At 62.3% G+C, this 55,648-nt stretch carries 56 protein-coding genes and 1 pseudogene (2 of these 57 cut by a window edge); 24 read left to right on the top strand and 33 right to left on the bottom strand.

The window, feature by feature from the left end; translation table 11 throughout:
• The 5 genes from NKI79_RS12035 to NKI79_RS12055 form a co-directional block, all read right to left on the bottom strand.
• Positions 1–45 carry the beginning of a proteasome-type protease gene (locus tag NKI79_RS12035; RefSeq protein ID WP_254817354.1) on the bottom strand. It extends 687 nt beyond the left edge of the window, so the window shows 45 of its 732 coding nt (coding positions 1–45); the start codon lies at positions 43–45; the stop codon falls past the left edge of the window.
• A 31-nt stretch (positions 46–76) separates the two neighbouring features.
• Positions 77–871 (bottom strand): transglutaminase family protein, encoded by a 795-nt coding sequence (locus tag NKI79_RS12040; protein ID WP_352801746.1) that lies wholly within the window; start codon positions 869–871, stop codon positions 77–79.
• Between the two features lie 61 nt (positions 872–932).
• A complete protein-coding gene (locus NKI79_RS12045; protein WP_352801747.1) occupies positions 933–1,874 on the bottom strand; it encodes an alpha-E domain-containing protein in 942 nt (313 codons plus the stop codon).
• 164 nt (positions 1,875–2,038) lie between these two features.
• A complete protein-coding gene (locus NKI79_RS12050; protein ID WP_352801749.1) occupies positions 2,039–3,451 on the bottom strand; it encodes a circularly permuted type 2 ATP-grasp protein in 1,413 nt (470 codons plus the stop codon).
• A gap of 172 nt (positions 3,452–3,623) precedes the next feature.
• Positions 3,624–3,860, bottom strand: coding sequence for an Lrp/AsnC ligand binding domain-containing protein (locus NKI79_RS12055; RefSeq protein WP_023674883.1), 237 nt, complete (start codon positions 3,858–3,860; stop codon positions 3,624–3,626).
• 236 nt (positions 3,861–4,096) lie between these two features.
• Here NKI79_RS12055 and NKI79_RS12060 point away from each other — a divergent pair, with 236 nt between their 5' ends.
• Entirely contained in the window at positions 4,097–4,516 is a 420-nt protein-coding gene (locus NKI79_RS12060; RefSeq protein ID WP_254817358.1) for a DUF4864 domain-containing protein, read from the top strand.
• An 8-nt stretch (positions 4,517–4,524) separates the two neighbouring features.
• Here the strand turns inward: NKI79_RS12060 and tgt are convergent, their stop codons facing one another.
• The 7 genes from tgt to coaD all read right to left on the bottom strand — a co-directional run bounded on the left by tgt (position 4,525) and on the right by coaD (position 9,123).
• The gene (tgt, locus tag NKI79_RS12065; RefSeq protein WP_352801751.1) at positions 4,525–5,655 is read right to left on the bottom strand and encodes a tRNA guanosine(34) transglycosylase Tgt; all 1,131 of its coding nucleotides are present in this window, start codon (positions 5,653–5,655) and stop codon (positions 4,525–4,527) included.
• 8 nt (positions 5,656–5,663) lie between these two features.
• Positions 5,664–5,933: a hypothetical protein gene (locus tag NKI79_RS12070; RefSeq protein ID WP_254817360.1), complete on the bottom strand. Its 270-nt coding sequence runs from the start codon at positions 5,931–5,933 to the stop codon at positions 5,664–5,666.
• Entirely contained in the window at positions 5,923–7,008 is a 1,086-nt protein-coding gene (gene queA / locus NKI79_RS12075) for a tRNA preQ1(34) S-adenosylmethionine ribosyltransferase-isomerase QueA (protein WP_352801752.1), read from the bottom strand. The genes NKI79_RS12070 and queA overlap by 11 nt, the downstream gene beginning before the upstream one ends.
• A 12-nt stretch (positions 7,009–7,020) precedes the next feature.
• Complete coding sequence (locus NKI79_RS12080; protein WP_352801753.1) at positions 7,021–7,419, bottom strand: hypothetical protein; 399 nt, start codon at positions 7,417–7,419, stop codon at positions 7,021–7,023.
• Positions 7,416–7,928: a peptidylprolyl isomerase gene (locus tag NKI79_RS12085; RefSeq protein WP_254817363.1), complete on the bottom strand. Its 513-nt coding sequence runs from the start codon at positions 7,926–7,928 to the stop codon at positions 7,416–7,418. Before NKI79_RS12085 ends, NKI79_RS12080 begins: the two co-directional genes overlap by 4 nt.
• A gap of 28 nt (positions 7,929–7,956) precedes the next feature.
• Positions 7,957–8,547, bottom strand: a complete 591-nt coding sequence (locus NKI79_RS12090) for a peptidylprolyl isomerase (RefSeq protein WP_254817364.1) — start codon at positions 8,545–8,547, stop codon at positions 7,957–7,959.
• A 75-nt stretch (positions 8,548–8,622) separates the two neighbouring features.
• The gene (coaD, locus tag NKI79_RS12095) at positions 8,623–9,123 is read right to left on the bottom strand and encodes a pantetheine-phosphate adenylyltransferase (RefSeq protein WP_352507881.1); all 501 of its coding nucleotides are present in this window, start codon (positions 9,121–9,123) and stop codon (positions 8,623–8,625) included.
• A gap of 196 nt (positions 9,124–9,319) precedes the next feature.
• Here coaD and NKI79_RS12100 point away from each other — a divergent pair, with 196 nt between their 5' ends.
• Complete coding sequence (locus NKI79_RS12100; protein ID WP_352478968.1) at positions 9,320–9,472, top strand: hypothetical protein; 153 nt, start codon at positions 9,320–9,322, stop codon at positions 9,470–9,472.
• 54 nt (positions 9,473–9,526) lie between these two features.
• Here NKI79_RS12100 and gyrA read toward each other — a convergent pair whose 3' ends face one another.
• Positions 9,527–12,334, bottom strand: coding sequence for a DNA gyrase subunit A (gene gyrA, locus NKI79_RS12105; RefSeq protein ID WP_352801754.1), 2,808 nt, complete (start codon positions 12,332–12,334; stop codon positions 9,527–9,529).
• Positions 12,335–12,482: 148 nt separating this feature from the next.
• Complete coding sequence (locus tag NKI79_RS12110) at positions 12,483–13,310, bottom strand: helix-turn-helix transcriptional regulator (protein ID WP_352801756.1); 828 nt, start codon at positions 13,308–13,310, stop codon at positions 12,483–12,485.
• 86 nt (positions 13,311–13,396) lie between these two features.
• Here NKI79_RS12110 and NKI79_RS12115 point away from each other — a divergent pair, with 86 nt between their 5' ends.
• Positions 13,397–13,927 carry a hypothetical protein gene (locus tag NKI79_RS12115; RefSeq protein ID WP_254817369.1) on the top strand — a complete coding sequence of 177 codons (531 nt, stop codon included), beginning with the start codon at positions 13,397–13,399 and terminating at the stop codon, positions 13,925–13,927.
• A 75-nt stretch (positions 13,928–14,002) separates the two neighbouring features.
• Positions 14,003–14,632 carry a MarC family protein gene (locus tag NKI79_RS12120; RefSeq protein ID WP_352801757.1) on the top strand — a complete coding sequence of 210 codons (630 nt, stop codon included), beginning with the start codon at positions 14,003–14,005 and terminating at the stop codon, positions 14,630–14,632.
• Positions 14,633–14,640: 8 nt separating this feature from the next.
• Here the strand turns inward: NKI79_RS12120 and NKI79_RS12125 are convergent, their stop codons facing one another.
• Positions 14,641–15,066, bottom strand: coding sequence for an OsmC family protein (locus NKI79_RS12125; protein ID WP_352801759.1), 426 nt, complete (start codon positions 15,064–15,066; stop codon positions 14,641–14,643).
• Positions 15,067–15,189: 123 nt separating this feature from the next.
• Positions 15,190–15,702 carry a single-stranded DNA-binding protein gene (locus NKI79_RS12130; protein WP_352448761.1) on the bottom strand — a complete coding sequence of 171 codons (513 nt, stop codon included), beginning with the start codon at positions 15,700–15,702 and terminating at the stop codon, positions 15,190–15,192.
• Positions 15,703–15,913: 211 nt separating this feature from the next.
• On the opposite strand from NKI79_RS12130, the gene NKI79_RS12135 reads away from it, so the two are divergent.
• The 9 genes from NKI79_RS12135 (at position 15,914) to NKI79_RS12175 (ending at position 23,585) form a co-directional block, all read left to right on the top strand.
• Entirely contained in the window at positions 15,914–16,303 is a 390-nt protein-coding gene (locus NKI79_RS12135; RefSeq protein ID WP_352801761.1) for a cupin domain-containing protein, read from the top strand.
• Between the two features lie 81 nt (positions 16,304–16,384).
• Entirely contained in the window at positions 16,385–16,699 is a 315-nt protein-coding gene (locus tag NKI79_RS12140) for an ArsR/SmtB family transcription factor (protein ID WP_352801763.1), read from the top strand.
• Positions 16,696–17,220 carry an SRPBCC family protein gene (locus tag NKI79_RS12145; RefSeq protein WP_352801764.1) on the top strand — a complete coding sequence of 175 codons (525 nt, stop codon included), beginning with the start codon at positions 16,696–16,698 and terminating at the stop codon, positions 17,218–17,220. Before NKI79_RS12140 ends, NKI79_RS12145 begins: the two co-directional genes overlap by 4 nt.
• A 25-nt stretch (positions 17,221–17,245) precedes the next feature.
• Positions 17,246–17,851, top strand: coding sequence for an ATP-dependent Clp protease proteolytic subunit (locus NKI79_RS12150; RefSeq protein ID WP_254817374.1), 606 nt, complete (start codon positions 17,246–17,248; stop codon positions 17,849–17,851).
• Between the two features lie 98 nt (positions 17,852–17,949).
• Positions 17,950–18,246 (top strand): hypothetical protein, encoded by a 297-nt coding sequence (locus tag NKI79_RS12155; RefSeq protein WP_502909811.1) that lies wholly within the window; start codon positions 17,950–17,952, stop codon positions 18,244–18,246.
• A 705-nt stretch (positions 18,247–18,951) separates the two neighbouring features.
• The gene (uvrA, locus tag NKI79_RS12160) at positions 18,952–21,873 is read left to right on the top strand and encodes an excinuclease ABC subunit UvrA (protein ID WP_352801766.1); all 2,922 of its coding nucleotides are present in this window, start codon (positions 18,952–18,954) and stop codon (positions 21,871–21,873) included.
• Positions 21,873–22,283, top strand: coding sequence for a DUF302 domain-containing protein (locus NKI79_RS12165; protein ID WP_352801768.1), 411 nt, complete (start codon positions 21,873–21,875; stop codon positions 22,281–22,283). Before uvrA ends, NKI79_RS12165 begins: the two co-directional genes overlap by 1 nt.
• On the top strand, positions 22,280–22,750 hold the full coding sequence (locus NKI79_RS12170; RefSeq protein WP_352801770.1) for a GNAT family N-acetyltransferase: 471 nt from the start codon (positions 22,280–22,282) through the stop codon (positions 22,748–22,750). The genes NKI79_RS12165 and NKI79_RS12170 overlap by 4 nt, the downstream gene beginning before the upstream one ends.
• Before the next feature lie 28 nt (positions 22,751–22,778).
• Positions 22,779–23,585 carry a DUF72 domain-containing protein gene (locus NKI79_RS12175; protein ID WP_352801772.1) on the top strand — a complete coding sequence of 269 codons (807 nt, stop codon included), beginning with the start codon at positions 22,779–22,781 and terminating at the stop codon, positions 23,583–23,585.
• Between the two features lie 45 nt (positions 23,586–23,630).
• Here NKI79_RS12175 and NKI79_RS12180 read toward each other — a convergent pair whose 3' ends face one another.
• The 6 genes and pseudogenes from NKI79_RS12180 to urtA form a co-directional block, all read right to left on the bottom strand.
• Positions 23,631–23,831 (bottom strand): hypothetical protein, encoded by a 201-nt coding sequence (locus NKI79_RS12180; RefSeq protein ID WP_023674857.1) that lies wholly within the window; start codon positions 23,829–23,831, stop codon positions 23,631–23,633.
• A gap of 216 nt (positions 23,832–24,047) precedes the next feature.
• On the bottom strand, positions 24,048–24,743 hold the full coding sequence (gene urtE / locus NKI79_RS12185; RefSeq protein ID WP_254817379.1) for an urea ABC transporter ATP-binding subunit UrtE: 696 nt from the start codon (positions 24,741–24,743) through the stop codon (positions 24,048–24,050).
• Between the two features lie 70 nt (positions 24,744–24,813).
• Positions 24,814–25,560 carry an urea ABC transporter ATP-binding protein UrtD gene (gene urtD / locus NKI79_RS12190; protein WP_352478979.1) on the bottom strand — a complete coding sequence of 249 codons (747 nt, stop codon included), beginning with the start codon at positions 25,558–25,560 and terminating at the stop codon, positions 24,814–24,816.
• A gap of 7 nt (positions 25,561–25,567) precedes the next feature.
• Positions 25,568–26,799: pseudogene (urtC, locus tag NKI79_RS12200) on the bottom strand (urea ABC transporter permease subunit UrtC).
• Entirely contained in the window at positions 26,796–28,412 is a 1,617-nt protein-coding gene (gene urtB, locus NKI79_RS12205) for an urea ABC transporter permease subunit UrtB (protein WP_352801774.1), read from the bottom strand. Before urtB ends, urtC begins: the two are co-directional and overlap by 4 nt.
• Positions 28,413–28,513: 101 nt before the next feature.
• A complete protein-coding gene (gene urtA, locus NKI79_RS12210) occupies positions 28,514–29,794 on the bottom strand; it encodes an urea ABC transporter substrate-binding protein (protein WP_502909812.1) in 1,281 nt (426 codons plus the stop codon).
• A 331-nt stretch (positions 29,795–30,125) separates the two neighbouring features.
• On the opposite strand from urtA, the gene NKI79_RS12215 reads away from it, so the two are divergent.
• The gene (locus tag NKI79_RS12215) at positions 30,126–30,521 is read left to right on the top strand and encodes a hypothetical protein (protein WP_023674851.1); all 396 of its coding nucleotides are present in this window, start codon (positions 30,126–30,128) and stop codon (positions 30,519–30,521) included.
• A 49-nt stretch (positions 30,522–30,570) separates the two neighbouring features.
• Here the strand turns inward: NKI79_RS12215 and NKI79_RS12220 are convergent, their stop codons facing one another.
• Positions 30,571–31,281, bottom strand: a complete 711-nt coding sequence (locus tag NKI79_RS12220; protein ID WP_352801778.1) for a purine-nucleoside phosphorylase — start codon at positions 31,279–31,281, stop codon at positions 30,571–30,573.
• A gap of 83 nt (positions 31,282–31,364) precedes the next feature.
• On the bottom strand, positions 31,365–33,938 hold the full coding sequence (gene cckA, locus NKI79_RS12225) for a cell cycle histidine kinase CckA (protein WP_352801780.1): 2,574 nt from the start codon (positions 33,936–33,938) through the stop codon (positions 31,365–31,367).
• A 201-nt stretch (positions 33,939–34,139) separates the two neighbouring features.
• On the opposite strand from cckA, the gene NKI79_RS12230 reads away from it, so the two are divergent.
• Entirely contained in the window at positions 34,140–34,898 is a 759-nt protein-coding gene (locus tag NKI79_RS12230; RefSeq protein ID WP_352478983.1) for a hypothetical protein, read from the top strand.
• Positions 34,899–34,980: 82 nt separating this feature from the next.
• Here NKI79_RS12230 and dksA read toward each other — a convergent pair whose 3' ends face one another.
• Entirely contained in the window at positions 34,981–35,397 is a 417-nt protein-coding gene (dksA, locus tag NKI79_RS12235) for an RNA polymerase-binding protein DksA (RefSeq protein WP_023674847.1), read from the bottom strand.
• Positions 35,398–35,660: 263 nt separating this feature from the next.
• Here dksA and NKI79_RS12240 point away from each other — a divergent pair, with 263 nt between their 5' ends.
• From NKI79_RS12240 to NKI79_RS12255, 4 genes are all read left to right on the top strand, one after another.
• Positions 35,661–36,164 carry a SixA phosphatase family protein gene (locus NKI79_RS12240; RefSeq protein WP_352478984.1) on the top strand — a complete coding sequence of 168 codons (504 nt, stop codon included), beginning with the start codon at positions 35,661–35,663 and terminating at the stop codon, positions 36,162–36,164.
• Between the two features lie 62 nt (positions 36,165–36,226).
• Positions 36,227–37,705, top strand: coding sequence for a YcjX family GTP-binding protein (locus NKI79_RS12245; protein WP_352801782.1), 1,479 nt, complete (start codon positions 36,227–36,229; stop codon positions 37,703–37,705).
• Complete coding sequence (locus tag NKI79_RS12250) at positions 37,702–38,796, top strand: YcjF family protein (RefSeq protein WP_352801784.1); 1,095 nt, start codon at positions 37,702–37,704, stop codon at positions 38,794–38,796. Before NKI79_RS12245 ends, NKI79_RS12250 begins: the two co-directional genes overlap by 4 nt.
• Positions 38,797–38,883: 87 nt before the next feature.
• Entirely contained in the window at positions 38,884–39,438 is a 555-nt protein-coding gene (locus NKI79_RS12255) for a hypothetical protein (protein WP_352478987.1), read from the top strand.
• A 62-nt stretch (positions 39,439–39,500) separates the two neighbouring features.
• On the opposite strand, the gene NKI79_RS12260 is transcribed toward NKI79_RS12255, so the two are convergent.
• On the bottom strand, positions 39,501–39,767 hold the full coding sequence (locus tag NKI79_RS12260) for a hypothetical protein (RefSeq protein ID WP_352478988.1): 267 nt from the start codon (positions 39,765–39,767) through the stop codon (positions 39,501–39,503).
• A gap of 228 nt (positions 39,768–39,995) precedes the next feature.
• Here NKI79_RS12260 and NKI79_RS12265 point away from each other — a divergent pair, with 228 nt between their 5' ends.
• Together NKI79_RS12265 and NKI79_RS12270 are read left to right on the top strand one after the other, a co-directional pair.
• Complete coding sequence (locus NKI79_RS12265) at positions 39,996–41,831, top strand: monovalent cation:proton antiporter-2 (CPA2) family protein (RefSeq protein ID WP_352801787.1); 1,836 nt, start codon at positions 39,996–39,998, stop codon at positions 41,829–41,831.
• Between the two features lie 17 nt (positions 41,832–41,848).
• Positions 41,849–42,400, top strand: coding sequence for a DUF924 family protein (locus tag NKI79_RS12270; protein WP_502909810.1), 552 nt, complete (start codon positions 41,849–41,851; stop codon positions 42,398–42,400).
• A 24-nt stretch (positions 42,401–42,424) separates the two neighbouring features.
• On the opposite strand, the gene folK is transcribed toward NKI79_RS12270, so the two are convergent.
• Genes folK through folP form a run of 3 tightly spaced genes read right to left on the bottom strand, consistent with a single transcriptional unit; the run spans position 42,425 to position 44,129 of the window.
• Positions 42,425–42,937, bottom strand: a complete 513-nt coding sequence (folK, locus tag NKI79_RS12275; RefSeq protein ID WP_352507859.1) for a 2-amino-4-hydroxy-6-hydroxymethyldihydropteridine diphosphokinase — start codon at positions 42,935–42,937, stop codon at positions 42,425–42,427.
• The gene (gene folB, locus NKI79_RS12280; RefSeq protein WP_023674838.1) at positions 42,921–43,280 is read right to left on the bottom strand and encodes a dihydroneopterin aldolase; all 360 of its coding nucleotides are present in this window, start codon (positions 43,278–43,280) and stop codon (positions 42,921–42,923) included. The genes folK and folB overlap by 17 nt, the downstream gene beginning before the upstream one ends.
• Positions 43,281–43,283: 3 nt before the next feature.
• Entirely contained in the window at positions 43,284–44,129 is an 846-nt protein-coding gene (folP, locus tag NKI79_RS12285) for a dihydropteroate synthase (protein ID WP_352801789.1), read from the bottom strand.
• Between the two features lie 96 nt (positions 44,130–44,225).
• On the opposite strand from folP, the gene NKI79_RS12290 reads away from it, so the two are divergent.
• Positions 44,226–44,843, top strand: coding sequence for a DUF922 domain-containing Zn-dependent protease (locus tag NKI79_RS12290; RefSeq protein WP_352801791.1), 618 nt, complete (start codon positions 44,226–44,228; stop codon positions 44,841–44,843).
• A 226-nt stretch (positions 44,844–45,069) separates the two neighbouring features.
• Entirely contained in the window at positions 45,070–46,551 is a 1,482-nt protein-coding gene (locus tag NKI79_RS12295) for an MDR family MFS transporter (RefSeq protein WP_352801793.1), read from the top strand.
• 27 nt (positions 46,552–46,578) lie between these two features.
• On the opposite strand, the gene NKI79_RS12300 is transcribed toward NKI79_RS12295, so the two are convergent.
• The 3 genes from NKI79_RS12300 to NKI79_RS12310 all read right to left on the bottom strand — a co-directional run bounded on the left by NKI79_RS12300 (position 46,579) and on the right by NKI79_RS12310 (position 48,476).
• Complete coding sequence (locus NKI79_RS12300) at positions 46,579–47,607, bottom strand: NAD(P)/FAD-dependent oxidoreductase (RefSeq protein ID WP_254817396.1); 1,029 nt, start codon at positions 47,605–47,607, stop codon at positions 46,579–46,581.
• Positions 47,608–47,689: 82 nt separating this feature from the next.
• On the bottom strand, positions 47,690–48,010 hold the full coding sequence (locus NKI79_RS12305; protein WP_254817397.1) for a 2Fe-2S iron-sulfur cluster-binding protein: 321 nt from the start codon (positions 48,008–48,010) through the stop codon (positions 47,690–47,692).
• 97 nt (positions 48,011–48,107) lie between these two features.
• Positions 48,108–48,476, bottom strand: coding sequence for an Hpt domain-containing protein (locus NKI79_RS12310; RefSeq protein WP_254817406.1), 369 nt, complete (start codon positions 48,474–48,476; stop codon positions 48,108–48,110).
• 286 nt (positions 48,477–48,762) lie between these two features.
• On the opposite strand from NKI79_RS12310, the gene NKI79_RS12315 reads away from it, so the two are divergent.
• The gene (locus NKI79_RS12315) at positions 48,763–55,149 is read left to right on the top strand and encodes an apolipoprotein A-IV repeat region-like domain-containing protein (RefSeq protein ID WP_352801796.1); all 6,387 of its coding nucleotides are present in this window, start codon (positions 48,763–48,765) and stop codon (positions 55,147–55,149) included.
• A gap of 105 nt (positions 55,150–55,254) precedes the next feature.
• Here NKI79_RS12315 and NKI79_RS12320 read toward each other — a convergent pair whose 3' ends face one another.
• Positions 55,255–55,648, bottom strand: partial view of an ABC-type transport auxiliary lipoprotein family protein gene (locus NKI79_RS12320; RefSeq protein WP_254820181.1) — the 3' portion only. Its footprint extends 173 nt past the window's final position; only the last 394 of its 567 coding nucleotides appear in the window; the start codon falls outside the window, past its right edge; the stop codon is at positions 55,255–55,257.

The following is a 55,648-nucleotide window of genomic DNA, read 5'->3' on the forward strand; positions in this document are numbered from 1 at the left end:
GAACACGAGCCCGCGATCGATCTTCAGGCCGACGCAATAGGTCATCGAATCTCTTTGGCAACAATCTTGGCGGAGATTACTGCTCCACGGTGACGGTGACGGCAAGCTGTTCTTCCGCCTGTCCCAGCCGAATTCCCGATACCGGTGTGGCGTCGCGATAATCGCGGCCGGTCGCCACCTTTACATAACGCTCGTCGGGAGAAATGCCGTTGGCGACGTCGAAGGCCACCCAGCCGAGGCCCGAGACATGCGCCTCGGCCCAGGCGTGGCTTGCCGCCTGCTCGATCGCTGCATCCATCATCAGGTAGCCGCTGATATAGCGCGCCGGAAAATCCATGGCGCGCGCCGCCGCAACGAAGATGTGGCTGTGGTCTTGGCAAACGCCGGTCTTGAGCGCCAGGGCCTCTTCGGCCGGCGTCGTCGCGTTGGTGGTGCCCGGCGTGTAAGCGACGCGCTCGCCGATCATCGCCATCAACCGGTGCAGCCTTTCGATGTCGGTGCCCTTGCCGACCGAGGCAGCAAGCTCGCGAATGCCGCTGCCGATCGTCGTCAGCGGCGTTTCGTGGCCGAACAGCCAGAGCGGCACGAAACCCTGGTGCGGCCCGCAGACGCCGGCGGTGTCGCGCGTCACCACTTCGCCGGCTGCTTCGACGGTGATGAAGTCGCGCTCACCCTCGACGCTCAACAGCCGGGTATCATTGCCGAAATGGTCGGTGAAGCGCACTTCCTCGCGTGCGCCTTCGATCTTCAGCGCCCAGGACAGTACCGTCTGGGTGCGCCCGTTCACCGGGAGCAGCCGCAAACGCTGCAACAAATAATGCACCGGCGCATCGTAGCGGTATTCGGTCCGGTGGGTGATCTTCAGCCGCATCGCACTCGTCCCTGGAGCATGAGCTTTTCTGAAAACCGGTCTCCGCTTTGTGGGGTCATGCTCAATAGAACCTGTAGTCCTGCGCGATCTCGTCGCCGAGTCTGGTGTTGTCGCGGATGAAATTGGCCAGGAATTCATGCAGGCCGGCGTCGAAAATATCCTTGATCGAGCCGGCCGTAAGCATGGCCTGGGTCTTGGCAGCCGTGGCATGGCAGGCGTGGCGCTCACCATAGTCGTCACCCAGGAATTTGAGGTGCTCCGTCAGGAAGCGGTAGCAAAAGGTCAGCGAGCGCGGCATGCGGATATTGAGGATCAGATAGTCCGCGATGTTGCTCGGCTTGTAGTCGGCGTCATAGACCCAGCGGTAGGAGCGGTGCGCCGATACCGAGCGCAGGATCGATTCCCACTGGTAGTTGTCGAGCGTCGAGCCGACCCAGGAAATCGACGGTAACAGCACGTAGTACTTCACGTCCAGGATGCGCGCAGTGTTGTCGGCGCGTTCGACATAAGTGCCGAGCTGCGAAAAATCGAAAATCTCATTGCGCAGCATCGTGCCGTAGAACGAGCCGCGGATCAGCGCCGTCTCGCGTTTGATTGCGTCGAGCGCGTTGGGCAGGTCGCGCTCGTCGATCGGCTTGGCCAGCATCCGCTTCAGCGACATCCAGGCTTCGTTGATGCTTTCCCAGGTTTCACGCGTCAACGCGGTACGCACCATGCGGGCATTGTTACGGGCCGTTTCGATAGACGACATCGTGCTCGACGGGTTCGATGTGTCGCGCAGCAGATAGTCGGCGACATTGGCGGCGGTGTAGTCGGAATATTTCTGCGTGAAGCTGGCGTCCGAACCGGCGCTGAGCAGCACCGAATTCCACTCCTCCGAAGCGTTCTGAGTACGAGTCAGCGCCATGCGCAAGCCGGCGTCCACCAGCCGCGCCATGTTTTCCGCCCGCTCGATATAGCGGTTCATCCAATAGAGCCCGTTGGCGGTGCGACCGAGAAGCATGTCAGGCGGTCCTGTGGCGAATGGTGGATGGTGGACGGTGAATGGTGACTATCCAGACTTTAGGCCACGATGCCGCGTGCTTCACTTCAGGGCATTTCACCAACATCAACAACATATATCCTTATCTATTCACTATTCACTATTCACTATTCACTACTTCCACTCTAATCATCCAACACCCACGTATCCTTTGTGCCCCCGCCTTGCGAGGAATTGACGACCAGCGAGCCTTCCTTGAGCGCTACTCGGGTCAGCCCGCCGGGCACGATCTGGATACGGTCGGAAACCAGCACATAGGGGCGCAGATCGACATGCCGCGGCGCCAGCCCCTTGTCCGTCAGGATCGGACAGGTCGACAGCGCCAGCGTCGGCTGAGCAATGTAGTTCGATGGTTTTGCCGCGAGCTTTTTCGAAAAATCCTCGCATTCCTTCTTGGTCGCCGCCGGACCGACCAGCATGCCGTAACCGCCGGACCCGTGGACCTCCTTGATGACCAGTTCGTCGATGTGCTCGAGCACGTATTTCAGGCTGTCCGGCTCCGAGCAGCGCCAGGTCGGGATGTTGCCGAGCATCGCCTTGCGGCCGGTGTAGAATTCGACGATTTCGGGCATGTACGAATAGATCGCCTTGTCGTCGGCGATGCCGGTTCCCGGCGCATTGGCGATCGTGATGTTGCCGGCGCGGTAGACGTCCATAATGCCCGGCACGCCAAGTGCCGAGTCGGGGCGGAAGGTCAGCGGATCGAGGAACGAGTCGTCGACACGCCGGTAAAGCACGTCGATCTGCTTGTAGCCCTCGGTCGTGCGCATCGCGACATGGCCATCGACGACGCGCAGATCCTGCCCTTCGACGAGCTGAACGCCCATCTGGTCGGCAAGGAAAGCATGTTCGAAATAAGCTGAGTTGAAGCTGCCCGGCGTCAGCACGGCAATCGTCGGCGTGCCCTTGGTGCTTTGCGGCCGTACCGCCGCCAGCGACTGGCGCAGGAGCTGCGGGTAATTCTCCACCGGCCGCACCTTGATCTGCTGGAACAACTCGGGAAACAGCTGCATCATCGTCTCGCGGTTCTCCAGCATGTAGGAGACGCCGGACGGCGTGCGCGCATTGTCCTCCAGTACGTAGAACTCGTTCTCGCTAATGCGTACGATGTCGACGCCGATGATGTGGGTATAGACGCCGGCCGGCGGCCGCACCCCGATCATCTCGGGCAGGAACGCCTCGTTCTTGGCGATCAACTCCTTCGGCACCCGGCCGGCGCGCAAGATCTCCTGGCGATGGTAGATGTCGTCGAGAAAGGCGTTCAGCGCCTGGACGCGCTGCTCGATGCCTTGCGTCAGCCGTCGCCATTCATTGCCCGAAATGATGCGCGGAACGATATCGAAGGGTATCAGGCGCTCCGATGCTTCCTGCTCGCCGTAGACGGCGAAAGTGATGCCTGTCTTGCGAAAGACGCGTTCGGCGTCCTGCATCTTCTCGGTAAGTCTGGCCGGGTCCTGTTCCTTCAGCCAGCGATCGTAAGCCGAATACGGTTTTCTCAGCCCGGAAACTTCCGGAAGCATTTCGTCGAACGCTGCCAATCGCATACTCCCCTGTGACGCCATTTCACTGGCCTCGCTGGAGAAAATCAAGCGCAATCGGCGATTTGGCGGGCGCCGGCGATCAGTATATCGCGGTTGCCTAAAATTAAGGCAGCACCAATAGGGCCTTGATCAGGCTTTGCCTGGTGTCCGGGCAAATGTCGGATGGAGATCAAAACGCGCGAAAGGTGACGACCGTAAACGTATCCTTGATGCCCGGGAGAATCTGCACTTTCTCGTTGACGAAGTGGCCGATGTCTTCCTCGTCGTCGACATAGAATTTGGCGAGCAGGTCGTAGTTGCCGGCTGTCGAGTAGATTTCCGAAGCAATCTCGGCATCGGCCAGGGCGCTGGCAACGTCGTAGGCTTTGCCCAGATCGCACTTTATCTGCACGAAAAATGCCTTCATTGCCTGGTCCTGTCCAACATCGCACGCTCTAATCGAGCGGCCCTTGTGGCAGACTGGCGCCCGGCTTTCAAGCATCGGCAATCGCTCAGGCTGTCTCGCCTCGACAATGCGTTTTCGGCTCGGACACGGACCGCCACGCCGAATGTTTACGCTCGGCTGAAACCCTGAAGCACGGCAAAGCGTATGATATCATGTACCTTCAGGCAGCGATTTCTCGGGGACAACGGAGACAGGCCATGCGCCGCGCGTTTTTCGCATTCGCAGTCGTTCCATTCATTTTCGCATCCCAGGCCTTTGCTGGCGACGCCGAAGTCAAAGCGGCGCAGACGGTCATCGATGCTCAGTTGAGGGCCTTCATCGCCAATGACGGAATGACGGCCTACAGCTTTGCCGCACCGAATGTGAAGCGCATGTTTCCGACCGTCGATACCTTCATGAACATGGTGACCAACGGCTATCCGCCGGTGCGCCAGCCGCAGACCTACTCCTTCGGCAAGGTTCGCGAGACGAGCCCGACCTCGATCATCCAGCAAGTGCTGATCGTCGGCCCGGATGGCAAGGACTACGAGGCGGTCTACACGCTCGAACTACAGCCTGACGGCAGCTTTCGGATCACCGGCTGCAGCCTGCGCGCGTCCACGTCGCTCAGCACTTGAGCCTTCGATCACCTCACTGGGAGATCGCCCCGCCTCCAGCTTTCGGAAATCTCAGCTGAGCGTGCTTCCAACCTGCCAGCCTCGATCACTTCACGAATGTCGCGCATCAGCTGCTGGTAATAGGACAGATTGTTCCAGGTCAGGAGCATCGCCCCAAGTGCCTCTTGCGAGCGCACCAGATGGTGCAGATAGGCGCGCGAATAGTCGCGTGCGGCCGGGCAGTCGCTTTCCTCATCGAGCGGACGCGGATCGTCGGCATGGCGGGCGTTGCGAAGATTGACCTTGCCGCGCCGCGTGTAGGCAAGACCGTGGCGCCCTGCCCGCGTCGGCATCACGCAATCGAACATGTCGATGCCGCGCGCTACCGACTTCAAGATGTCGTCCGGGGTGCCGACGCCCATCAGGTAGCGCGGCCGCTCAGCCGGCAGCTCCGGGCAAGTGATGTCGAGCATCTCCAGCATCACCGCTTGCGGCTCGCCGACAGCCAGCCCGCCGATCGCGTAGCCCTTCAGCTGCATTGCCTTCAGCGCCTGCGCCGAGCGCAGCCGCAGATCCGGCACGTCGCCGCCTTGCACAATGCCGAACATCGCCTTGCCGGGCTGCTCGCCGAATGCCGTCTTGCAGCGCTCGGCCCAGCGCAACGACAACTCCATGGCACGCTCGATCTCGTTCTGCTTGGCCGGCAGAGCCGTGCATTCGTCGAGCTGCATCTGGATGTCGGAATCGAGCAGCCCCTGGATCTCAATCGAACGCTCCGGCGACATCTCGAAGGCGCCGCCGTCGATATGCGAACGGAAGGTCACGCCGTTCTCGGTCAGTTTCCGCAGCTTCGACAGCGACATCACCTGGAAGCCGCCGCTGTCGGTCAGGATCGGATGCGGCCAGCGGGCGAACTCATGCAGGCCGCCGAGCCGCGCCACGCGCTCGGCGCCGGGTCTCAGCATCAGGTGGTAGGTATTACCAAGGATGATGTCCGAGCCGACGCCGCGCACCTGATCCATATACATGGCCTTCACCGTGCCGCCGGTACCGACCGGCATGAAGGCAGGCGTGCGGATTTCCCCGCGCGGCATGGTGATTGCACCACGCCGCGCCCTGCCGTCGGTCGCCAGCACCTTGAAGGTGAATGCGTCAGTCATTGAATTCCCTAGCCATCGAACTCCTTGTCGAATACCGGCGCGTCCGGAGCTTGCTTATCGAGCGATTGACGGTAGCGGATGCAGCCGCGCATGAATTTCGGCCACGGCGGCACGGCAATCGCCGGCTCGGTCTTTTCGGGCAAAAGCGACCACAGGTCGGGATGATGCCAGCACAGATCATGGCCGGTGGCGTCGCGGTGTTGGCGGATGCCGGCGCGCAGTTTCCTGACCTCGCCGATCAATGCTTCGCGGTCGAAGGTTTCCAGGTCATCGTCCATTACTATCCTCCCTGAACAGAAGACTTGCGTCTCCATAGGAATAAAACCTGTAGCGATTCTCGATGGCATGCGCATAGGCCGCCCGCATCGTCTGCAAACCGCAGAAGGCCGAAACCAGCATGAACAGCGTCGACCGCGGCAGATGGAAATTGGTCATCAGCATGTCGGCGGTCTTGAAGCGATAGCCGGGGGTGATGAAGATGTCGGTCGGGCCTGACCATGCGGCCAGCCTGCCCTCCTCGCCAGCCGCGCTCTCTAACAAACGCAGCGATGTCGTGCCGACGGCGATAATGCGCCCTCCTTTTGCTTTCGCCGCATTCAGCGCCTCGGCGGTTTCCGGGCTGACCGAACCGGTTTCGGCGTGCATCTTGTGGTCGGCGGTGTCGTCCGCCTTCACCGGCAGGAACGTACCGGCGCCGACATGCAGCGTGACGAAACGGCGCTCTATGCCCTTGGCGTCGAGCGTCGCAAACAGCTCCGGCGTGAAATGCAGCCCTGCCGTCGGCGCGGCGACCGCGCCCTCCTCCCTGGCATAAATGGTCTGGTAATCGCTGCGGTCGCGTTCGTCGTCGTCACGCTTGGAGGCGATATAGGGCGGCAGCGGGATGTGGCCGACAGCGTGCAGTGCCTCGTCGAGGAACGGACCTGACAGGTCGAAGCCGAGCAGCACCTCGCCGCCTTCCCCCTTCTCGATCACGGTCGCATCGAGTTGGCCGAGAAAGCAGGAATTGGCATCATGACCGAAATGGATGCGGTCGCCGGCTGCAATGCGCTTGCCCGGACGCATGAAGGCGAGCCAGCGGTCGGGCGCCGTCCGCATATGCAGCGTGGCTTCGACCTGCGCTGCTGCTTCGCCGCGCCGCCTGATGCCCTTCAATTGTGCCGGAATGACCTTGGTGTCGTTGAAGACCAGCACATCGCCGGCCTTGAGCAGGGCCGGCAGGTCGCGCACCGTCAGGTCTTCGAGCCCCTCACCCGGCCTGACCACCAGCATCCTGGCGCTGTCGCGCGGCTCGGCTGGGCGAAGCGCGATGCGTTCTTCCGGCAGATCGAAGTCGAAAAGGTCGACGCGCAAGAAAACCCCGCCTCAAGGTTCCGGGCAGGTCACCGCCCAGGCACCGACACTGTCTATGCTCAGCGTACCGCCCATCGCGAAACTGGACTGCTCGCTGGCCTTGACCAGCCGCAATTTGGCGACGATCGAGCTGAGGCCCTCATCAGTGAGATCGATCAGCATGCGCTCGTCGTCTTCGAATGCCTGTCCAACGATGACTTTCGTTGAGCCTGGCTGGCCGTCCGTGGTCCATGTCTTGCCGCCGGCATCCAGCCACACCCGCGCCACCGCAATGACGGCCGTGTGTCCCATCAAAACATCAATCGATGCCGCGCCGCCGTCGGCGCTGCAAACGATCGATTCCGTCGCCAGCGCCGGAGTGGCCGCCGCGACGAGCACAAGTGCGATGGCCGCGACAGCCCGGCTGGTCATTTCACGTCGGCCGCAACCTTGAGCGATACGATCTTGTCGGGGTCCTGCACCGGTTCGCCGCGCTTGATCTTGTCGACATTGTCCATGCCTTCGATGACCTGGCCCCATACAGTGTACTGGCGGTTGAGGAAGGCGGCGTCGTCGAAGCAGATGAAGAACTGCGAATTGGCCGAGTTCGGGTTTTGCGAGCGCGCCATCGAACAGGTGCCGCGGCCATGGTTGGCGTTGGAGAACTCGGCCTTCAGATCGGGCTTGTCGGAACCGCCAGTGCCGGCGCGCGACGGCGCGAAAGACGGCTTGTTGGAATTGCCGAACTTCACGTCGCCGGTCTGCGCCATGAAGCCGTCGATGACGCGGTGGAAGACCACGCCGTCATAGGCGCCTTCGCGTGCCAGCTCCTTGATACGGCCGACATGGCCGGGCGCCAGATCTGGAAACAATTCGATGACGACCTTGCCCTTGGTCGTGTCCATGATAAGCGCGTTCTCGCGGTCCTTGATTTCGGCCATGTCAGAAATATCCTTTTGAAACTTGGGTTTACTTGCCGTCGGCGGCGATGCGCACCTTGATCATGCGATCGGGATCGGTCACCGTCCCGTTCTGCGCCTCGTCGCCTTTCTTGATGTGGTCCACCAGCTCCATGCCGCTGACGACATTGCCAACGATGGTGTACTGGCCATCGAGCGGCGGTGCCGGCGCGAACATGATGAAGAATTGCGAATTGGCGGAATTCGGATCATCGGAGCGGGCCATGCCGACCACGCCGCGCTGGTAGTGCTCGGTACTGGAGAATTCGGCCGGCAGGTCAGGAAGATCGGAGCCGCCGGTGCCGACAGCGTCGGCATTGAAGCCGCTCTTCATGTTGCCGAACTTGACGTCGCCGGTCTGCGCCATGAAGCCGTCGATGACGCGGTGAAAGGCGACGTTGTCGTAGGCGCCCTGGCGCACCAGCTTTTTGATCTGCGCGACGTGTTTCGGCGCAAGGTCGGGCCTCAGCGCGATGGTCACGTCGCCGTCTTTCAGCGTTACGATCATGGTGTTTTCCGGATCAGCGGCAAAGGCCGACACGGATGCGGTCACAAGACCGGCAAACACGGCAAGCAAGAAGGCAAGCTTTTTCAGCTGCATGGGATCTTTCTCCGAATATCTTCGTTCATGCATGTCGTTACCCAAAGCCGGGTTCCACTTTTGGGTGACATGCATTTATTTCGCGAATTTGGCGGCGAGCGCGCCGGCCACGGCCGCCGGCACGAAGGGGCGGATGTCGCCTCCCATCGAAGCTATCTGGCGCACAAGTGTGGCGGTAATGGTGCGCACCGAGGGGCTGGCGGGCAGGAACACCGTCTGCAGCTCCGGCGCCATGGTCTCGTTCATGCCGGCCATCTGCATCTCATAGTCAAGATCGGTGCCGTCGCGCAGGCCGCGGATCATGATCGAGGCGCCATGCTTCCTGGCCGCATCGATGACCAGCCCGTCGAAGGCGACCACTTTGATGCGCGCACCGTCGCTGCCGAATTCCGCCTTCGCGGCCGTTTCGATCAGGCCAACCCGTTCCTCGAAGGAAAACAACGGCTTCTTGCCGGGATGGGTGCCGATCGCCGCATAGATTGTATCCGCCACGGCCAGCGATGCCTTCAGCACGTCGAGATGGCCGTTGGTCAGCGGGTCGAAAGAGCCGGCATAAAGGGCGATGCGTTCGGTCATGGCAGGTGCTTCTAGCGAGCCTCTCCCCTAAAGGCAAATCCGATCGACAGGCCCGCCCCATGAACCTTTTGGCCGACGTGAACGACAGATGAATGTGCCGCTCACAACGGCTTCACGCAGTGTTCACTAAGTTGCAGCTGCAAAAGATGAAACCAAACACCCACCTGATCGTTGTTAGGCGCAGGAGAACACGCACATGCTGATCTACATGCTTGCCACCGCAATGACCGTCGCCATGCTGATTGCTACCGTATTCGGGTTACATCAGGAAGCACAGCGCGTCCGCGCCAAGGCCAATACCAAGCAGTTCGAAGGCTTCGGCATCCGTAGGCCTTATCGGCATTTCTAGAGTGTTTGTTGACAACGCCGGACCGACCTATCGGGCTCGCGGCGTCGTGGCAACTCACTCGACGTTGTTGTTGTCAGGCTCCCCACCTTCGGTAGCAGCGCCGCTTTCAGCCTCGACACTCTCTTCGATCTCTTCGTCCGCCTGCGGCTCCGAAATCCGCTCCACCGAAACGACCTTCTCGCCCTCTGCGGTATTGAAGATCGTAACGCCCTTGGTGGCGCGGCTGGCGAAACGAATGCCGTTGACCGGGACGCGGATGACGGTGCCGCCATCCGAAACCAGCATGATCTGATCGTCATTGCCGACCGGGAAGGTCGCCACCAGACGGCCGATTTCGGCCGTTTTCGAAACGTCGGTGGCGCGGATACCCTTGCCGCCGCGACCGGTCAGGCGGAAATCGTACGACGACGAACGCTTGCCGTAGCCATATTCCGTCACCGTCAGCACGAACTGCTCGTGTGCCTTGAGGAATTCGTAGCGCTCGTCGGAAAGCTCCGCCTCTTCGCCGACCTCTTCGTTGGTAAGCTGGATTTCTTCCTCCTCACCGGCGGCGATGTCGGCGGCGAGCCGGCGTTCAGCCACCACCCGCTTAAGGTAGGCGGCACGTTCCGCCGGCGGCGCGTCGACATGCTCGATCACCGCCATCGAGATCACCCGGTCGCCATCGGCCATGGCGATGCCGCGCACGCCGACCGAATTGCGGCTCTGGAAGACGCGTACGTGGCTGACCGGAAAGCGGATGCATTGGCCGGAACTTGCCGTCAAAAGCACGTCGTCATTATCGGTGCAGGTCTCGACGCCGAGGATCTCGTCGCCTTCCTCGTCCAGCTTCATGGCGATCTTGCCGTTGCGGTTGACCTGGACGAAGTCCGACAGCTTGTTGCGACGCACGGTGCCGCGCGTGGTGGCAAACATGACGTCGAGCTCGCCCCAACTCGTCTCATCCTCCGGCAGCGGCATGATCGTGGTGATGCGCTCGCCCTGTTCGAGCGGCAGCATATTGATCAGCGCCTTGCCGCGCGATTGCGGGTTGCCGATCGGCAGGCGCCAGACCTTTTCCTTGTAGACGATGCCACGCGAAGAGAAGAACAGCACCGGCGTGTGCGTGTTGGCGACGAACAGCCGGGTGACGAAATCCTCTTCCTTGGTCGACATGCCGGAGCGGCCCTTGCCGCCGCGGCGCTGCGCCCGGTAGAGCGACAGCGGCACGCGCTTGATATAGCCGGAATGGCTGACCGTGACGACCATGTCCTCGCGCTGGATCAGGTCCTCGTCTTCCATGTCCGCCCCGCCCTCGGCGAGCTCGGTGCGGCGCGGCGTGCCGAACTCGTCGCGCACGGCGATGAGCTCGTCCTTGACGATCTGCTGGACGCGGGCGCGGGACGACAGGATGTCCAGGTAGTCCTTGATCTCGTCGCCGATCGTGTTCAGCTCGTCGGCGATCTCGTCGCGGCCGAGCGCGGTCAGGCGCTGCAGGCGCAGTTCGAGGATGGCGCGCGCCTGCTCCTCGGAGAGATTGTAGGTACCGTCCTCGTTGATGCGATGGCGCGGGTCGTCGATCAGAAGAATCAGCGATTCCACGTCGCCCGAAGGCCAGCGCCGCTCCATCAACTGCTCGCGCGCCGTCTGCGGGTCCGGAGCGCTGCGGATCAGCTTGATGACTTCATCGATGTTGGCAACCGCGATGGCAAGGCCGACCAGCACATGGGCGCGGTCGCGCGCCTTGCGCAGCAGGAATTTCGTGCGCCGGCTGATCACCTCCTCGCGGAAGGCGACAAACGCCTTCAGCATGTCGGTCAGCGTCAGCAATTCCGGCTTGCCGCCGTTCAGCGCCACCATATTGGCACCGAAGGACGTCTGCAGCGGAGTGAAGCGGTAAAGCTGGTTGAGGATGACGTCGGCGACGGCGTCGCGCTTCAGTTCGATGACGACGCGGTAACCCTGGCGGTCGCTCTCGTCGCGAATGTCGGAAATGCCCTCGATGCGCTTGTCGCGCACCAGTTCGGCCATCTTCTCGATCATCGATGCTTTGTTCACCTGATAGGGAACCTCGGTGATGACGATCGATTCACGGTCGTTGCCGCGCGCCTCGATGTTGACGCGGCCGCGCATGACGATGGAGCCGCGGCCGGTCGAATAGGCGCTGTAGATGCCGGAACGGCCAAGCACGATGCCGCCGGTCGGGAAATCCGGTCCCGGAATGATCTCCATCAGCGCCGGAAGATCGATCGCTGGATTGTCGATGAGGGCAATGGCGCCGTTGCAGACCTCGCCCAGATTGTGCGGCGGGATGTTGGTGGCCATGCCGACGGCGATGCCGCCGGAGCCGTTGACCAGCAGGTTCGGAAAGCGCGCCGGCAGGACTTTCGGTTCGCTGCCCGACGCATCGTAAGTGTCCTGGAAATCGACGGTGTCCTTGTCGATGTCTTCCAGCAACTCATGCGCGACCTTGGTCAGCCGCGATTCCGTGTAGCGCATCGCCGCCGGCGGATCGCCGTCGATCGAGCCGAAATTGCCCTGCCCGTCGATCAGCGGCACGCGCAGCGACCAGTCCTGCGCCATGCGCACCAAAGCGTCGTAGATAGAGGCGTCGCCGTGCGGATGGTATTTACCCATCACGTCGGCGACCGGGCGTGCCGATTTCACATATTTGCGGTTCCAGTGATAGCCGCTCTCATAGGCGGCGTAGAGGATGCGGCGATGCACCGGCTTGAGGCCGTCGCGCACGTCCGGCAGCGCGCGACTGACGATCACGCTCATGGCGTAATCGAGATAGGAGCGCTGCATCTCCTCGATGATGGATATCGGCTCGATGCCGGTGGGGCCGCCGTCGGCGCCGCGCGGTGTCTTCTGGTCGGTCAAATCGGATCACAATCTAATCAGGAATCACTTGGTGCTTATATAGGAAGCCGGCCCGAAACTCCAACAATCGCGGCAGTTTTCCAATGTGGTTTTTAGCGGCAAATTCAAAAGGATACACCAATTGCGACGATATGGCCGTGGCACCCTTTCACCGGCGTCGCCGGCGGGCGCGATAAGTACCCGGCGCCTCGCCCATCAGCCGCCGGAAACGGCGGTTGAAGGTTGATAGATCGTTGAATCCCGCCGCAAAGGCGATCGCCGAAATTGTGTTATCTGACGTCCGCAGCCGCACGGCTGCCCTGTGCAGCCGCGTTCTCAGCAGGAATTGGTAGGGCGTCATGCCGGCAACGTGCCGGAAGGTGCGCAGGAAATGGTAAGGGCTGGTGGCGGTCTCGTCGGCGAGCTCGGCAAGCGAGATCGGCCGGTCGGCATCGACTTCAATGCGCCGCACCGCTTCGGCAACACGCTTCTGGTCACGGCGGCTCGGCGTCCGTCCCCGATCCGTTGCGCTGCAAGCCGCTGTTACCGCGGCACCGGCAATGCGCAGGGCGAGTTCCTCGAACGCGCCGGTGTCGGCCATCTCGCGCGCCGCCTCCGCTTCGGCGAGCAGCGGCACCAGTGCCGGCAAGGGCGGCAGGCGCGGCGTGCTGAAATCGAGCGTCTTGGCGCCCGGCACGTCGGCGACGATCCGCTCCATACAGGCCGGTCCGAAATGGAAGGAGAGGCAACGGTCGCCGGCGCCATGCTCGTGCCCGCACTCATAGCATGTGCCGGGATTGCCGAGCAGGAGCGCGCCCGGCGCCAGCATCGCCGTGCCCTGGCGGGCACGATAGCGGAAGGTGCCGCTGGTTACGGCAGCAACGCAGAAATCCCGATGCTCCTCCTCGAATGGCCTGTCAGCGGCGCTGGCGGTGCAGATGACATCCGACACCTGCCAGCCTCGGCCCGACGCCAGCCTATGCGCGCTCGTCGTCATCGCCCAAACATAGCAATTTCTCCCAAGCGCAGAACCCCTGTCGGCCTCTATGCTTGTCGGTCTCCTGACAAGATGGGAGCGAAGCCATGTCCAATTCCTTTGCCAAGGCCCTGCACGGCGATGGGCCCACACCGGCCCTTGCCGAGAAACTGAACCTTTACGGCCGCTTCGTCGGCGCCTGGACGTTCGACGCCACGCGCCATCTCGAAGACGGTCAGGTGCTGACCGGGCGCGGCGAGGTGCATTTCGGCTGGGTGCTTGAAGGCCGCGCGATCCAGGACGTATGGATCCTGCCAGCTCGTGACGCTGGTTCCTCCCCTTCGCTCGGCAAATGGACCTTCTATGGCACGACGTTGCGCGTCTATGACCCAGGCGTCGACGCCTGGCACATCTTCTGGAGCGACCCGCGCAACCAGTATTACAGCCGCCAGCTGGGCCGCGTCGAAGGCGACACGATCGTCCAATTAGGCGCAGACGGCACCGGCCCTTCGGTACGCTGGAGCTTTTCCCGGATCACCGGAGATTCCTTCCGCTGGCTGGGCGAGCGTTCGTATGACGACGGCGCCACCTGGCGTCTCGAAGTCGAGTTTCTGGCGCGCCGTACCGCCAGCCCCTGATCCGCACGGTTTCCACTGGCTTCGCTTTGCTCTACCAATCCCGTTAACCGGGACTGCCGGCGGGGAGGGGTCAGCATGCCGAGCTTGGACAGCCTGTTCAATGCCTTCGTCACCATACTGGTGACGATCGATCCGCCCGGCCTGGCGCCGCTCTTCCTTGCCGTGACCCGCGGCATGAACCGCGAGGAGCGCAACCAGGTCTCCGTGCGCGCCTCGATCATCGCTTTCTTGGTGATGGCATTGTTCGCAATCGCCGGCGCGTCGATCCTGTCGGTCTTCGGCATCACCCTGCCGGCCTTCCGCGTCGCCGGCGGCTTTCTGCTGTTCTTCATCGCCTTCGAAATGGTGTTCGAACGCCGGCAGGACCGTAAGGAGAAGATCGGCGACGTCGCCATCACCAGGGACATGATTCACAACATCGCCGCCTTTCCGCTGGCGATCCCGCTGATTGCCGGTCCCGGCGCGATTTCGGCGACCGTCCTGCTCTCAAGCTCGTTTCAGGGTTTTGGCGCGCAGACAGCCCTTGTCGGCATCATCGCCATCTGCCTCGTCATCACCTACCTGGTGTTCGTGCTGTCAGAGCGCATCGACCGTATTCTCGGCCAAACCGGCCGTTCGATCCTGACACGGCTGCTCGGCGTCATCCTGGCGGCGCTCGCCATACAGTTCGTCGCCGACGGCATCAAGGCGCTGATGGCGACTTAGGAACTGCCCTACTTCGCTGTCGTTTCAATGACTTCGAAGTCGTGGGTAATCTCGGCAGTCTTGGCCATCATTGCCGAGGCCGAGCAGTATTTCTCGATCGAAAGCCCGATCGCCCGCTTCACCTTGTCGTGTGACAGCGCGCGGCCCTTGACGACAAAATGCATGTGAATGCGGGTGAACACCCTGGGATCGGCTTCTGCACGGTCGGCATCGAGTTCGACCACGCAATCTTCGACCGCCTCGCGCCCCTTTTTGAGGATATGGACCACGTCATAGGCCGAGCAGCCTCCGGTGCCGATCAGCACCAGTTCCATTGGGCTCGGCCCCGGCGTCTTGCCCTCCGGCCCGAACGCCGTGCCTAGCACCAGCTTGTGCCCACTGGCGGACTCGCCAACAAAAGTGCGCTCCTCCACCCATTTGACCCTTGCTTTCACTTGATACGTCCTTTCACCGCTCAAACGCATAACGTCCCGAAAATCCAAGACCGATTTTCGGGACGCCATTTCGTGGCCAAGGTGCTGGCGCTTTTCGCCGCAAGGGCAGTCCGCCCCGAGAAATCAGAACGGGATTTCGTCGTCCAGCTCGCGCGATGAACCACCGCCGCCGCCCTTGTTGGCGCCACCGCGATTGAAACTTTCGCCCGGGCCGGACTGGCCGAAATCGGAACCGCGGCTCGCACCACCACCGGCATAGTTGCCGACCTGGCCGCCGCCCTCGCCCCGCGCATCAAGCATCTGCAGCTCGCCGCGGAATTTCTGCAACACGATTTCGGTCGTATAGCGGTCATTGCCGGTCTGGTCCTGCCATTTGCGCGTCTGCAGCTGGCCCTCGACATAGACCTTCATGCCTTTCTTCAAATACTGCTCGGCCACCTTGGCAATCTGGTCGTTGAAAATCACGACATTGTGCCACTCGGTCTTTTCCTTGCGCTCTCCGGATGTCTTGTCGCGCCAGCTTTCCGACGTCGCGATGCGGATATTGACGACCGGGTCACCCGAATTCAGGCGGCGGATTTCAGGGTCCGCCCCGAGGTTGCCCACCAGAATGACCTTGTTGACGCTACCCGCCATGATACTTCTCCGCGCTCATCCGAAACCAGATTTTCTGTCGCTGCACCTTACAGGCTATGGATAATCCCTGCCTGCTGTGGCTGCCTTTTCCCACAAGGTTTTTTGTTCTCTTTTCGTTCTAGGTTAAAGGTCCTGCACTGTCAATAGATGTCAGTAACAGGTAGTATCTTGGCGTCGAATTTCCACGAACCCGGAGATCGAGGCGAACTCAATGAAGATGGTCGAGCATGATGATCAGCCGCAAGAAGAATGGCGGACGGGAGTAAAGACCCGCATGCATGTCTCGGCCTGCAACGGCGCAACTCAACTTTGCATATTTGAACAATGGGTCGAACCCGCGGTTGGCGCCCCGACACATTGGCACCCGGTCGAGGAAGTGCTTACCGTCATCGCTGGCAGGGCCGAGATGTGGATCGATGACGAGCATCTCGTCTTGACTGCCGGACAGTCGCTTGTTGTTGCCGCGCACAAGCAACATGGCTTCCGAAACGTCGGCTCCGACCTGCTTCATATCCATGCCGTGCTCGCGTCACCAGTTTTTGAGGCAACGTTTAACGGATCTCCAGACATGGTGAGACGCTGGCTTCCGACGCGTTTGTAAAATCTCGCCCGTCGTAAAAAACACTGCTTGTCTTAAAAACGCGACTTGCCAAACAGATAAGTATCGACTTATGCTTCTGGAATGATCGAAGCAGAGATTTTTCGGGCACTGGCCGATCCAACGCGTCGCGCCGTCTATGAGCGGCTCGCCGACGGCGAGATGACGGTATCGGAACTCCGCGATGGCATGCCAGTTTCGCAGCCGGCGGTATCGCAGCATCTCGCGGTGCTGCGAGGTGCCGGCCTCGTGGTCGAACGCCGGGCCGGCCGCAATGCCTATTATCGCGCCGATCCGAACGGGCTTGCGCCGCTGCTCGGCTGGATCGAACGCTACCGCGCGTTCTGGCCAGAGCGCATCGAAAGGCTCAAGACGGTTTTGAAGGACATGGACCAATGACCAGCCGAGGCAAAGAACGCGCGGAAATGGCGGCAGACAAGATCGAGTTCGAGTGCGAGCTGCCCGAGCCGCCGGAAAAAGTGTGGCGGGCGCTGACAGTGCCGGACCTGCTCGCGGCCTGGATGATGCCAAACGACATTGAACCAAAGGTCGGCAACCGCTTTGCCTTTAAAGCGCCGGATGCGCCGATCGAGTGCGAAATCCTCGACGCGGATCCCGGACGGCTGCTGCGCTATTCCTGGCGGGAGCGGCCGGCGCCCGGCGATACGCGGGTGCCGCCCGGCAGCCCGGTGGACAGCCCAATGAACGATAGCCCAGTGGATAGCATCGTCACCTTTACGCTCGACCGCACCGTTTCCGGCGGCACGCATCTGCGCATCGTCCATGATGGTTTTGCTCGGGCAGCAGTGCCGGAGATCGCGATGGCAGGCGCCGGTTGCCGACTTTCGTTTGAAGCGCGTACTCCCAAGTACAAGCAGATCGCCGCAAACACCCCGCGCCTCTTTACGCGCGCGGCCTGAACGACGACAGTCAAAGGAGATAACGATGAGCGGCCTTGCCAATTTGGTGCCGATGGTGATCGAGCAATCGAGCCGCGGCGAACGTGCCTTCGATATATTTTCGCGGCTGCTGCGCGAGCGCATCGTCTTCATCAACGGGCCGATCGACGACGGCACCTCGGCGCTGGTCTGCGCCCAGCTTCTGTCGCTGGAATCCGACAATCCCGACAAGGAGGTCTCGCTCTACATCAACTCGCCGGGTGGCGTGGTGACCAGCGGTTTCGCCATCTACGATACGATGCAGTATATCAGCTGCCCGGTCTCCACCGTTTGTATGGGCTTCGCCGCCTCGATGGCCTCGTTTCTCCTGATGGCGGGCACGCCAGGGCGGCGTATCGCGCTACCCAACACCAGCATCGTGCTGCATCAGCCTCTCGGCGGTTTCCAGGGCCAAGCCTCCGATATCCAGCGCCATGCCGAGGGCATCCTTCGCACCAAGCGGCGCATGACCGATCTTTACGCCCACCATTGCGGCCGCACCTACGAAGAAGTGGAACGCACGCTCGACCGCGACTTTTTCATGACTGCCCAGGAGGCCAAGGATTGGGGACTCGTCGACCATGTTTTCGACACTCGCAAGCAGGCCGCATGAACGAGCCGGGCCGGCGGACGGAACCGAGGCGATTGGCCGCCCGCAATTTCAGCGCCATCGATCTGGTCTTGCCGCCATCACGGCACTATAGTCCGGCGATGACCGCCAGCCGTTCATCCAGCCTGTTATGCCTTGCTATCGCTACTGTGGCCGGCACGAACATGCTGGTGGACATGGCATTTGCCCAAGTTAATTCGACGTCTTCGCAAAAGGGCGCCCTGCCCGGCGTGACCAGCGACTATCGCATCGCCGAGCCAGGGCCGCAGCCTGAGCCCGACGACGCGGTTCCAAGCAGCGGCAACGGCACGTTCAAGATCGGCGATACCGACGTTCGGATTTCCGGCAGCATAACCATCGATGTCGCTACCGGCGGAATCAGGCCCCCCAGCCGGTAAGTTCGCCTGGTATGCCCGACAAATGTGCGCTTCAAACGAACAGCCCCGTCATTGCTTGTGCAATTGACGGGGCTTCTTGGATCTAAAATCCAAATCGCCGGGAGTGTACTGCCGGCTTTTTATTTCGGATGCTTCGCGGCGTTCAGCCGACGATCCGACTAGCAGTCTCTGATTGTTGTGGGGATCGGCAGGTCAACGTTGGCAGGTAGCGCAAAACGCCTGGCCTAGCCACTTATACCTGCCGCGGCTCCAGCGACACGTGGAGCCTCAAGGAACTGTCCGGTGGAGTCATGCCTCTGCTCTCCTTCTGTTCGTTGCGACTGTCGTCGAAGCGCTCATCGCATAACCCGCGGCGTCTCGCAGGCTAGCCCCAGGCCGCGAGGCCATCGAAAGACGGCCGGCTTCGTTGACGTTTGGAGTCTGCCCCCGTGACAGATGGACGTCAACCTTGAATGGCCGATTACCGAAAAATGTGATCGCGAGACGCTTTGTGAACCCCGGGTGAACCCAGCCGCACGGGCAGCTTTTGTCAGGAGCGTGTTCGGCCTTTGTTCTTTCCGCTTGCCCGTTCGCGCGAAAGGCGGTTAAACGCTTTGGTCGAGAGTTGTGGCGTCTCTCGAAAAGGCGGCGAAATTACCTACATAGGGGATGGTCGGGAAAACCCGCCCATCCCACGAATTCCAGATTCTGAGGCGGCGACCGGCGATGGCCGACCATAAATATCTCTCCATTCGCGGGGCACGCGAACACAATCTGAAGAATGTCGATCTCGACCTGCCGCGTGACAGCCTGATCGTCATGACCGGGCTGTCGGGGTCAGGCAAGTCGTCGCTTGCCTTCGACACGATCTATGCCGAGGGCCAGCGCCGCTATGTCGAGAGCCTTTCGGCCTATGCACGACAATTCCTCGAAATGATGCAGAAGCCGGACGTCGACCAGATCGACGGCCTGTCGCCAGCCATCTCCATCGAGCAGAAGACCACCTCGAAGAACCCACGTTCGACTGTCGGCACCGTCACCGAGATCTACGATTATATGCGGCTTTTGTTCGCCCGCGTCGGTGTACCTTATTCGCCGGCCACCGGCCTGCCGATCGAGAGCCAGACGGTCTCGCAGATGGTCGACCGGGTGCTTGCAGTCGAGGAAGGCACCCGGCTGTTCATCCTGGCGCCGATGGTGCGCGGCCGCAAAGGCGAGTACCGCAAGGAACTGCTGGAGCTGCAGAAGAAGGGTTTTCAGCGCGTCAAAGTCGATGGCGTCTTCTACGAGATCGCCGACGTGCCGGCGCTGGACAAGAAGTACAAGCACGACATCGACGTCGTCGTCGACCGCATCGTCGTGCGCGGCGATCTGGCGACACGGCTCGCCGATTCCATCGAGACCGCGCTGAAGCTTGCAGACGGACTGGCGGTAGCGGAATTTGCCGACAAGCCGCTCGACGCCAGCCAGACCGGCGAGGATTCGGTCAACAAATCGAAGAACGAGACGCATGAACGCATGCTGTTCTCGGAAAAGTTCGCCTGCCCGGTATCCGATTTCACCATTCCCGAGATCGAGCCCAGGCTGTTCTCCTTCAACAATCCGTTCGGCGCCTGCCCGACCTGCGACGGGCTCGGCAGCCAACGCGCCATCGATGCCAGCCTGGTCGTGCCCGACGAGAATGTCTCGCTGCGCGCCGGCGCCGTCAGCCCGTGGGCGAAGTCGACCTCGCCCTATTATGCGCAAACCCTGGAAGCGCTGGGCATTGCCTATGGCTTCAAGCTCGGCGACAAATTCAAGGATTTGAGCGAGGAGGCAAAGCAAGCCGTCCTGCACGGCACCGGCGAGCGCGAAATCACCTTCCACTACGATGACGGCCTGCGCTCCTACAAGACGACCAAGACCTTCGAGGGCGTCATCCCCAACCTCGAGCGCCGCTGGAAGGAAACCGAATCCGCCTGGATGCGCGAGGAGATCGAGCGCTTCATGTCGGCCACGCCCTGCCCGGCCTGCCGCGGCTATCGGCTGAAGCCCGAGGCGCTCGCGGTCAAGATCGCCGGCAAGCACATTGGCGAGGTCACCGAGCTGTCGATCCGCAAGGCCGACCAGTGGTTCACCGATCTGCCCGCTTCGCTCAACGACAAGCAGAACGAGATTGCGGTGCGCGTGCTCAAGGAAATCCGCGAGCGGCTGCGCTTCCTCAACGATGTCGGGCTCGATTATCTGACGCTGTCGCGCAACTCCGGCACGCTGTCGGGCGGCGAGAGCCAGCGCATCCGTCTTGCCTCGCAGATCGGCTCCGGCCTGACCGGCGTACTTTACGTGCTGGACGAGCCGTCGATCGGTCTGCACCAGCGCGACAATGCCCGCCTGCTCGATACGCTGAAGCATCTGCGCGACATCGGCAACACAGTGATCGTCGTCGAGCACGACGAGGACGCCATCCTGCACGCCGACTATGTCGTAGATATCGGCCCGGCCGCCGGCATTCATGGCGGCCACATCATCGCCCAGGGCACGCCGCAGCAGATCATGGCGACGCCCGCTTCGATCACCGGCAAATATCTGTCGGGCGAGCTCGAAGTGGCGACGCCGGCAGTGCGGCGCGAGGCCAAGAAGAACCGCCGGCTGAAGGTCGTCGGCGCGCGCGGCAACAATCTGAAGAACGTCACCGCCGAAATCCCGCTCGGCACGTTTACCGCCGTCACCGGCGTGTCCGGCGGCGGCAAGTCGACCTTCCTGATCGAGACCCTGTTCAAGGCGGCGTCGCGCCGCATCATGGGCTCGCGCGAGCATCCGGCCGAGCACGACCGCATCGAGGGGCTGGAATTCCTCGACAAGGTCATCGACATCGACCAGTCGCCGATCGGGCGCACCCCGCGCTCCAACCCCGCCACCTATACCGGCGCCTTCACGCCGATCCGCGACTGGTTCGCCGGCTTGCCGGAGGCCAAGGCGCGCGGCTACCAGCCGGGCCGCTTCTCGTTCAACGTCAAGGGCGGCCGCTGCGAGGCCTGCCAGGGCGACGGCGTCATCAAAATCGAGATGCACTTCCTGCCCGACGTCTACGTCACCTGCGACGTCTGCCACGGCAAGCGTTACAACCGCGAGACCCTAGACGTCCTGTTCAAGGGCAAGTCGATCGCCGACGTTCTCGACATGACGGTCGAGGAAGGCGTCGATTTCTTCGCCGCCGTGCCCGGCGTGCGCGACAAGCTGGAGACGCTGAAACGGGTCGGCCTCGGCTACATCCATGTTGGCCAGCAGGCAACGACCTTGTCGGGCGGCGAGGCGCAGCGCATCAAGCTTGCCAAGGAACTGTCGCGCAAGGCGACCGGCAAGACGCTCTACATTCTCGATGAGCCAACCACCGGCCTGCATTTCCACGACGTCGCCAAGTTGCTTGAAGTGCTGCACGAGCTGGTCGACCAGGGCAACACGGTCGTCGTCATCGAGCACAATCTAGAGGTGATCAAGACCGCTGACTGGGTTCTCGATCTTGGCCCCGAAGGTGGTGACGGCGGCGGCGAGCTGGTGGCGTCCGGCACGCCGGAGGACATCGTCCGCGAAAAACGCAGCTATACCGGGCAGTTCCTGAGGGAATTGCTGGAGCGGCGCCCCGGAGGCAAGCGCGAAGCGGCGGAGTGATGGCAAAGAACGGTCTCATCACGGTCCAAAGCCGCTTCGGCGTGACCGAAACCATCGATCGCCTGGTCGAAACTGTCGAACGTGCAGGATTGCTGGTCTTCGCCCGCATTGATCACGCCGCTGGTGCGCGCAGCGTCGAAACATCACTGCGTCCAACCCAGCTCCTGATTTTCGGCAATCCGAAAGGCGGTACGCCACTGATGCAGGACCGGCAGCTTGCCGGCATCGATCTGCCGGTCAAGGCACTGGCTTGGGAGGACGAGCAAGGCGAGGTCTGGCTTTCCTACAATGACGCACACTGGCTCGCTGAGCGCCACGGCTTGGGCGACGCCAGTTGCAATGCCGTCGCGGCGATCGCCGACGGCATGGACAAGGTGATTGCGGCCGCTGCCGGCGCGGGCCAGTTTTGATGATGAGAGCCGCTCGGGCCGATGATCTCCCCACGGTAATTTCGCTCACCACGGACGCCTACGCGCCCTACACTGCCCTGTTCGGAGCGCCGCCGATCCCCGTCACCGAGGACTATGCGCCGCGCATCCAACGCGGCGAGGTCTGGCTTTCGGAGCAGAACGGACAGCCGGCCGGCCTGATCGTTCTCGAACGAAATGCGGACCATACAATAATCTTCAGCGTTGCCGTTGCGCCAGCCTTTCAGGGCAAGGGTTTCGGCATCGGGCTGCTCGACTGGGCCGAGCAACAGACGCGCTTGTGGAGCTTGCCTGAAATCCGACTTTACACCAATGCCAGAATGGAACGGAACGTTTCGTTGTATAAGGCCTACGGCTTTCGCGAAACGGGTCGCCGGCCCAATCCATATCGGCCAGGATGGACGGTCGTCGACATGGCGAAAGCCGTCGAGACGACCGCCATCGCGTGATCCTTTTCTGCAAACCGGGAGGACGACCATGACTCAATCAGGAACAATCCGCGCCGGCATGGGCGGCTGGACCTTCGAGCCGTGGGACACGTCCTTCTACCCGGACAAATTGTCGAAGGCCAAGCAACTGCATTATGCCAGCCGGCAGGTGCCCACTATCGAGGTCAACGGCACCTATTATTCGAGCTTCAAGGAACCGACCTTCGTCAAATGGGCCAACGAGGCGCCGGATGGTTTCGTCTATTCGCTGAAGGGCAACCGCTTCGTCACCAACCGCCGCGTGCTCGGCGAGGCCGGGGATTCGATCATGCGCTTCCTCGGGTCGGGCGTCGCGGCACTTGGCAACAAGCTCGGGCCAATCCTGTGGCAGTTCGCGCCGACCAAGAAATTCGACCCGGACGATTTCGAGGCCTTCCTCAAGCTGTTGCCGGAAAAGCAGGACGGCGTTGCGTTGCGCCACGCGGTCGAGGTGCGCAACGACAGCTTCGTCGTGCCGGAGTTCGCCGCCTTGGCGCGAAAGCACAAGGCCGCCATCGTCTATGCCGACCACGCCAAATATCCGAGGATTGCCGACGTTACCGGCGATTTCATCTATGCGCGGCTGCAGACCGGCAGCGACGACAATCCCGATTGCTACACGCCAAAGGCGCTCGACGAATGGGCGGCGCGCGCAAAAGCCTGGGCGGAAGGCAAGGTGCCGGCCGACCTGTCGCGCGCCGATCCTTCAACCGACGCGCCGGTCAAGCCACGCGATGTGTTTGTCTACTTCATCACAGAGGGCAAGGTCCGCGCTCCATTCGGAGCTATCGCGCTGATGAAGCGGGTCGCAGGCTGACGCCCCGCTGTCGGTGGTCCGCCTGGCTTGGTCCTAAACTACCGGCTATGCGGCGCGTTCGTCCGGACGCCGATCAACCCTGACGATCTCATTGAAAGCATCGAGATCGACATAGAAGACCTTGGTGATCTCCGCGATGAGTTCGTCGTGGTCATACCCCTGCGATTTCAGAATGTTGATGGCTGTCAGGATGTCGACGCGCTCCGTGAGCCGTCGTTTCTGATAGTCCTCGACATAGCGCTCCATTGACTGGCCCTGGCTCCCAAGCACCCGAAATGTTGGACGACAACAGATCGCTCGAAGGGAACGGCTTGCGCGCAAGCGTGCCGACGCAGCCGCGCCTTCCCCCGATCTGCCAAGTTGAAACTGGTACGGAAAGCGGCCGACTCACCAAGGCCAAGCAAAATCTAGCACGCAATCTGCAGCGCGCCAGAGTTGCAAAGTAACAGAATCAATAAGAATTCAGACGGTCAGGAATTTGCGGACGTCCGCCCGGTCGAGATCCTCGGCCGGGCCGGTATGAACGATCTGGCCACGGTCCATGATGTTGACCTCGTCGGCCAATTCCCGGCAGAAGTCGAGATACTGTTCGACCAAAAGCACGGCGATACCGGCCTGGTCGCGCAGATAGCGGATGGCGCGGCCAATGTCCTTGATGATCGACGGCTGAATGCCTTCGGTCGGCTCGTCGAGCACCAGCAGTTTCGGCCGCATCACCAGCGCCCTGCCGATGGCAAGCTGCTGCTGCTGGCCACCGGAAAGGTCACCGCCGCGACGCACGAGCATCTGCTTCAGCACCGGAAACAATTCGAAGACGTGACCGGGAATGTTGCGGTCGGCGCGCTTCAGCGGCGCGAAGCCCGATTCGAGGTTTTCCCGCACCGTAAGCAGCGGAAATATCTCCCTGCCCTGCGGCACGAATGCGATGCCCGACCGGGCGCGATCATACGCCGCGCTCCGGTCGAGCGCCTTCCCCTCGAAGGCAACGCTTCCGCTCGTCAGCCGATGATGGCCGACGATCGATCTCATCAAACTGGTCTTGCCGACGCCGTTGCGACCGAGCACGCAGGTGATCTTGCCGGCGCCGGCTGTCAGCGAGACGCCGCGCAGCGCCTGAGCGGCGCCGTAATGCAGCGTGGCATTGGAGACTTCGAGCATGGTCAGCGCTTTCTCCAACGCGTGAAGAACGAAAGGCCGAAATGATGGAACGGAACGCGCCAGACCATGATCATCTCCCCAGGTAGACTTCGACGACGCGCTCGTCGGCCGAAACGAAGTCGAGGCTGCCCTCGGAAAGCACCGAGCCTTCGTGCAGGCAGGTAACCTTGACGCCGAGCTCGCGCACGAAATGCATGTCGTGCTCGACGACGATGACCGAATGGTCGCGCGCGATATCCCTGAGCAGCCGCGCGGTTTCCTCGGTCTCGGCGTCGGTCATGCCGGCAACCGGCTCATCGACCAGCAGCAGCAGCGGATCCTGCGCCAGAAGCATGCCGATCTCGAGCCATTGCTTTTGGCCGTGGCTCAGATTGGCGGCGAGTTCGTCGCGCTTGTCGCCAAGCCGGATGATGCCGAGGATGTCGTCGATCTGCCGCACTTCCGCGGCCGAGCGACGATGGAACAGTGCCGGGAAGATCGAGCGCGGGCCTTTCAGCGCCAGCATCAGATTGTCCTCGATCGTGTGGCTTTCAAAGACGGTCGGCTTCTGGAATTTACGGCCGATGCCCATCATGGCGATTTCGGCCTCGTCGTGTTTGGTCAGGTCGACCTCACCGTTGAAGAAAACCTCGCCCGCATCGGGCCGCGTCTTGCCGGTGACGATGTCCATCATCGTCGTCTTTCCGGCGCCATTGGGGCCGATGATCGCCCGCATCTCGCCTTTGTCGAGCACCAGCGAAAGGTTGTTGATGGCGCGAAACCCGTCAAAGGAAACCGAAACGCCGTCGAGATAGAGGATGGTGTTGCTCTTCGACATCAGACCATCACTCCGCCGGCTGCGGTTCGGCGCTGGAGGCCGACCAGTCGCCCGGCCTTCTCGCCGCCGAACGGTCGGTTTTCGGCAGCGTCGGCGCATCGGGATCGATCCCGGCTTCCTCGGCAACCGAGGCCGCCCTCAGCGCCTTGGCGTTGCCGCGCCAGGAGTCCCACATGCCGATGATGCCCTTGGGCAGGAACAGCGTGACGGCGACAAACAGTCCGCCCAGCGCGAACAACCAGAATTCAGGCAGCACGCCGGTGAACCAGGATTTACCGGCATTGACCAAAAGCGCGCCGATGATCGGCCCGACGATGGTGCCGCGCCCGCCGACGGCCGCCCACACCACCACCTCGATCGAATTGGACGGCTCGAATTCGCCAGGGTTGATGATGCCGACTGCGGTACGTAAAGCGCACCGGCGATGCCGGCCATCACCGCCGACACGGTGAAGGCGAACAGTTTGACGTTCTCCGCCCGCCAGCCGAGAAAGCGCGTGCGGCTTTCAGCGTCGCGCACCGCCATCAAAAGCTCGCCGTATTTGGAACCGACGATTGCCCAGGTGACGAAGACGGCAGACGCCAGCATGACGGCGCTAGCCGCGAACAGCGCCGAGCGCGTCATGTCGGCCTGCACGTTGAAGCCTAGAATATCCTTGAAGTCGGTCAGGCCGTTATTGCCGCCGAAACCCATGTCGTTTCGGAAAAAGGCAAGCAGCAGCGCATAGGTCATCGCCTGGGTGATGATCGACAAATAGACGCCGGTGACGCGACTGCGGAAGGCAAACCAGCCGAAGACGAAGGCGAGCAGGCCGGGTACTGCAAGCACCATGATTGCGGCAAACCAGAAATGGTCGAAACCGTACCAGAACCACGGCAGTTCCTTGTAGTTCAGGAACACCATGAAGTCCGGCAGCAGCGGATTGCCGTAGACGCCGCGCGAGCCGATCTGGCGCATCAGATACATGCCCATCGCATAGCCGCCGAGTGCGAAGAAGGCGCCGTGGCCGAGCGAGAGGATGCCGCAATAGCCCCAGACGAGATCGAGCGCCAAGGCGAGCAGTGCATAGCAGAGATATTTGCCGGTGAGCGCGACGATATAGGACGGCACGTAAAACGCACTTGTCGGCGAGACCGCAAGATTGAGCAGCGGCACGACGATTGCAACCGCCAGCAGGATGAAGATGGTGATGGCGACGCGGCGGTCGGCGCCGGCGGCAAAGAAGCGTCCCGTGATCATGCTTCCACCGACCTGCCCTTGAGCGCGAACAGACCGCGCGGGCGTTTCTGGATGAACAGGATGATCAGCACCAGGACGACGATCTTGCCGAGCACCGCTCCGGCATAGGGTTCGAGGAATTTGTTGACAATGCCGAGCGAGAAGGCGCCGACCAGCGTGCCCCAGAGATTGCCGACGCCGCCGAAGACGACGACCATGAAGCTGTCGATGATGTAGCCGCGGCCGAGATTGGGCGAGACATTGTCGATCTGGCTGAGCGCGACACCGGCGATGCCGGCAATGCCGGACCCCAATGCAAAGGTCAGGGCATCGACCCACGGCGTCCTGATGCCCATAGAGGCGGCCATCCGGCGATTGGCGGTGACGGCACGCATCTGCAGCCCCCAGGGCGTGCGTTTCATCACGTAAAGCAACACCGCGAAGACGCCGAGCGCAAAAGCCAGGATCCAGAGCCGGTTCCAGGTGACCGAAAGCTGGCCGATCGCGAACGAACCTGACATCCAGGATGGGTTGCCAACCTCCTGGTTGGTCGGCCCGAAGATGGTGCGCACGGCCTGCTGCAGGATCAGCGAGACACCCCATGTCGCCAGTAGGGTCTCCAGCGGCCGGCCATAGAGGAAGCGGATCAGCCCGCGCTCGATGAAAAGGCCGACGAGCGCCGCCACCAGGAAGGCCAGCGGCAGGGCGACGACCAGCGACCAGTCGAACAGGCCGGGAAAGGAATTGCGGATAACCTCCTGCACGACGAAGGTCGTGTAGGCGCCCAGCATGACCATCTCGCCATGCGCCATGTTGATGACGCCCATGACGCCGAAAGTGATGGCAAGGCCGATCGCCGCCAGCAGTAGCACCGACCCTAGCGATATGCCGTACCAGATGTTCTGGCCGGCATCCCACAGCGCCAGCGTCGAATTGATGTTGGATATCGCCGCAGTCGCCGCGTCCTTCACCGCACCTTCGGAACTGGCCTCCACCGACGTGAGCAGCGACACCGCATCCCGGTCGCCGCGCGCACCGATGAGCGCTATCGCCGCCAGTTTGTCGGCCTCCGGCCTGTCTGAAACGAGAACCGATGCGGCACGGGCCTGTTCGAGCAGCGCCTTGACGCTTGCCGCGCCCTCATTGGCGATGGCGGTGTCGAGCGGCTCGATGTTTGCCGCGTCAGGCGTCTTGAACATGGTGTCGGCTGCGGCAATGCGCACGGCCGGATCCTTGGAGCCCAGCGTCAGCGTGCCCAGCGCGTCGCGGATGACGCGGCGCAGCGTGTTGTTGACCTTGATCTTGGTGATGTCGGCCTTGGCTGCTTCGCCAGACTTTTCGCCGGTGAGCGCATCGAGCAGTTCGATACTGTCGCCGCTCTCCTTGCCGACAAAGACTACTGAATCGGCCTTGCGGACGTAAAGGCTGCCCTCCGCAAGCGCGGCAAGCGGCCGTTCGACGGCTGTGTCGCCGGTTGCCGCAAGCTCGCGCACGACGGCTTCGATCGCTGAAAAATTGGAGGCGGTGGCGAGTTTGGCGACGACCGCGCGCAGATCGGATTCGCTGGCGTTCGACGGCAGCACCATTCCCAGAAGGAGGAGCAGCATCAGGCCAATCGCGCGGATCAGGATCATCGGTTTCTGGTGGCTCTTGGAGGTTGAATGTCGCCTCCGGGCAGGCTGGAGGACGAGCCCGCCCGGAGGCTTTTGCGGTCTGAAAGGACAGACCGGGAGGATCAGTTGGTTCCCTTGCCACCGCATTTGCCTGTGGCGACATTGAAGTTGCCGCAGGACAGAGGCGCGCGCCAATCGGAGATCAGGTCCTTGGAGTCAGGCAGGTAGTCGGACCACTCGTCGCCCATCACCAGGCCCGGCGTCTGCGAGACGGTTTCGAACTGGCCGTCGGCCTGGATTTCGCCGATCAGCACCGGCTTGGTGATGTGATGGTTCGGCATCATGGTTGAATAACCGCCGGTCAGGTTCGGCACCGAGACGCCGACCATGGCGTCGATGACCTTGTCCGGATCGATGGTGCCGGCCTTCTCGACCGCCTTCACCCACATGTTGAAGCCGATATAGTGGGCTTCCATCGGATCGTTGGTGGTGCGCTTGTCGTTCTTGATGAACTTGTGCCAGTCGGCGATGAACTTGGCGTTCTCGGGCGTATCGACGCTTTCGAAATAGTTCCAGGCGGCGAGATGGCCGACCAGCGGCGCAGTGTCCAGACCGGCAAGCTCTTCCTCGCCGACCGAGAAGGCCATGACCGGGATGTCCTCGGCCTTGATGCCCTGGTTGCCGAGCTCCTTGTAGAACGGCACGTTGGCGTCGCCATTGACGGTCGAGACGACGGCGGTCTTCTTGCCGGCCGAGCCGAACTTCTTGATCGCCGAAACTTCGGTCTGCCAGTCGGAGAAGCCGAACGGCGTGTAGTTGACCATGATGTCTTCGGCGGCAACGCCCTTCGCCTTCAGATAGGCCTCGAGGATCTTGTTGGTGGTGCGCGGGTAGACGTAGTCGGTGCCTTCGAGCACCCAGCGCTTCACCGAACCGCCATCCTCGCTCATCAGATAATCGACGGCCGGAATGGCCTGCTGGTTCGGCGCCGCACCGGTGTAGAACACGTTGCGCTCGCTTTCCTCACCCTCATACTGGACCGGGTAGAACAGGATGTTGTCGAGCTCGCTGAACACCGGCAGCACCGATTTGCGCGACACCGAGGTCCAGCAGCCGAACACCGCGGCGACCTTGTCCTTCGAGATCAGCTCGCGCGCCTTTTCGGCGAACAGCGGCCAGTTGGAAGCCGGATCGACGACGACCGCCTCGAGCTTCTTGCCGAGCAGGCCGCCCTTGGCATTCTGCTCTTCGATGAGCATCAGCATGGCGTCCTTCAGCGTTGTCTCCGAGATCGCCATGGTTCCCGACAGCGAATGGAGGATGCCGACCTTGATGGTGTCGTCGGCCGCCTTGGCGGGAACGCTCATCAGCAGGCCGGCGGTGACCACGCCGGCCGAAAACATTTTTGCTACTGTCGAGAAACTGCCCCTCATACTTATAAACTCCCAAGCTGGTTAACTGCATCGGAACAGGCCATGCAACGGCTGTGCCAATCACCGGAGCAAGGTCGGAGGATTTGAGATTTTCCAGCTCTATCAGTCGGTTAATGTATTAGCTGCAGGAGATGAACCTCGCCTGCTATCTTCGAAACGAGAAAGGATCACCCATATCAGCCTAAGTTTTGCTCACATATAGGCCAATGCCTGAATTTTGAGCAGCATCATATGAGCCCTGGCGAGGATTGCAGCGCCGCGGCGAAATGGGCAAGTTTGAACCCCTTTAACGAGCGATCAAATGGCCTTCAGAGCTTCTTGCATTTTCACCGCCATGCTTCTGCTGGCGGCGACGACCGTAGCGCGCGCCGGCTTCAGCGACGGGAAGCTGCCGGACGGGTCCTATCATTGCGAAGTCTATCTGCTTGGCATGTTCCTCAGCCTCGGCGACATCACCATCAAGGGAAACGTCTATAGCGGTCCTGTGAGCTTCGGCATCGCGCCGCAGAGCTACAATTACCAGATGGATGCAGACGGCGTGATCACCTGGCTAGGTCCGCTGGGTGGCTATACCAGTGGCGGCAACTCGATCTCGCTTACGCAGGCGACGCTGGAAAGCGGAACCACCCCGTCCTTCGACATCATCATGAAGCAGCCAGACGGCGCCTTTACCGCCTCGACCTGCACGAAGCGTTGAAAAAAGTACGGAACCTGGCGAGGTTCCGTACTCCGAAGCACAAAGCCGCCTAGCTCTCCGCCGCCAGATCAAGCGCCAGCCGGGTCATATCGGTGAAAAGCCCCTGGCGTTCGGAATAGTCGGTCTGCTCGCCGGTTGCCACGTTGTCGACGACGGTCAGGATCGACAGCGCCCGAGCGCCGAAATCGGCCGCAATGCGGTAGAGTGCGCTGGTTTCCATGTCCACGGCGAGCGCGCCCTGTGCCTGTGCTTCGGCAAAGCGTTCGCGCCCCAGCGGATGATAGAAAATATCGCTGCAAATGGTCAGCCCGGCCCGATGGTCGATGCCGAGTTCCGAAGCTCGGGCCAATGCCTGGCTCAACAATGCCGGATCGGGGCCGGCATCGGCACGATAGAGCCCAAAGACTTGGCCGCTCTCCGCATTTTCGCCACGCACCGATTGCGCGATCACCAGGCTGCGCAGCGCCATCTCGGCGGTCAGGCCACCGCAGGTACCAGTGCGGATCAGTGTTTTCGCACCATAGAAGTCCAGCAGCTCATGCACATAGACCAGGAACGAAGAGACGCCGATGCCGGTGGATTGGATGCTGACAGGTTTGCCGCGAAACAGCCCGGTAAAGCCGAGCGCGCCGCGGCGGCGGTTGACGCAGCGCGGCGCTTCCAGAAAGGTCTCCGCCATCCATTCAGCGCGCTGTGGGTCGCCCGGCAGCAGCACCGTGCTTGCGTAGTCGCCTTTGCTAGCTTCGTTGTGTGGCGTCACGGCATGCTTTCCAAAACCCGTCGCCCGTTTCGCCTGCAATCATGGCAGTCTCACGACATTGCGCAAGCGGAGCGTTGGAAGGGTCAGGATTCCAGCATGTCCTTTACGATCGTGGCCAATTGCTTGAGCGAAAACGGCTTCGGCAAGAAGCCGAAATGCGCGTCGGCCGGCAAGTTCTTGGCGAACGCGTCTTCGGCATAGCCGGACACGAAGATGAACTTGATGTCGGGCTGCCGTTTGCGCAATTCGCCAAGCAGCGTCGGGCCGTCCATTTCCGGCATCACCACGTCCGACACCACGACGTCGACCTTGCCGCCGAGCGCTTCATAGACCTCAAGCGCCTCGACGCCGGACGACGCCTCGTGGACAGTGTAGCCGCGCGATTTCAGCGCCCGCAAGCCGCCCATGCGCACGGCGTCCTCGTCCTCGACCAACAGCACCGTGGCCGAGCCCGACAGGTCCTTGGCTGAGTCGGCGATCTTGGCAGGTGCGGCCGGCGCCTCTCCAGCCTCGCCCGCCTTCCTTGCCTCCGCAATGTGCCGCGGCAGGAAGATGCGGAACACGGATCCCTTGCCGACTTCGGAATCGCAGAAGATGAAGCCGCCTGTCTGCTTGATGATGCCATAGACCATGGACAGGCCGAGGCCAGTTCCCTTGCCAACCTCCTTTGTCGTGAAGAAGGGCTCGAAGATCTTTTTCAGCACATCAGGCGCGATGCCGCTGCCGCTGTCCTCGACCTCGACCAGCACATAGTCGGCCGGTGTAAGTTCGCGATAGGAAAAGGTCTTGCATTCCCCGGCGCTGACGTTGCGGGTACGTACGGTGAGTTCGCCGCCGGCCGGCATCGCGTCGCGTGCATTGACCGCCAGATTGACCACCACTTGCTCGAATTGCCCGATATCGACCCTGACCGGCCACAGGTCGCGGCCATGGTCGATCTTGAGCTTGATGTCGTTGCCGACCAGCCGGGCAAGCAGCATCCTTAGATCGGCGAGCACGTCGGTCAGGTTGAGCACCTCCGGCCGCAGCGTTTGCTTGCGCGAGAAGGCCAGCAACTGACGCACCAGCGAGGCCGCCCGGTTGGCGTTCTGCTTGATGTTCATGATGTCCGGGAATGACGGATCGGACGGCCGGTGGTTGGTCAACAGCAGGTCCGAGGCCATGATGATGGCGGTCAGCACATTGTTGAAATCATGCGCGATGCCGCCGGCGAGTTGGCCGACCGCCTGCATTTTCTGGCTCTGCGCCATCTGGCCCTCGAGGGCCTTTTGCTCGGTGGTCTCCACTGCATAGACGATGGCCGATTCCTCGGCGCCCTCGCCGCCGGTGCCGTCAGCGACCGCATTGACGTAGAAGCGTATGTGGCGCTCCTCATTGCCGGGCAGCACCGTATCGATCGGCTCGATGTCAGCCTGTTGCTGACGTGCCTTTTCAAAGGCCGCGGCGAAAGCCGGCCGGTCGCGCTCGTGGATCACCGTATCCAGCCGCACACGCCGATCGACCGCGTCGCGGTCGACGACCGAGGAAAACAGCGACAGGAACGGCGCATTGGTGCGCAGGATGCGGCCGGCATGATCGACGCCGGCTATCGCCATCGGCGTCGAGTTGAAGAACCGCGTGAAGCGTATTTCCGATGCACGGAGGTCGGCCGAAGCGTCCTCGCCTTGCGTCCGGTTGAGCACGATGGTGCGAGTCGGGCCGTTGAGCCCCTCTCGGCTGGCCGAGACACGATGCATGAAGCGCACCGGCAGCGCCTCGCCGGTCATCGTCGTCAGATCGAGGTCGATAACGGCATTGCGCGTGGTACCAGCGTCGGCCTTGACCGAACGGACCAGCGCCATGCCGTCGCCGGCGACGATCTCCGGCAGCGTGATGGCGCCGGGAGTGAAGCTGGCCAGGTCGATGCCCAGCCACTCCGCAAGGGTCGCGTTGATATAGGTGACGCGGCCTTCCTGGTCGGCCGAAAAGAAACCGGCCGGCGCGTGATCGAGGTGATCGATCGCCTTTTGCAGGTCGAGAAAGAACCGCTCCTGCTCGGCCCGTTCCTGCGAGATATCGGCAAGCTGCCAGGCAAGCATCGGCAGCCGCTGGCCTGGAACGCTGAACGCGCGGGCCCGGACGCGGTACCAGCGCGCGCCCGGTTCGGCGCCTGGCCGAATGGACTGCGCAAGCCGAAACTCGCCGTCGCCCGGCTGGCCGTCGCGCAGGCCCGACGCCAGCCGGTATATGGTCACCGAGGCCTCGGGAACGTCTGAAAGCAAACTTTCGACCGTCTTGATGTCGGCGGCCGACTCGGCACCCGTCATATCGGCATAGGTCCGGTTGGCGTAGATGATACGGCCTTTGGTGTCGGTGACCAGGAGACCTTGTGACATCGAATCGACGAAAGCTTTCGACAGTTCGTCGCTTGTCGAGCGCGGCGTGATATGCACGAAGCCGATCGCAGTGGCGAATAGAAAGCCGACGCCGATCATCGCCAGCACGCCAAGCATGCCGAGCAGGAATGGATCGCCAAGTCGCTCTCGGAAAAGGCCGAAGACGATCGCTGCCCCTGTCAGGACGACGATGAAAACGATCAGCCGGGTGACCGCGCCCGGTCGCGTGTTCTGGTCGACGATAGGTACCGGATAGAAATCGCCGCGCGCTTCCTTGGCCATGTGCCCCCTGCTCGTGAATTCCGGCGTCGGTTGAATCATATTCTCAGGGTCGGGAAAAGGCCCGGCGGCAGATGTCCGCTAAAAATGACGCCGTTCGGCTCCCGGTTTCGAGCTGTTCACGAAGCGTGAAAGGCAACTTGCGGTGGCCTGCCGCAACAGTCTAGTGTCGCCTCTCTTCGAAAGCTGATTTTGGGGGAACCAATGCTGCAATGGCTGGATGGCGTGGCGGGGCCTGGTTATGCCGCAGCAATCCTATGGACGTTTGCAGTACTTGTCCTGCTGCTCATCATTCTTCTTATCATCAGGCTGGTCCGCAGCCTGACATTCGGAACATTCGTCGCCGGGGGCAGGAACCGCAAGACGCGGCTGGCTGTCATGGATGCCACAGCGGTCGACAGTCACCGGCGGCTGGTGCTGGTGCGCCGCGACGATATCGAGCACCTGCTCTTGATCGGTGGTCCGACCGACGTCGTCGTCGAGCGCGACATCAGGCTCTCGGCGCTGCGCCGCCCGGCATTGACCGGAGACAACAGCCATCAGCCGGCAGCAAGGCCAGCTCAGACCACAGCCGCGCCGGCGAGGCAAGCGCCGCCGCAGCCGGCAAGCGCGGCCGCACCCCCTGTCCGAGCCCGCCAGACGGCGACGATGGCGGCAACAATGCCGGCGCCTACGCCGGCGCCGAAACCGGCATCGAACGTTACACCGTTGCCAAGTTATGGATCCGTCAATGCCAATGCCTCGCGGCATGCGCCGCAGCCGGCAAGACAGGACTCCCCGGCAAGATACGAGCCGCCGGCACAGCATGAGTCGATCGACGATGCGCTGATGAAGGAGCTGGAGGTTTCCCTCGACGAGCCACGCTTCAGCCAAACGGCGAGCAAGCCGGTGGCGAAGGCATCGCCCTCTCTCGACGACGAGATGACGAAGCTCCTCGGCGAGTTGTCCAATCAGAAAAGATAGGGCGATAGCGAACGGCCAATGAAAATGGCCGGAAAACCGGCCATTTTGAACGCTCTACCGATGCCGTGTTTTTCCCGCCTGCTCAGTCGTCGCGGTAGACCTTCTCGCGCCGCTCATGGCGCTCCTGTGCCTCGATCGACAAGGTGGCGATCGGGCGCGCGTCGAGCCGCTTCAGCGCGATCGGCTCGCCCGTCTCCTCGCAGTAACCGTAAGTGCCTTCGTCAAGGCGCTGGAGGGCCGAATCGATCTTGGAGATGAGTTTTCGCTGGCGATCGCGGGCGCGAAGTTCGATGGCGCGGTCGGTTTCGGAGGAGGCGCGATCGGCGAGGTCAGGGTGGTTGGCGTTTTCCTGCTGCAGGATTTCGAGAGTTTCGCGCGCTTCGCGCAAGATGTCGTTCTTCCAGGTGACGAGCTTCATGCGAAAGTAGGATTTCTGCCGCTCGTTCATAAACGGCTCGTCTTCGGAGGGTACGTAATCGGCGGTAACGATGTCGTTCATTCGACTCACCCAACAAACCCCAAATTTGGCGCCTATATATTCGCGGACCGAAAACTGCACAAGCGCAATCGACGACAGTTTCACGCATTTGTTTATGTGGGACAAACCGACATTGGCGACATCATTCGCATGAACGGCACGCCCGAATTCGCGCATGATTCATTATGCTTGAGGGGGCATCGGCATTGCGCGCGAAGCGCTTCTGATGGCTAATTCCTGCGGCCGCATTTGACCGGTCGGTACCCGACATTATCGGGGGTTCCGTGACCAGACTTTACCTGCTGAGGCATGCGAAGGCCGGCTGGGCGCTGCCTGGTGTGGCTGACTTCGACCGCCCGCTCGATCAATCCGGCTTCGCCGACGCCGAAGCGATGGGCGTACTGATGCGTTCCCGCAAATACGCACCGGCCCTCACCCTTTGCTCAAGCGCCAAGCGCGCCCGCCAGACGCTGGAAAGCTTGGCTGGCCATACCAACACGGGCCGGGTGCTGTTCTGTGACACCCTCTACAGCGACGATGCCGCCGCATACCTCACTGCCATCCGGCAGAATGGCGGGCTGGATGCCTTGCTCGCCATCGGCCACAATCCGATGATTGAGGATCTCGCCATGGCGCTGTCGGGCGACGGCAACGAGACCGCGCGGGCCATGCTGAACCACGGCTTCCCGACCTCCGCACTTGCCGTGGTCCGGTTCAACGGCGGACTTGCCGAGGCTGCGCCAGGCACCGGCTATCTCGAAGCCTTCCTGACGCCTGCGGATATCTGAGGCCATTTCAAAGCCGCGCATCAAAGCCTATATCGGAGCCTGACCGGCCCGCGAGAACAGATTTGGCATCATCGCTGACGACTTTTACCGACGAGGCCAAGATTGCCTTGGATACGTTGTCAGGCCGCGCTGCCGGGCTTTTCGCTCCGTCGCTGCGGCTTGGCGTGACCGGGCTGTCCCGCGCCGGCAAGACGGTGTTCATCTCGGCCCTTGTGCACAATCTGGTCCATGGTGGACGCTTGCCGCTGTTTGAGGCACAAAAATCGGGGCGCATCGCCCGGGCTTTTCTTGAAGAGCAGCCGGACGACGCCGTACCACGCTTCCAGTACGAGGATCACATCGCGGCTCTTGTCGACGAGCGCGTCTGGCCGGATTCGACGCGTGCGATTTCCGAACTGAGGCTCACCATCGAATACGAATCGGCCTCTGGCTGGAGCCGCATGTTTTCCGCCGGCAAATTGTCGGTCGACATCGTCGATTATCCCGGCGAATGGCTGCTCGACCTGCCGCTGCTGGGCAAGTCCTACGCCGATTTTTCGCGTGAGGCCTTCGAGATGGCCGTGTTGCCGGTGCGTGTCGATCTTTCGCGGGAATGGCGGGCGCTCTCCAATCCGGTTGACCCCAACGCCGACGCCGACGAGATGACGGCGCGCCGTCTCGCCGAGAGCTTCGCGGCCTATCTCAAGGCCTGCAAGCTCGATGAGCGGGCGCTTTCGACCTTGCCGCCCGGCCGCTTTCTGATGCCCGGCGATCTTGAAGGCTCGCCCGCTCTCACCTTCGCGCCGCTGCCGAATCTGGACGGCCGGCGCTCCCGCTCGGGATCGCTGCAGGCTATGATGGAGCGGCGCTACGAGGCTTACAAGACGCATGTCGTTAAACCGTTCTTTCGCGAACACATCACGCGTCTCGACCGCCAGATCGTGCTCATCGACGCATTGCAGGCATTGAATGCGGGCCCAGGCGCGATGGCCGATCTGGAGCGCGCGGTCACCGAAATCCTGTCCTGTTTCCGGCCCGGCCGGGGCAACTTCCTGACCGATCTGTTTTCGAGGCGCATCGACCGCATATTGGTGGCCGCGACCAAGGCCGACCATCTGCACCACGAAAGCCACGACCGCCTGCAGGCCATCGTGCGGCGGCTAGCCGACCGCGCCGTGGCGCGGGCGAATTTCACCGGCGCCGACGTCGACGTCGTCGCCATGGCGGCCATGCGCGCGACCCGTGAAGGCACGGTCAAGCAGGGCCGCGAGACTTTGCCGGTCATTATCGGCACGCCATTGCGTGGCGAAAAAATCAACGGCGAAACCTTTGACGGAAAGACCGAAACAGCCATATTTCCCGGAGACTTGCCGGAGAAAGTTGATGCCTTGTTCGACGTTTCCGAATCGATCCGCCGGCAGAACAATGACGACCCCGCAATCCGCTTCGTGCGCTTTCGCCCGCCGAAGCTCGAGCGCACCGCCGAGGGCGTCACGCTGTCGCTGCCACATATCAGGCTCGACCGCGCGCTGCAGTTCCTGATCGGAGATCATCTCGCATGAGTGCGCCCCGCAGACCGGCGGCCTTTCGCATCGAGGCGGAGCCCCAGCAGAAGGAAGATTCCACGGCTCGCCATGCTGGGTCCGAGGCCGCGCCGGCGCGAAAGCCGCGTACCGTGAGGGCGGATCTGGCCGTGGTCACACCGGCGGAGATCGACGTCTTCGACGAGCCTGACATCGTCGCTGCCGAGCCGCCGCCGGCGATTGCGCCGCGAAAACGTTCGCTGCTTGGCAGCCTGTTCTTCGGCGCGCTGGGTGTTCTGGTTTCGCTCGCCGTCGGCCTCTGGACCGACCAGCTGATTCGCGACCTGTTCGAGCGCGCCGAGTGGCTGGGCTGGCTGGCCGCCGGCATGGCCGCGATCGCCATCCTGGCGCTTCTGATCATCCTCGTGCGCGAGTTCATGGCGATTGCCCGGCTTGCCGAGGTCGAAAAGTTGCAGAAGCGGGCGCTCGATGCGATTGCCCGTGACGATCCGAAGACCGCCCGAGCCGTGGTCGACGAGTTGTCGGTCTTTGTCTCGGCCAAGCCCGAAACCGCGGCCGGCAGGCGCTCGCTGGCCGAATTGCGCGGCGAGATCATTGACGGCGGCAATCTGGTGCGCCTGGCCGAGACCGAGATCCTCGGCCCGCTCGACGCCCGCGCGAAGGTGATGATCCTCGAAGCGGCAAAGCGTGTGTCCCTGGTGACCGCGGTCAGCCCGCGCGCGCTGGTCGACGTCGCCTATGTCGTATTTGAAGCCGGCCGGCTGATTCGGCGGCTGTCGGAGCTCTATGGCGGCCGCCCGGGCACGCTTGGCTTCTTTCGCCTGGCGCGCAGCGTTCTCGCCCATCTCGCGGTCACCGGGTCGATCGCCGTCGGCGACAGTTTTGTCCAACAGATCGTCGGCCACGGCCTTGCGGCCCGGCTGTCGGCAAAGCTCGGCGAAGGCGTCGTCAACGGCATGATGACGGCGCGCATCGGCATTGCAGCGATGGAAACCGCAAGGCCCCTGCCCTTTTACGCGGTCAGGCGGCCTGGATTAGGCGATTTCCTCTCCGCGCTGACGTCCTTTGCAGCAAAGAAAGAAAAAGAAACATCCGTTTCCCGAACGTGACTATTGCCTTGGGGTGACAAAGCATTAACCAATCTTGTTCATGGTCGGAAGCGTCCAAACCAGTCTCTTTGTTGCCGGGTGTCGTCGATGAAAAGCGTTATTCTGTCCAGCGGGCTGCCCGTGGCGCTCGCGCTTGTCGCCACCGTCGGCATTGCCGGAAGGGCTACGGGGGCGGAACCGGACAAGCAGTTCTTTCGATCGGTCGAAGGCAAATGGGTCGGCCCCGGAGAAATCGTCGCCGGCAAATACAAGGGCACGAAATTCACCTGCAGCTTCACCGGCTCGACGCCTGACGGCAAAGTCGGCATGTCGCTCGACGGCGGCTGCCGGGTCGGCATGTTCACCCAGCAGATGTCGGCAACGATCGAGCACAAGGGCCGCCAGGGCTACAAGGGCAGCTTCATGGGCGGCGCCGCCGGGTCCGGCCTCGACATTATCGGTGGCAATGTCGTCGATGCGCACAAGGTGGTTTTCACCATCAATCGCAATCAGTTGCGCGGCGTAATGCAGGCGCTTGTCCCAGACGACAATTCGATGACGGTGACCGTTGCCGTGCGCGTCGACCAGCAACTGGTCCCGGTCATCGGCATGAAGTTGAAGCGGGTCGATGCGGTAGAAGTTGGCTCCATCGCTCCGAACTGAGTCTCCGGCATGAAAAAGGCGGCAGCCAAACGGCGCCGCCCTCTTTGACATGCAATGGGCGCTCAGCCTTTGATCGCCGCAGTCAGCTCGTCATAGGCCTTGCAGGCGTCAGCCGCTGTTGTGCCACCCGGATACTTGGTTGTGACCGCTTGAACCTTGGCTGTGAGATCGGCTGCCTTGGCCGGATCCTTGGTAATCGCAGCCTGAAGCGCTGCAGTCATGTCCTGAGCCTTCTTGGTCAGCATCTCGGTCGTGCACTCCGGTGCCTTGGAACAGGCGGAGCCGGCAAGTGCCGCGATACCAACGGCAACCAGCAAAAACGTCTTCATGTCAGTCATCTCCTCAAAAAGGGCCGCGACTTGATCGTCGCTCACCCTCCACTGGCCGAAGCCGGGCGTCCTTAGCGCCGGATCGCTGGAACAAGCAACGCCCGGAGGCCCATTATCCTGTACAGTGCGCCTGCAATATCGCTTCCACGACGCACCGGATTCGCACTGTTCGATCCGCTCCGAAGCCCCTATCTTCGCCGCTTGTTGCAAGAGAGCGGAACGGCAGGCATGGCGGCAGAGGCATCGAACAGCGATCTGATCCAGGTGGTGGCGCTGCTTGCCGCCGGCGTCGTTGCGGTGCCGATCTTCAGGCGCATGGGACTTGGCTCCATCCTCGGCTATTTGACGGCCGGCGTCGTGATCGGCCCGTTTGGGCTGCGCATCTTTTCCGAATCGGAAGCCATTCTTCATGTCGCCGAACTCGGCGTCGTCATGTTCCTGTTCATCATCGGACTGGAGATGCAGCCGTCACGGCTGTGGGGCCTGCGCCGCGAGATTTTCGGGCTTGGCGCGCTGCAGGTCGGCGTCTGCGCGGTCCTGCTGACCGGCGTCGGGCTGGCGGGAGGTTTTCCGATCGCGCAATCCTTCGTCGCCGGCGCCGGTTTCGTGCTCACCTCGACGGCCATCGTCATGCAATTGCTGGAAGAACGCGGCGAACTCGCCACGCCCAAGGGCCAGCGCATCGTTTCGGTCCTGCTTTTGGAAGACCTGGCCATCGTGCCGCTGCTGGCGCTGATCGCCTTCCTCGCGCCGGGCGGCGCCGATATGAGCCTGTCGGATCGGTTGACGGAGGTCGGTATCGGCCTTGCCGCGATCGTCGGGCTGGTGCTTGCAGGACGCTATCTGCTCAATCCGTTCTTCCGTATCCTGGCGGATGCGCGCGCCCGCGAGGTGATGACCGCAGCCGCCCTTCTGGTCGTTCTCGGATCGGCGCTCGCCATGCAGCTTTCCGGCCTGTCGATGGCGATGGGCGCCTTCCTGGCCGGTGTACTCTTGTCGGAATCGACCTTCCGCCACCAGTTGGAGGCCGATATCGAACCGTTCCGCGGCATTCTGCTCGGGCTGTTCTTCCTCGCTGTCGGCATGTCACTCGACCTGCATGTGGTCGTCGTCAACTGGCAGCTCATTGCCATCTATGTCGTCGCCTACATGATGATGAAGGCGATCGGCATCTATATCGTTGCCCGCGTCCTCAAAACCGGCCACCGGGAAGCGCTCGAGCGCGCGGTCTTCATGGCGCAAGGCGGCGAATTCGCCTTCGTCCTCTATTCCGCAGCGGCGGCGGTCGGGATCATCGATAGCCAGGCCAATGCGATGCTGACGGCTATCGTCATCATTTCCATGGTGCTGACGCCGTTGGCAATCATAGCCCTGCGGTATCTGACGCCGCGCGACGAGCAGTCGCTTGAAGGCATCGATGTCGCCAACGGCCTGACCGGCAGCGTGCTGATCATCGGCTTTGGCCGGTTCGGCCAGATCGCCAGCCAGCCACTTTTGTTGCGCGGCATCGACGTATCGATCATCGACAATGAGGTCGAAATGATCCAGGCGGCAGCCGATTTCGGCTTCAAGGTCTATTATGGCGACGGCACGCGGCTGGACATCCTGCGTGCCGCGGGAGCCGGGCGGGCACGCGCAGTGCTGATCTGCGTCGACAAGCCCGATGCCGCCGTGCGCATCGCCGAACTGATCAAGGCGGAGTTTCCCTTGCTGACGGTGCTGGCACGGGCTTTCGACCGCGGTACGGCGTTGCAGCTCATTCGTGCCGGCGTCGACTATCAGCTCCGCGAGACCTTCGAATCGGCGCTTGTCTTCGGCGGCTCGACACTGGAAGCCCTTGGCGTCGACCCAGAAGAGGTCGCCGAGGTCATCGAGGATGTCCGTCGCCGCGACGCTGCCCGTTTCGAACTTCAGCTGGCCGAAGGCATCCGCGCCGGGCGACGCTTTCTCAAAGGCAATATCGGCACCCCCATTCCGACGCCGCTCAGCACGCCACGACGCGCGGGCCAGGCGCTCAACGAAGAGACCGCCGGCGTGCTGCAGAAATCCGAACCGGCCGATTAATCCTTGGAATGACGCGAATGATGAACGAACTGGACGAGCGCGCTCTCTTCGTCACCAGATTCTGGCGCGACGCCGGGGAGGAGGCATGGTTCGAGAAGAACGACGCCTTTGATGCCGACTTCCGCACCCGGTTTTTCGATCTGCACTTCGCCGCCGCCGGCCGCGAATGCGACGGCTGGTCTGAACACGCCGAAGGTTCGCTGGCACTGATGATCCTCCTCGACCAGTTTCCGCGAAACTGCTTTCGCGGCACCGGCCACATGTACGCCACGGACCCGCTGGCGCGGCATTTCGCCGGGAAGGCAATCGCTGCCGGCCATGACCTGGCGCTCGACGAAGAGCTCCGCGTTTTTCTCTATCTGCCCTATGAGCATTCGGAGGACCTCGCCGATCAGCTCAAATCGGTGGAGCTTACCGCCGCCAAGGCGCCGTCCTACCTGAAATATGCGATCGAGCATCGCGACATCATCCAGCGCTTCGGCCGTTTTCCGCACCGAAACAGGATGCTTGGCCGCGAGACGACACCGGACGAACAAATGTTCCTCGACGGAGGTGGGTTTTCCGGCTGATTTCGGGCTCCGATGGCGGCAGCGTCAGGCCTTCCACCAATCCCGGCCTGACGGCAGCCGTTCAATGCCCGATGTGTCGACTGCGGCCAGCCGCTCCGACACGCTCTTGCTGTCGACCACGAGCTCCGGCGCAATTTCTGCCAGCGGTGCCAGCACGAAGGCGCGCTCCAGCATGCGCGGATGCGGCACCTCCAGCCCGGTCTCGTGGATAACGCGGTCGCCGAACACCAGAATGTCGATATCGATCAGGCGCGGCCCCCAGCGCTCCTCGCGCACCCGCTTCAGTTTTCGCTCGGCATCAAGGCAGAGGTCCAGCAACTCTCGCGGTGCGAGCGCGGTCCAGATTTCGGCCGCCGCATTGAGGAAATCCGGCTGATCGAGCTTGCCCCAAGGCGGCGTGCGGTAGAGCGACGAAACGGCAACGACGCGCGTGCTCTCGTCGGCATCCAAAATGCCCAGTGCCGCAGCCATCGACCTCGCCGGATCACCGAGATTGCCGCCGAGACTGAGATAGACGGTATTATTCTGGCCAGACAACGGTCACCTCGACATGATCGAGCACACCCGGCACCGGGGCATTCGGCTTGCGCACGGTGATCTCGGCCTTTTTTATCTGCGGAAACCGCGCCGTCAGCGCCCTCGCCACTTCGAGCGCCAGCGCTTCGATCAGAAAGCGCCGCTCGCCTGTAATGATCTTCTCGATGACCGCAAAAGCGATGCCGTAATTGACGGTGTCCTCAATGGAATCCTCAACCAGCGCCCGCCCGGGATCCACCGTGAGTGCCGCATCGACATAAAAGCGCTGGCCGAGCGTCTCTTCTTCGTCCAGCACACCGTGCCGAGCGAAGAAGGCGCAGTTTTTCATGCGGATGACATACATGGCTCAGCTTTCCCCGATCTCACGCGCCAGCATAGCATCGGCAATGGCCAACACATCCACGTTGATTGCGACATCGTGGACGCGAAAAAGATGCGCGCCTTTGAGCCTCAGGATGACGCTGGTGGCCGCGGTTCCGGCGCCCCTTGCGCCCGCGTCGCGGCCGGTGACGGTGCCGATAAAGCGCTTTCGCGATGTGCCGGCCATCAGTGGAAAACCCAGCGCACGAAGCTCGGAAAACCGTGCCATCAGGTCAAGATTTTCGGCGGCCGTCTCCTTGGCGAAGCCGAAGCCCGGGTCCAGCACGATATGGTCGTCGGCAACACCGCTCCGTCGCGCAATTTCCAGCGACTTCCTGAGGAAGAAGAGCTGATCGGCAATCACGTCGGGCAGTTTCTGTCGATCCCGTCCCGTGTGCATGATGACAAGCCCGGCGCCGGTTTCGGCCGCGACGCGGGCAATGCCCGGTTCGCGCTGCAGGCCCCAGACGTCATTGACGATATGTGCGCCGGCCTGGACGGCGAGCCGGGCCGTTTCCTCGCGATAGGTATCGATCGAGATCAGCGTTCCGCCAGACGTCGCGAGCGCCTCGATGACCGGCAATATGCGAGCCTGCTCTTCCTTTGCGGAGACCGCAGACGCCCCGGGACGTGTCGATTCTCCGCCGATGTCGATGACGGAGGCCCCCTCCCCGACCATGCGGCGCGCCTGGTCAACTGCTTTTTCAGGCGCATCGAACAGGCCGCCGTCGGAAAAACTGTCCGGCGTGATGTTGAGGATGCCGACGACCACGGCCTTGCCACCAATGTCGAGATGGCGTCCGTGGGCCAACTGCCATCGCCCTGTCATCATTGCCCATCAACCATGTCCGATCCCGCGGCGTGGCCGGGGATCAATTCCGTTGCGCCGGAGACGGCGGTAAAGCAAGGTGGGCAAAGAGGCAACACGATGAAACGATCCTTCCTTTGCGCCCTGATGCTCGCCCTGACCGCATTCCCGGCCGGCGCTGCAACTCTCGTCAAGACATATAGTTATTTCCCGATCGGCGGCAGGACGCTCGACGACATCGAGACCCAGCTGTCGAAACTCGGGCCTCAGGTGAAAAGCACCGGGTCGCGGCATCCAGGCGCTACCCAGATGGCGTTCACCACCCGCGTCAGCTATGCGCAAAAGCCGGGCTCGTGCTGGATTGCCGACGCTGTCGTCATCGTCAAGGTCAAGGTGATCCTTCCGCAGTGGCGCCGCCCGCGGAAAGCCGATGCAGGCGTCAGGCTGTTCTGGGATACGTTGTCCGCCGACATCAAGCGCCATGAGGAACGCCACGTCGAGATTGCCAAGAACCATGGCCGCGAACTCGAAGACGCCTTGAAGGCGAGCTACCCGGAAAAGACCTGCGAACTGGCCAAGGCCAAGGCCGCAAAAATAACGGCGGCCATGCTCGCCAAGCACGACCAGGAGCAGATGCGCTTCGATCGTGTGGAAAGCGTCAATTTCCAAAGCCGTATCCTGCGGCTTTTGCACTATCGCATCGAGCGCATCGAGAACGGCCGGCTCGCTCCCGGCTGAACTTCGCGTCGTCGGAAAAGCCAATTTGGACCAAAGCCAATTTTTGCCGAAACATGGTGCCAGCTTCGAAAAACTTTCGAGCCGCTGTCGAAATCGGCGTATAGCGAACGACATATATCGAGTTCGCAGGGCTCATCTCAAAGGCACGAGAACACGGCCAATCTGTACACTCGACGCACTCCAGCGCCTCGCGGACGTGCACCCAAGCGTAATGGGATGAATGGATATGGACCAGGCTATCGACAAGCAAGCGATGGTGGAAACCAGCATGCCGCTGACCGAAGCCGAGAAAAACGCCATCATCGGCGGCGTGCTTTTGTCGATGCTGCTGGCAGCGCTCGACCAGACCATCGTCGCGCCGGCGATGCCGACGATGGCACGTCTGCTCGGGCATGCCGAGTATCTGCCGTGGATCGTGACGGGCTATCTTCTGACCGCGACCGCCGTGGCGCCGCTCTACGGCAAGATCTCCGACATTTATGGTCGCCGGCCGACCGTCTATGCTGCAATCCTGATCTTTCTCGCCGGCTCGCTGGTCAGCGCCACCGCCCCCAACATGCTGGTCCTGGTTGTCGGCCGGGCGATCCAGGGCGCAGGCGGCGGCGGGCTGTTCGCCCTGACGCAGACCGTGATCGGCGACCTCGTGCCGCCGCGCGAGCGGGCTCGCTACGCCGCCTGGATCTCGGGCACCTGGGCCGTCGCCAGCATCGCCGGGCCGCTGCTCGGCGGCACCTTCGCCGAACATCTGCATTGGTCGCTGATCTTCTGGATCAACATTCCGCTCGGCCTGCTGGCGATGGCGATCATCAACAACCCGCTCAAGAAGCTGCCGATCGTCGCAAAACATCACCGCATCGACGGCCTCGGCGCGCTGCTTCTGGTCGCGGCCACCTCGCTGCTGCTGCTTGCCTTGAACTGGGGCGGCAGCGAATATCCCTGGCTGTCACCCGAAATCCTTGGACTGCTCGCCGGCTCAGCGGTGTTCTGGAGCGCGTTCGCGCTGCGGCTGATGCGCGCGGCCGAACCGCTGATCTCGTTCGAAGTGCTCGGCAATCCGATCGTTCTCGCCGGCACGCTGTCGATGTTCCTGCTGCAGGCCGCCAATGTCGGTTTGTCGGTCTATCTGCCGGTCTACCTGCAATCGGTCGTCGGCCTGTCGGTCAGCGAATCGGGCACCGCGTTGCTTGGGCTGATGCTCGGCACGGTGGCCGGTGCGACGTTCAGCGCGCGAATGATCCCGCGCTTTTTCCACTATAAACGCATTGCCATGATCGGAACGGTTTTCTCGATCCTGTGCCTCGGCGTGCTCAGCCTGGTAGCCGGGCATGCCTCACTGTTGCTCCTCGAGGTGTTGACGACCTGCGTAGGCCTGGGCACAGGCACGACCTTTCCGGTTGCCACTGTCTCGGTCCAGAACGGCGTCGATCGTATGCACCTTGGCGTGGCGACCGGCGTTCTCACCTTCCTCCGCTCGCTGGGCAGTGCGCTTGGCGTCGCCATGCTTGGTGCCGTCGCCCTCGGCTACGGCCTGCCGCTGGCCAGCGAAGGCACGCAGCCGGCCGGCCATGTTGCCTCGGCCATGCCGTTCGTGATGATCTTCCTTGCCGCGGCCGCAACCCTGCTCTTGTCGTTCATCACGCTCTGGTTGATGCCGGAAAAAACGCTTCGCGGCCATGCCGAGGCTGTGGCCCCAGCGTTGGCGGAGTAGACCGGCCCGACGAAAATGCAGCGAGGTTCAGTCGACCACGCCGAGCTTCTTCTGCAAGCTGGTCGACGAGGTCGTATACTGGAACACAATGCGCTCGCCGGGGCTGACGATGCGCTTGGCTGCTTGCGCCATCAAAGCGACCTCATGGAAGCCCGACAGGATCAGCTTCAACTTGCCGGGATACCAGTTGATGTCGCCGACGGCGAAGATGCCAGGCACCGAAGTCTGGAATTTTTCGGTGTCGACCGGGATCAGGTTCTCGTGAAGGTTGAGGCCCCATTCGGCGATTGGGCCGAGCTTCATCGTCAGGCCGAAGAATGGCAGCATCCGCGTACACGGTACTTCGATATCGCCCTCCGGCCCCTTGATGATGGCGGAGGCGAGCTGGCCGTCGGCACCGGTCAGGCCAGTCACCTGTCCAACCTGGAATTCCAGCTGCTTCATCTCCTGCATGGCATACATCTTGTTGACGCTGTCGGGCGCTGCACGGAATTCGGGCCGCCGGTGCACCAGTGTCACGCTCTTGGCCACCGGCTGCAGATTCAGCGTCCAGTCGAGCGCCGAATCGCCGCCGCCGACGATGACGAGGTCATGGCCGCGAAAGTCCTCCATCCGGCGCACCGAGTAGAACACACTCTTGCCTTCATAGGGTTCGATGCCCGGAATCGGCGGCCGCTTCGGCTGGAAAGAGCCGCCGCCAGCGGCGATCACGACGATTTTGGCTTCGAACACCTCGTTTTCGTCGGTAGTGACGCGGAAGCTGCCGTCCTCCAGTCTTTCCAGGCCCGAAACCATGCGGTTATAGGTGAATTCGGGCTTGAACGGCGCGATCTGCTCAAGCAGCTTGTCGACCAGACCTTGCGCCGAGATCGAGGGCCAGCCCGGAATGTCGTAGATCGGCTTTTCCGGGTAGAGTTCGGCGCATTGCCCGCCGGGCCGGTCGAGTATGTCGATCAGATGGCACTTCATGTCGAAGAGGCCGAGCTCGAATACCGCAAACAGGCCGACAGGCCCTGCCCCGACAATGAGTACGTCTGTCTTGATGATAGCGGTCATGAAGCATGCGCCTTTATGGGAAAACGGCGCGACACTGCATGACCATTGGTCCGCTGCCAAGCGGCAGCGGCAAAAATCGGCTTCAGCCCTGGCGGGCCGGCACGCGCACGACCAGCCCGTCGAGGGCGTCGCGCACCTTGATCTGGCATGACAGCCGCGAATTCGGCTGGACGTCGTAGGCGAAATCCAGCATGTCCTCTTCCATGGCTTCCGGCTCGCCGACCTCCGCCGTCCAGGCTTCGTCGACATAAACATGGCAGGTCGCGCAGGCGCAGGCGCCGCCGCATTCCGCTTCTATTCCCGGCACCGCATTGCGGATCGCATTTTCCATGACGGTCGAGCCGTTTTCGGCATCCACGTCAAAACGCGTGCCGTCATGGGCGATGAAGGTCAGCTTGGTCATTTGTCACCTGAAGGGAGTCTGAGCCGACATAATCACTCTGCCGGACAAGTCAACTGTGGCGCCAAAGCGCCGCTGTGTGGCGTTTCGGGAATAAGTGCTATCGGCTGATGGCGGCGACGAAGTCGCGCACTTCTTCGATCAGCGAGCCAAGCCGCTTCAGCGTGCCGGCGTCTTCGGGCCGGCATTCGATCGCACTGGCGCAATCGGCGATGGCGAAGGCGCCGACCCCGCGCGCCGAGCCTTTGAGCCCGTGTGCCAATAGCAGCCGCTGCCCGACATCCGCATCGACGATCTTGTCGCGCACCGACAGCGCCTGCTGCACGAACAGAGCCAGCACCTCCTGCTCGAGGCTCCGATCGCCCATCGTCTGGCGCGCAAGATGCCCCAGGTCGATCGGCCGCGCCCCGGCTGTCCCCGACACATCGCCGCCGGGCATCGAGAAGGCAATGCCGTTTTCGCCACGTATCACTTTGAGACTCCGTTCTTCGACCGCCGCAAAAACTAGGCGTATCCGGTGGACAACGGGTTAATGATTGGCCCGGAAAAATGTCGCGATAACGGCCCCGGAATCACGGCTGTGTTAACCTTATATTTAAAGTTTTACGTATCGGGCGGAATGCATGTTTTCTTTACCCGGCTGTGTCATTACGATACGACAGGGTCCATTTTCAGCCTCCTGCGCGGGACACGCTAGGCAGAATCAATAAGCAGAACCATAAGTCCCGCCGCAGCTTGTACAGGGTAGCGAAGGCATGGCGAAGAAACCAACGACGACAAGAACGCTCGACAGCGACGTAGCCAGAGAACTCGAAAAGGCACTCGATATCGACCTGAGCGGCGATGCCGGCGGCGACTTCGACATGGCGGCATCCATGGAAGATCTGGAAGCGCAAATATCGCAAGCCGCCGACGAGCTGGCGCGCGAAGGTCGCAGCCAGAACGAACCGCCTGCGCCGGACCAGACCCAGAGCGCGGCACAAGCCGCCAATCAAAGCCAGAACGCAAATTCCGCGCCAAAGGCCAAGCCGGCTGAGTTGCGTCCTGTCGCAACGCGCAATGGCTCGCAGCCGGCAGCTTTCTCGCCGGCCAACGACGATCGTCAAAAAGACTATAAAACGCTCCTGCACACCCTCAATCGGCGCGCCTCGAACACGATCTATTGGGTCGTGGCTTTCGTTTCGCTGGCCTGGATCGCCGGCGCTGGCGGCCTTGCGAACCTGTTGTTCGGACCTGGCATCTGGAACATCCGCACCTTCGATCAGTTTTTCGCCCGTCCCGAGCTGATCGGCCTGGCGGTCGCGGCAATCGTGCCCGTCATCCTGTTCTGGGCATTCGCAGTGATGATTCGCCGCGCTCAGGAGATGCGCCTTGCCGCGCAGTCGATGACCGAGGTGGCCTTCCGTCTGGCCGAGCCGGAAAATCTTGCCCAGGATCGCGTCATGATGATCGGCCAAGCGGTTCGCCGCGAGGTGGCAGCCATGGGCGAAGGCATCGAACGCACGCTTGCGCGTGCCGTCGAGCTCGAAACGCTGGTTCACAGCGAGGTGAACCAGATCGAGCGCTCCTATTCAGAGAACGAGTCCCGCATCCGCTCGCTGGTCGATGGGCTAGGCAGCGAGCGCGAAGCAGTCGTCACCCATGCCGAGCGCGTGCGCGCCTCGATCACCGGCGCCCACGAGACACTGAAAGACGAGATCAACGCCGCCAGCGATATCATTCGCGACAGCATTCTCAACGCCTCGACCAAGCTGTCGATGACGATCAACGAATCCGGCGACACGCTGATCGACAGGATCAACGGAAGCTCGATGTCGATTTTCGATTCGGTGGAAGGCCGGCTCGAATCGATCACCGATCGGCTGTCGACGTCGGGCGAGGCCTTCGCCAGCCTGCTCGACACCCGCATCGCCAAGCTGACGGACACCACCGATGGCCTGACGCGGTCGCTGACCGACCTGCTCGACGACCGCACAAGTGGCATGGTGTCGCTGCTCGGCGGCGCCGCCCGCACACTCAATTCGGAATTCGAAGCCAGCCTCAACGGCATCGAGCGGACGCTTGCCGAACGTGGCCAGGCGCTGATCAGCGAGTTCCAGACCCGCGCCGAGGCGCTCGACACGGGCACGCAGAAGCTCAATGCCGCGCTGGAGGCTCGCGCACGCCAGATCAACGAGACGCTGGTCGAGCGCGCGCGCGAAATCGCCCACACCTTCCAGGATAGCAAGGAGACGCTGTCGGCAATGATCGATCAGGGCAAGACCCAGATCGGTGCCGACATGGCCGACATCATTTCATCGACCTCGACCATGCTTGAAGCCCGCGCCGGCGATTTCGCCGGGCGCATGGAAGCGGCACGCCATGTCGTATCGCGTTCGTTCGACACGGACATCGAGCGGCTTGCCGATGCTCGCGCCGGCATAGAGGAAGCCGTCGAAAACCATAGCCGCAAGCTTTCCGAAAGCCGCGACCGGATGGCGGCGGCAATGCAGGCCGATTTGGCGAAGTTCGCCGAGGGTCGCGCCGAAATCGACGCAGCGGTAGCCAACCAGGTGCAGAAGCTTGCCGAAGGCCGCAGCCTTATCTCGCGCGCCCTTGAGGAGGATCTGCGCAAGGTCAACGAATCGCGCGCAGCGATCGACGCTTCACTGGGCAGCCATCTCGAAAGCCTTGAAGAGGGTCGCAACAGGCTGGCCCAGGCCCTGAACGAAGACTCCGGAAAACTCGTGCAAGCTCGTACGATAATTGATGAAATGGTTGCCGGGCACGTCGGCAAGCTCGCCGAAGGCCGCAGCATCCTTTCGCGCGCGCTCGAGGCCGACCTCGGCAAGTTGGCAGAGAGTCGCGCCGCCATCGACGGCCTCGTCGCCGGTCAGGTCGAAAAGATCGCCGAGGGTCGCGCCATACTCGCCAGTGCGCTCGAAGCCGACATCGCCGGCATCAATGGTCTCATCGAGGCGCATTCGGCGAAATTGGCGCAAGACCGCAGCGGCCTTTCCCAGTCACTCGATAACGACCTCTCCGACATCAGGAGTCTGATCGCTGATCATTCTGGCAGGCTCGCCGATGACCGCAGCCTGCTTTCGAAGACGCTTGAGGACGATCTTGCCAAGCTGGCCGAAAGCCGGTCGAGCATCGATGGGCTGGTTGCCGGCCAGGTCGAGAAGCTGGCGGAAGGCCGCGACATCCTCAAGCGCGCGCTCGAATCGGACCTGAACGCGATCAAGGGCGTCATCGCCAGCCAGTCTGAAAAGCTGGCGGAAGACCGTGGCCAGTTGTCACGGGCGCTGGAGAGCGACCTGGAGGCTGTGCGGGGCGTTGTCTCCGATCACATGAACAAGCTTGCCGAAGACCGTTCGACCCTTTCGAAGGCGCTCGAAGACGATCTCGCCAAGTTGGCCGAAAGCCGCTCGAGCATCGATGTGATGGTTGCCGGCCAGGTCGAAAAGCTGGCAGAGGGCCGCGACATCCTCAAGCGTGCGCTCGAAGCCGATCTGAGCACTGTCAAGGGCGTCATCGCCAGCCAGTCCGAAAAGCTGGCGGAAGACCGTGGTCAGCTGTCGCGGGCACTGGAGACCGATCTCGAGACCGTGCGGGGCGTCGTCTCCGAACATATGAACAAGCTTACCGAAGAGCGTTCGGCCCTCTCGAAAGCGCTCGAGGACGATCTTGCCAGGCTGGCAGAGAGCCGTTCGAGCATCGACGGGTTGGTCGCCGGCCAGGTCGAGAAGCTGGCCGAGGGTCGCGACATCCTCAAGCGCGCCTTGGAAGACGATCTTGCCAAGCTGGCCGAAAGCCGCTCGAGCATCGACGGACTGGTTTCCGGCCAGGTCGAGAAACTGGCCGAAGGCCGCGATATCCTCAAGCGCGCCTTGGAGGCCGATCTCAACACGATCAGGGGCGCCATCGCCGATCAGTCGCAGCTATTGACCGATAATCGCGCGCAGTTTTCGCGTGCGTTGGAAGCCGATCTCGGCAACGTCAACAGCCTTGTCGCAACCCACGCAGAGAAGCTCGTCCAGGACCGCTCGACCCTGTCGAAGGCGCTCGAGGACGATCTCGCCAAGCTGGCCGAAAGCCGTTCGAGCATCGATGGGCTGGTTGCCGGCCAGGTGGAGAAACTGGCGGAAGGCCGCGACATCCTCAGGCGCGCGTTGGAAGCCGACCTGGAGAGGCTTGCAATGAGCCGCAGCGAGGTCGACGAGATCGTCGCCGGTCATGTCGGCAAGCTGAGCGAGGGCCGCGACATGCTGACCCGCGCATTGCAGGACGATCTCTCCAGGCTCGCCGAAACGCGCAAGGATGTCGACCGTTCGCTGTCCGGCCATATCGACCAGATCGCCGCCAGGAGCACCGACATCTCCGATGCAATCGCTGCCGACGTAGAAAAGATCGAGCAGGCGTTCAGCCGGCAGACAGGCATCATCGAGGAGCGCGCCAGCACCATGGAGCGGGCGCTGTCGACGGGTGTCGACAACGTTCGCAGTGTGCTCGAAAAAAGCGCGGTCTTCGTCGCCGGGGCGCTGCGCGAGAAGGTCCTGGAAGTCACGAGCGCGCTGCATGAGCAGGCGGGCGCGGCATTCAGCGATGCCGACCGTAAGATCGCCGAGCGCGCCGAACAGACCTCGGCTGCCCTGCTCGCCAGGGCGGAGGACATCGCCCGCACCTTTGAAGAGGCGGACCGTCGCCTTGCCGCGCGCGCCGAGGATACGTCGAGCGCATTGATTGCCCGCGTCGACGACACGTCGAACACCCTGCTCGCGCGCGCCCAGGAAACGGCCGATCAGCTGGCAGCCAGAGCAAGCGAGATTGCCGGCACCTTCGACGCGGCGGACCACAGGCTGGTCTCTCGCGCCATCGAAACGGCCCAGTCGCTGGCGGCACGTGCCGGCGACATCCTGCGCAATTTCGAAACGGCCGACGAGCGACTGGGCATGCGCATCGGCGAATCCGCCGAAGCGCTCGCGGCACGCGCGTCGGATCTGGGTCGCATTTTCGACGCCGCCGACCAGCAACTTATTTCGCGCATTGCCGAAGGCTCCGAGGCACTTTCGGCCCGTGCGTCCGAGATCGGCCGCATCTTCGAGGAGGCGGATCATCGCCTGGTATCCCGTATCGCCGACAGCAGCACCGCCATCGGCGAACATGCCGACACCATTGTCGGCGCCTTCACCAGCACCGAGCAGCGGGTTGCCGAGCGCGCTAGGCAGACTGGCCAGGAACTCGCCGTCCATGCCCGTGAAATCGAGCAGGTGCTTGCCGGTGCCGACGAACGCCTGGCATCGAGTGCGGCTGCCACAGCGGCCCGCGTCGAGGAGCAGGTCGCCGGCGTCGAGAACCGCCTCGCCTACTCCGCCGAGACAATGGGCCAAAGGCTCAACGAGCAGGTCGCGAACGCCGAGGCGCAGTTGGTCTCCCGTGCCAACACGATCGCCGAAACCTTCACGGCGGTCGGCCAGCATATCGGCCAGAGCACCAATGACGCTGCAAAGACCATCGGTGCCAATACTCGCGAGCTCAATACGATGCTTGCGGCACGTTCGGCTGAAATATCGAAAATCCTGGACGAGACGGCACGGCCTCTGGTCGAGCGCTTTGCCCAGGGCGGCTCCGAGCTGCAAAAGAGCATGGAGGAGGTCACAGAACGTGCGACCGAGAAGCTGCGCACTCAAAACGCCGCCCTCGTCGACGCCCTCGCCAGCCGCACGGCCGAAACCCTGTCGGCCGTCGAAGGCGCGCGCTCGACGCTTGCCGACAGCGTTGCCGACCTCATCGGCCGCATGACCACCTCCAGCTCGCAGCTCGGTCAATTGATCGAGCAGGCGGCGAGCAATCTCGGCCAGGTTGAAGAACGCCTGACCGGGAGCACGCAAAGCTTCGCGGCGACCACGGAAAAGACCGCGCAGACCTTCGCCAGTTCGGCGCGCCTGGTCGATTCGAACACGACGCGGCTCACCGAGCTGTCGTCCTCGACCTTGCGCGAGGTTGCTTCTATCGCCACCAAGTTCGACGAGCACAGCCGGTTGCTTTCCAGTGCCTCGGACCTGTTGAGCTCGGCCCAGAGCAATCTCGAGCACACGCTCGAAAGGCAATCGTCGCTGGAGGACCTCGCCGTCGGCCTTGTCAAGAAATCGGAAGATCTCGAAAGGGTCATGCGCTCGTTCGAGAATCTGGTCGGCCAAACGCTGCAGAACGCCGAAGGCAAGACGCTGGAATCCGCCGACAAGATCCGTACCGCGATTTCCGAAGTGGTCGATTCGGCCACCAAGCGCTTTGCCGATGCGACGGAGGAGATGCGGCGTACCGCCGGCTCGATCAAGAGCGAGCTCGACCTCACCCGCGCCGAGCTCAAGAAAGGCGTCATCGAGATGCCGGAAGAGGCAAAGGAATCGACCACGGCTATCCGCCGTGCCGTTTCAGAGCAGATCAACGCGCTGAAGGAACTTTCTGAAATCGTTGCGAAATCTGGCCGTAGCGCCGACAGTTCGGAACAGCGCAACCTGCGTCCGGCGCCGCAAGCGCCTGCCGCACGCGCCGCTGAGCCGCCACGTCGCCCGGCTCCGGCTCCAGAACAGCGCCGTCCCCCGCAGGCGCCTTCGGGCGAGGCGGCGCTGCGCGGCACGCTCGACCTCGAACGTCCCGCAGACCAAGCGCCACGCCAGCGCGACCCCAACGGCCGCACGCCGCAAGGCGGCTGGGTGCGCGACCTCCTGACCGGTGCATCGCGCGAAGACGACGCCAAGCCGGCGGTGCCCGCCGAAGCGCCGCGCCCTGCTCCCGCTGCGCGTTCGCCGCTTCATGTCGTGGAATCGCTGAACTCGCTCTCGGTCGATATCGCGCGCGCCATCGATCACGATGCCTCGATCGAGCTCTGGAACCGCTACCGGCGCGGCGAGCGCGACGTCTTCACGCGCCGACTTTACACGCTGAAGGGCCAGCAGACGTTCGACGAGATCCGCCGCAAATATCAGTCGGAGGCGGAGTTCCGAGCTGCTGTCGATCGTTACTGCGACGATTTCGAAAAGCTGCTCAAGGACGTGTCGCGCAACGACCGCGACAACATCATGGCACAGACCTACCTGACCTCGGATACCGGCAAGGTCTACACGATGCTGGCACACGCCAGCGGCCGCCTTCACTAGAGCGGGCGATAGAGAATAAACGAAAAGGCGGGATTTCCCGCCTTTTTCATGCCGTACTGAATTCCATTGGCGCTGTAGAGTGCCGTGCCAGCAGTTCCGGCCGCGTCAGATCACAGTGTCGGTCCAGCGGACGATTTGCCTGGCCGCATCGCCGAACGCGGCATCGAGCGCGCCGACATAGGCCTGGTTGCCATTGCCCGAAACGGGCGCGATGGCGCTAAACGTCTTCGAAGCGCGCACTTCACCGTTGCGGTCGTTCAACAGGCGCACGAACAGCTCGACCTCGGCATGTTCGCCGCCATCGACACGCACCTCGAACGAGCGGATCTCGACGATCACCTGATAGTCGATCGCCAGCCCCTCGCCCGGCTTGCCGACGCCGGTGAAGCTGCCCGAGCGCTGGAACGTCTCGGCCAGCCGCGCCTGTACGATCATCGGCAGCCGGTCGGCCCATTGCGCGCCCTTGAGATACTGGATTGATCGCGGTGATGGCTTGATG

Source organism: Mesorhizobium sp. M0340, assembly GCF_040321535.1.
Taxonomy (GTDB): Bacteria; Pseudomonadota; Alphaproteobacteria; order Rhizobiales; family Rhizobiaceae; genus Mesorhizobium.

Coding starts and splice junctions, on each gene's coding strand:
- NKI79_RS12040 (WP_352801746.1), bottom strand. CDS start 871: ATGCGGCTGAAGATCACCCACCGGACCGAATACCGCTACGATGCGCCG.
- NKI79_RS12045 (WP_352801747.1), bottom strand. CDS start 1,874: ATGCTTCTCGGTCGCACCGCCAACGGGCTCTATTGGATGAACCGCTAT.
- NKI79_RS12055 (WP_023674883.1), bottom strand. CDS start 3,860: ATGAAGGCATTTTTCGTGCAGATAAAGTGCGATCTGGGCAAAGCCTAC.
- NKI79_RS12060 (WP_254817358.1), top strand. CDS start 4,097: ATGCGCCGCGCGTTTTTCGCATTCGCAGTCGTTCCATTCATTTTCGCA.
- tgt (WP_352801751.1), bottom strand. CDS start 5,655: ATGACTGACGCATTCACCTTCAAGGTGCTGGCGACCGACGGCAGGGCG.
- NKI79_RS12070 (WP_254817360.1), bottom strand. CDS start 5,933: ATGGACGATGACCTGGAAACCTTCGACCGCGAAGCATTGATCGGCGAG.
- NKI79_RS12080 (WP_352801753.1), bottom strand. CDS start 7,419: ATGACCAGCCGGGCTGTCGCGGCCATCGCACTTGTGCTCGTCGCGGCG.
- NKI79_RS12085 (WP_254817363.1), bottom strand. CDS start 7,928: ATGGCCGAAATCAAGGACCGCGAGAACGCGCTTATCATGGACACGACC.
- NKI79_RS12090 (WP_254817364.1), bottom strand. CDS start 8,547: ATGCAGCTGAAAAAGCTTGCCTTCTTGCTTGCCGTGTTTGCCGGTCTT.
- coaD (WP_352507881.1), bottom strand. CDS start 9,123: ATGACCGAACGCATCGCCCTTTATGCCGGCTCTTTCGACCCGCTGACC.
- NKI79_RS12100 (WP_352478968.1), top strand. CDS start 9,320: ATGCTGATCTACATGCTTGCCACCGCAATGACCGTCGCCATGCTGATT.
- NKI79_RS12110 (WP_352801756.1), bottom strand. CDS start 13,310: ATGACGACGAGCGCGCATAGGCTGGCGTCGGGCCGAGGCTGGCAGGTG.
- NKI79_RS12115 (WP_254817369.1), top strand. CDS start 13,397: ATGTCCAATTCCTTTGCCAAGGCCCTGCACGGCGATGGGCCCACACCG.
- NKI79_RS12120 (WP_352801757.1), top strand. CDS start 14,003: ATGCCGAGCTTGGACAGCCTGTTCAATGCCTTCGTCACCATACTGGTG.
- NKI79_RS12130 (WP_352448761.1), bottom strand. CDS start 15,702: ATGGCGGGTAGCGTCAACAAGGTCATTCTGGTGGGCAACCTCGGGGCG.
- NKI79_RS12135 (WP_352801761.1), top strand. CDS start 15,914: ATGAAGATGGTCGAGCATGATGATCAGCCGCAAGAAGAATGGCGGACG.
- NKI79_RS12140 (WP_352801763.1), top strand. CDS start 16,385: ATGATCGAAGCAGAGATTTTTCGGGCACTGGCCGATCCAACGCGTCGC.
- NKI79_RS12145 (WP_352801764.1), top strand. CDS start 16,696: ATGACCAGCCGAGGCAAAGAACGCGCGGAAATGGCGGCAGACAAGATC.
- NKI79_RS12150 (WP_254817374.1), top strand. CDS start 17,246: ATGAGCGGCCTTGCCAATTTGGTGCCGATGGTGATCGAGCAATCGAGC.
- NKI79_RS12155 (WP_502909811.1), top strand. CDS start 17,950: ATGACCGCCAGCCGTTCATCCAGCCTGTTATGCCTTGCTATCGCTACT.
- uvrA (WP_352801766.1), top strand. CDS start 18,952: ATGGCCGACCATAAATATCTCTCCATTCGCGGGGCACGCGAACACAAT.
- NKI79_RS12165 (WP_352801768.1), top strand. CDS start 21,873: ATGGCAAAGAACGGTCTCATCACGGTCCAAAGCCGCTTCGGCGTGACC.
- NKI79_RS12175 (WP_352801772.1), top strand. CDS start 22,779: ATGACTCAATCAGGAACAATCCGCGCCGGCATGGGCGGCTGGACCTTC.
- NKI79_RS12180 (WP_023674857.1), bottom strand. CDS start 23,831: ATGGAGCGCTATGTCGAGGACTATCAGAAACGACGGCTCACGGAGCGC.
- urtE (WP_254817379.1), bottom strand. CDS start 24,743: ATGCTCGAAGTCTCCAATGCCACGCTGCATTACGGCGCCGCTCAGGCG.
- urtD (WP_352478979.1), bottom strand. CDS start 25,560: ATGTCGAAGAGCAACACCATCCTCTATCTCGACGGCGTTTCGGTTTCC.
- urtB (WP_352801774.1), bottom strand. CDS start 28,412: ATGATCCTGATCCGCGCGATTGGCCTGATGCTGCTCCTCCTTCTGGGA.
- urtA (WP_502909812.1), bottom strand. CDS start 29,794: ATGTTTTCGGCCGGCGTGGTCACCGCCGGCCTGCTGATGAGCGTTCCC.
- NKI79_RS12215 (WP_023674851.1), top strand. CDS start 30,126: ATGGCCTTCAGAGCTTCTTGCATTTTCACCGCCATGCTTCTGCTGGCG.
- cckA (WP_352801780.1), bottom strand. CDS start 33,938: ATGGCCAAGGAAGCGCGCGGCGATTTCTATCCGGTACCTATCGTCGAC.
- NKI79_RS12230 (WP_352478983.1), top strand. CDS start 34,140: ATGCTGCAATGGCTGGATGGCGTGGCGGGGCCTGGTTATGCCGCAGCA.
- dksA (WP_023674847.1), bottom strand. CDS start 35,397: ATGAACGACATCGTTACCGCCGATTACGTACCCTCCGAAGACGAGCCG.
- NKI79_RS12250 (WP_352801784.1), top strand. CDS start 37,702: ATGAGTGCGCCCCGCAGACCGGCGGCCTTTCGCATCGAGGCGGAGCCC.
- NKI79_RS12255 (WP_352478987.1), top strand. CDS start 38,884: ATGAAAAGCGTTATTCTGTCCAGCGGGCTGCCCGTGGCGCTCGCGCTT.
- NKI79_RS12260 (WP_352478988.1), bottom strand. CDS start 39,767: ATGAAGACGTTTTTGCTGGTTGCCGTTGGTATCGCGGCACTTGCCGGC.
- NKI79_RS12265 (WP_352801787.1), top strand. CDS start 39,996: ATGGCGGCAGAGGCATCGAACAGCGATCTGATCCAGGTGGTGGCGCTG.
- NKI79_RS12270 (WP_502909810.1), top strand. CDS start 41,849: ATGATGAACGAACTGGACGAGCGCGCTCTCTTCGTCACCAGATTCTGG.
- folB (WP_023674838.1), bottom strand. CDS start 43,280: ATGTATGTCATCCGCATGAAAAACTGCGCCTTCTTCGCTCGGCACGGT.
- folP (WP_352801789.1), bottom strand. CDS start 44,129: ATGATGACAGGGCGATGGCAGTTGGCCCACGGACGCCATCTCGACATT.
- NKI79_RS12290 (WP_352801791.1), top strand. CDS start 44,226: ATGAAACGATCCTTCCTTTGCGCCCTGATGCTCGCCCTGACCGCATTC.
- NKI79_RS12295 (WP_352801793.1), top strand. CDS start 45,070: ATGGACCAGGCTATCGACAAGCAAGCGATGGTGGAAACCAGCATGCCG.
- NKI79_RS12300 (WP_254817396.1), bottom strand. CDS start 47,607: ATGACCGCTATCATCAAGACAGACGTACTCATTGTCGGGGCAGGGCCT.
- NKI79_RS12305 (WP_254817397.1), bottom strand. CDS start 48,010: ATGACCAAGCTGACCTTCATCGCCCATGACGGCACGCGTTTTGACGTG.
- NKI79_RS12315 (WP_352801796.1), top strand. CDS start 48,763: ATGGCGAAGAAACCAACGACGACAAGAACGCTCGACAGCGACGTAGCC.